General features: G+C 64.2%; 55 protein-coding genes (1 of these 55 cut by a window edge). 25 read left to right on the forward strand and 30 right to left on the reverse strand.

Annotated elements, in window-relative coordinates:
* Positions 1–3 precede the first annotated feature (3 nt).
* From IQ25_RS18775 to sucC, 3 genes are all read right to left on the reverse strand, one after another.
* The gene (locus IQ25_RS18775) at positions 4–936 is read right to left on the reverse strand and encodes an electron transfer flavoprotein subunit alpha/FixB family protein (protein ID WP_144907818.1); all 933 of its coding nucleotides are present in this window, start codon (positions 934–936) and stop codon (positions 4–6) included.
* A 1-nt stretch (position 937) separates the two neighbouring features.
* Positions 938–1,690 (reverse strand): electron transfer flavoprotein subunit beta/FixA family protein, encoded by a 753-nt coding sequence (locus IQ25_RS18780; protein WP_144907870.1) that lies wholly within the window; start codon positions 1,688–1,690, stop codon positions 938–940.
* 196 nt (positions 1,691–1,886) lie between these two features.
* A complete protein-coding gene (sucC, locus tag IQ25_RS18785; RefSeq protein ID WP_144907819.1) occupies positions 1,887–3,086 on the reverse strand; it encodes an ADP-forming succinate--CoA ligase subunit beta in 1,200 nt (399 codons plus the stop codon).
* 223 nt (positions 3,087–3,309) lie between these two features.
* Here sucC and IQ25_RS18790 point away from each other — a divergent pair, with 223 nt between their 5' ends.
* Positions 3,310–4,086 (forward strand): 3'(2'),5'-bisphosphate nucleotidase CysQ, encoded by a 777-nt coding sequence (locus IQ25_RS18790; protein WP_144907820.1) that lies wholly within the window; start codon positions 3,310–3,312, stop codon positions 4,084–4,086.
* Here the strand turns inward: IQ25_RS18790 and IQ25_RS18795 are convergent.
* Positions 4,083–5,078, reverse strand: a complete 996-nt coding sequence (locus IQ25_RS18795; protein ID WP_144907821.1) for an aldo/keto reductase — start codon at positions 5,076–5,078, stop codon at positions 4,083–4,085. The two genes, IQ25_RS18790 and IQ25_RS18795, sit on opposite strands and share 4 nt — an antisense overlap.
* Positions 5,079–5,210: 132 nt before the next feature.
* Entirely contained in the window at positions 5,211–5,903 is a 693-nt protein-coding gene (locus IQ25_RS18800) for an OmpA family protein (RefSeq protein ID WP_144907822.1), read from the reverse strand.
* A gap of 179 nt (positions 5,904–6,082) precedes the next feature.
* Between IQ25_RS18800 and IQ25_RS18805 the strand changes: the two genes are divergently transcribed.
* The gene (locus tag IQ25_RS18805; protein WP_144907823.1) at positions 6,083–7,411 is read left to right on the forward strand and encodes a hemolysin family protein; all 1,329 of its coding nucleotides are present in this window, start codon (positions 6,083–6,085) and stop codon (positions 7,409–7,411) included.
* Between the two features lie 200 nt (positions 7,412–7,611).
* Here IQ25_RS18805 and IQ25_RS18810 read toward each other — a convergent pair whose 3' ends face one another.
* The 4 genes from IQ25_RS18810 to IQ25_RS18825 form a co-directional block, all read right to left on the reverse strand.
* Entirely contained in the window at positions 7,612–9,045 is a 1,434-nt protein-coding gene (locus IQ25_RS18810) for a glutamate synthase subunit beta (protein ID WP_144907824.1), read from the reverse strand.
* A 13-nt stretch (positions 9,046–9,058) separates the two neighbouring features.
* Positions 9,059–13,711, reverse strand: a complete 4,653-nt coding sequence (gene gltB, locus IQ25_RS18815) for a glutamate synthase large subunit (protein WP_144907825.1) — start codon at positions 13,709–13,711, stop codon at positions 9,059–9,061.
* Between the two features lie 227 nt (positions 13,712–13,938).
* A complete protein-coding gene (locus IQ25_RS18820) occupies positions 13,939–15,483 on the reverse strand; it encodes a hypothetical protein (protein WP_144907826.1) in 1,545 nt (514 codons plus the stop codon).
* A gap of 54 nt (positions 15,484–15,537) precedes the next feature.
* Entirely contained in the window at positions 15,538–16,764 is a 1,227-nt protein-coding gene (locus IQ25_RS18825) for a TIGR04063 family PEP-CTERM/XrtA system glycosyltransferase (protein WP_144907827.1), read from the reverse strand.
* A 66-nt stretch (positions 16,765–16,830) separates the two neighbouring features.
* Between IQ25_RS18825 and IQ25_RS21205 the strand changes: the two genes are divergently transcribed.
* From IQ25_RS21205 to IQ25_RS18835, 3 genes are all read left to right on the forward strand, one after another.
* Complete coding sequence (locus IQ25_RS21205) at positions 16,831–16,992, forward strand: hypothetical protein (protein WP_181447284.1); 162 nt, start codon at positions 16,831–16,833, stop codon at positions 16,990–16,992.
* A complete protein-coding gene (locus IQ25_RS18830; RefSeq protein WP_144907828.1) occupies positions 16,985–18,355 on the forward strand; it encodes a putative O-glycosylation ligase, exosortase A system-associated in 1,371 nt (456 codons plus the stop codon). The genes IQ25_RS21205 and IQ25_RS18830 overlap by 8 nt, the downstream gene beginning before the upstream one ends.
* Positions 18,356–18,436: 81 nt before the next feature.
* Positions 18,437–18,898, forward strand: a complete 462-nt coding sequence (locus IQ25_RS18835) for a MaoC family dehydratase (protein WP_144907829.1) — start codon at positions 18,437–18,439, stop codon at positions 18,896–18,898.
* Between the two features lie 53 nt (positions 18,899–18,951).
* Here IQ25_RS18835 and IQ25_RS18840 read toward each other — a convergent pair whose 3' ends face one another.
* The gene (locus tag IQ25_RS18840; RefSeq protein ID WP_144907830.1) at positions 18,952–20,208 is read right to left on the reverse strand and encodes a polyhydroxyalkanoate depolymerase; all 1,257 of its coding nucleotides are present in this window, start codon (positions 20,206–20,208) and stop codon (positions 18,952–18,954) included.
* A gap of 161 nt (positions 20,209–20,369) precedes the next feature.
* Between IQ25_RS18840 and IQ25_RS18845 the strand changes: the two genes are divergently transcribed.
* The 4 genes from IQ25_RS18845 to IQ25_RS18860 all read left to right on the forward strand — a co-directional run bounded on the left by IQ25_RS18845 (position 20,370) and on the right by IQ25_RS18860 (position 23,773).
* Positions 20,370–22,172, forward strand: a complete 1,803-nt coding sequence (locus tag IQ25_RS18845; protein WP_144907831.1) for an ABC transporter transmembrane domain-containing protein — start codon at positions 20,370–20,372, stop codon at positions 22,170–22,172.
* Positions 22,173–22,215: 43 nt separating this feature from the next.
* Positions 22,216–23,028, forward strand: coding sequence for an undecaprenyl-diphosphate phosphatase (locus IQ25_RS18850; protein ID WP_144907832.1), 813 nt, complete (start codon positions 22,216–22,218; stop codon positions 23,026–23,028).
* 120 nt (positions 23,029–23,148) lie between these two features.
* On the forward strand, positions 23,149–23,415 hold the full coding sequence (locus tag IQ25_RS18855; RefSeq protein ID WP_144907833.1) for a GlsB/YeaQ/YmgE family stress response membrane protein: 267 nt from the start codon (positions 23,149–23,151) through the stop codon (positions 23,413–23,415).
* 73 nt (positions 23,416–23,488) lie between these two features.
* Positions 23,489–23,773 carry a hypothetical protein gene (locus tag IQ25_RS18860; protein ID WP_144907834.1) on the forward strand — a complete coding sequence of 95 codons (285 nt, stop codon included), beginning with the start codon at positions 23,489–23,491 and terminating at the stop codon, positions 23,771–23,773.
* A gap of 75 nt (positions 23,774–23,848) precedes the next feature.
* On the opposite strand, the gene phhA is transcribed toward IQ25_RS18860, so the two are convergent.
* Positions 23,849–24,787 carry a phenylalanine 4-monooxygenase gene (gene phhA / locus IQ25_RS18865; protein ID WP_144907835.1) on the reverse strand — a complete coding sequence of 313 codons (939 nt, stop codon included), beginning with the start codon at positions 24,785–24,787 and terminating at the stop codon, positions 23,849–23,851.
* 187 nt (positions 24,788–24,974) lie between these two features.
* Between phhA and rpmG the strand changes: the two genes are divergently transcribed.
* Complete coding sequence (gene rpmG, locus IQ25_RS18870; RefSeq protein WP_011446825.1) at positions 24,975–25,142, forward strand: 50S ribosomal protein L33; 168 nt, start codon at positions 24,975–24,977, stop codon at positions 25,140–25,142.
* 96 nt (positions 25,143–25,238) lie between these two features.
* Entirely contained in the window at positions 25,239–25,898 is a 660-nt protein-coding gene (locus tag IQ25_RS18875; protein WP_181447285.1) for a LolA family protein, read from the forward strand.
* A 416-nt stretch (positions 25,899–26,314) separates the two neighbouring features.
* On the opposite strand, the gene IQ25_RS18880 is transcribed toward IQ25_RS18875, so the two are convergent.
* On the reverse strand, positions 26,315–26,764 hold the full coding sequence (locus IQ25_RS18880; protein WP_144907836.1) for a hypothetical protein: 450 nt from the start codon (positions 26,762–26,764) through the stop codon (positions 26,315–26,317).
* A 627-nt stretch (positions 26,765–27,391) separates the two neighbouring features.
* Between IQ25_RS18880 and IQ25_RS18885 the strand changes: the two genes are divergently transcribed.
* Genes IQ25_RS18885 through IQ25_RS18895 form a run of 3 tightly spaced genes read left to right on the forward strand, consistent with a single transcriptional unit; the run spans position 27,392 to position 30,175 of the window.
* Complete coding sequence (locus IQ25_RS18885) at positions 27,392–28,183, forward strand: exodeoxyribonuclease III (RefSeq protein ID WP_144907837.1); 792 nt, start codon at positions 27,392–27,394, stop codon at positions 28,181–28,183.
* Positions 28,180–29,244: a GTP cyclohydrolase II gene (ribA, locus tag IQ25_RS18890; RefSeq protein WP_144907838.1), complete on the forward strand. Its 1,065-nt coding sequence runs from the start codon at positions 28,180–28,182 to the stop codon at positions 29,242–29,244. Before IQ25_RS18885 ends, ribA begins: the two co-directional genes overlap by 4 nt.
* 52 nt (positions 29,245–29,296) lie before the next feature.
* Positions 29,297–30,175 (forward strand): AraC family transcriptional regulator, encoded by an 879-nt coding sequence (locus tag IQ25_RS18895; protein WP_144907839.1) that lies wholly within the window; start codon positions 29,297–29,299, stop codon positions 30,173–30,175.
* Between the two features lie 4 nt (positions 30,176–30,179).
* On the opposite strand, the gene IQ25_RS18900 is transcribed toward IQ25_RS18895, so the two are convergent.
* The 6 genes from IQ25_RS18900 to IQ25_RS18925 all read right to left on the reverse strand — a co-directional run bounded on the left by IQ25_RS18900 (position 30,180) and on the right by IQ25_RS18925 (position 33,465).
* Positions 30,180–30,482: a hypothetical protein gene (locus IQ25_RS18900; protein ID WP_144907840.1), complete on the reverse strand. Its 303-nt coding sequence runs from the start codon at positions 30,480–30,482 to the stop codon at positions 30,180–30,182.
* A 52-nt stretch (positions 30,483–30,534) separates the two neighbouring features.
* The gene (locus tag IQ25_RS18905) at positions 30,535–30,879 is read right to left on the reverse strand and encodes a hypothetical protein (protein ID WP_144907841.1); all 345 of its coding nucleotides are present in this window, start codon (positions 30,877–30,879) and stop codon (positions 30,535–30,537) included.
* A 60-nt stretch (positions 30,880–30,939) separates the two neighbouring features.
* A complete protein-coding gene (locus IQ25_RS18910; RefSeq protein ID WP_144907842.1) occupies positions 30,940–31,935 on the reverse strand; it encodes a right-handed parallel beta-helix repeat-containing protein in 996 nt (331 codons plus the stop codon).
* Between the two features lie 98 nt (positions 31,936–32,033).
* The gene (locus IQ25_RS18915; RefSeq protein ID WP_144907843.1) at positions 32,034–32,336 is read right to left on the reverse strand and encodes a hypothetical protein; all 303 of its coding nucleotides are present in this window, start codon (positions 32,334–32,336) and stop codon (positions 32,034–32,036) included.
* A complete protein-coding gene (locus IQ25_RS18920; protein WP_144907844.1) occupies positions 32,329–32,547 on the reverse strand; it encodes a toxin-antitoxin system HicB family antitoxin in 219 nt (72 codons plus the stop codon). The genes IQ25_RS18915 and IQ25_RS18920 overlap by 8 nt, the downstream gene beginning before the upstream one ends.
* Positions 32,548–32,556: 9 nt before the next feature.
* Positions 32,557–33,465, reverse strand: a complete 909-nt coding sequence (locus tag IQ25_RS18925; protein ID WP_144907845.1) for an SPFH domain-containing protein — start codon at positions 33,463–33,465, stop codon at positions 32,557–32,559.
* 288 nt (positions 33,466–33,753) lie between these two features.
* Here IQ25_RS18925 and IQ25_RS18930 point away from each other — a divergent pair, with 288 nt between their 5' ends.
* Positions 33,754–33,927, forward strand: a complete 174-nt coding sequence (locus IQ25_RS18930; protein ID WP_144907846.1) for a DUF465 domain-containing protein — start codon at positions 33,754–33,756, stop codon at positions 33,925–33,927.
* Between the two features lie 75 nt (positions 33,928–34,002).
* On the forward strand, positions 34,003–35,016 hold the full coding sequence (locus IQ25_RS18935) for a TerC family protein (protein ID WP_144907847.1): 1,014 nt from the start codon (positions 34,003–34,005) through the stop codon (positions 35,014–35,016).
* Between the two features lie 41 nt (positions 35,017–35,057).
* On the opposite strand, the gene recQ is transcribed toward IQ25_RS18935, so the two are convergent.
* On the reverse strand, positions 35,058–36,857 hold the full coding sequence (recQ, locus tag IQ25_RS18940) for a DNA helicase RecQ (protein WP_181447286.1): 1,800 nt from the start codon (positions 36,855–36,857) through the stop codon (positions 35,058–35,060).
* A 101-nt stretch (positions 36,858–36,958) separates the two neighbouring features.
* Between recQ and IQ25_RS18945 the strand changes: the two genes are divergently transcribed.
* Positions 36,959–38,038, forward strand: coding sequence for a lysozyme inhibitor LprI family protein (locus IQ25_RS18945; protein ID WP_144907848.1), 1,080 nt, complete (start codon positions 36,959–36,961; stop codon positions 38,036–38,038).
* Position 38,039: 1 nt separating this feature from the next.
* Here IQ25_RS18945 and IQ25_RS18950 read toward each other — a convergent pair whose 3' ends face one another.
* The 3 genes from IQ25_RS18950 to IQ25_RS18960 are packed head-to-tail and all read right to left on the reverse strand — an operon-like array spanning position 38,040 to position 40,309.
* Complete coding sequence (locus tag IQ25_RS18950; RefSeq protein ID WP_144907849.1) at positions 38,040–38,495, reverse strand: nuclear transport factor 2 family protein; 456 nt, start codon at positions 38,493–38,495, stop codon at positions 38,040–38,042.
* Positions 38,496–38,554: 59 nt separating this feature from the next.
* A complete protein-coding gene (locus tag IQ25_RS18955) occupies positions 38,555–39,070 on the reverse strand; it encodes a hypothetical protein (RefSeq protein ID WP_144907850.1) in 516 nt (171 codons plus the stop codon).
* A 24-nt stretch (positions 39,071–39,094) separates the two neighbouring features.
* Complete coding sequence (locus IQ25_RS18960) at positions 39,095–40,309, reverse strand: cation:proton antiporter (RefSeq protein ID WP_407070608.1); 1,215 nt, start codon at positions 40,307–40,309, stop codon at positions 39,095–39,097.
* A 292-nt stretch (positions 40,310–40,601) separates the two neighbouring features.
* Here IQ25_RS18960 and IQ25_RS18965 point away from each other — a divergent pair, with 292 nt between their 5' ends.
* On the forward strand, positions 40,602–40,874 hold the full coding sequence (locus IQ25_RS18965) for a hypothetical protein (protein WP_144907851.1): 273 nt from the start codon (positions 40,602–40,604) through the stop codon (positions 40,872–40,874).
* A 109-nt stretch (positions 40,875–40,983) separates the two neighbouring features.
* Here the strand turns inward: IQ25_RS18965 and metH are convergent, their stop codons facing one another.
* Genes metH through IQ25_RS18985 form a run of 4 tightly spaced genes read right to left on the reverse strand, consistent with a single transcriptional unit; the run spans position 40,984 to position 46,629 of the window.
* Positions 40,984–43,620: a methionine synthase gene (metH, locus tag IQ25_RS18970; RefSeq protein WP_144907852.1), complete on the reverse strand. Its 2,637-nt coding sequence runs from the start codon at positions 43,618–43,620 to the stop codon at positions 40,984–40,986.
* A 5-nt stretch (positions 43,621–43,625) separates the two neighbouring features.
* Positions 43,626–44,687, reverse strand: a complete 1,062-nt coding sequence (locus tag IQ25_RS18975; RefSeq protein ID WP_144907853.1) for a homocysteine S-methyltransferase family protein — start codon at positions 44,685–44,687, stop codon at positions 43,626–43,628.
* Positions 44,684–45,625: a methylenetetrahydrofolate reductase [NAD(P)H] gene (gene metF / locus IQ25_RS18980; protein ID WP_144907854.1), complete on the reverse strand. Its 942-nt coding sequence runs from the start codon at positions 45,623–45,625 to the stop codon at positions 44,684–44,686. The genes IQ25_RS18975 and metF overlap by 4 nt, the downstream gene beginning before the upstream one ends.
* Positions 45,622–46,629 carry an ArsR/SmtB family transcription factor gene (locus IQ25_RS18985; protein WP_246415841.1) on the reverse strand — a complete coding sequence of 336 codons (1,008 nt, stop codon included), beginning with the start codon at positions 46,627–46,629 and terminating at the stop codon, positions 45,622–45,624. Before IQ25_RS18985 ends, metF begins: the two co-directional genes overlap by 4 nt.
* A gap of 215 nt (positions 46,630–46,844) precedes the next feature.
* On the opposite strand from IQ25_RS18985, the gene IQ25_RS18990 reads away from it, so the two are divergent.
* On the forward strand, positions 46,845–47,153 hold the full coding sequence (locus tag IQ25_RS18990; RefSeq protein ID WP_144907856.1) for a hypothetical protein: 309 nt from the start codon (positions 46,845–46,847) through the stop codon (positions 47,151–47,153).
* A 72-nt stretch (positions 47,154–47,225) separates the two neighbouring features.
* Complete coding sequence (locus IQ25_RS18995) at positions 47,226–47,444, forward strand: hypothetical protein (RefSeq protein WP_246415843.1); 219 nt, start codon at positions 47,226–47,228, stop codon at positions 47,442–47,444.
* On the opposite strand, the gene IQ25_RS19000 is transcribed toward IQ25_RS18995, so the two are convergent.
* Positions 47,414–47,674 (reverse strand): ribbon-helix-helix domain-containing protein, encoded by a 261-nt coding sequence (locus IQ25_RS19000; protein WP_144907857.1) that lies wholly within the window; start codon positions 47,672–47,674, stop codon positions 47,414–47,416. The two genes, IQ25_RS18995 and IQ25_RS19000, sit on opposite strands and share 31 nt — an antisense overlap.
* 25 nt (positions 47,675–47,699) lie before the next feature.
* Here IQ25_RS19000 and IQ25_RS19005 point away from each other — a divergent pair, with 25 nt between their 5' ends.
* Positions 47,700–48,503, forward strand: coding sequence for a helix-turn-helix domain-containing protein (locus tag IQ25_RS19005; RefSeq protein WP_144907858.1), 804 nt, complete (start codon positions 47,700–47,702; stop codon positions 48,501–48,503).
* Positions 48,504–48,553: 50 nt separating this feature from the next.
* Here the strand turns inward: IQ25_RS19005 and phbB are convergent, their stop codons facing one another.
* Complete coding sequence (gene phbB, locus IQ25_RS19010) at positions 48,554–49,276, reverse strand: acetoacetyl-CoA reductase (protein WP_144907859.1); 723 nt, start codon at positions 49,274–49,276, stop codon at positions 48,554–48,556.
* Positions 49,277–49,420: 144 nt separating this feature from the next.
* Complete coding sequence (locus tag IQ25_RS19015) at positions 49,421–50,173, reverse strand: hypothetical protein (RefSeq protein WP_144907860.1); 753 nt, start codon at positions 50,171–50,173, stop codon at positions 49,421–49,423.
* Positions 50,174–50,722: 549 nt separating this feature from the next.
* Here IQ25_RS19015 and IQ25_RS19020 point away from each other — a divergent pair.
* The 4 genes from IQ25_RS19020 (at position 50,723) to holA (ending at position 55,268) form a co-directional block, all read left to right on the forward strand.
* Positions 50,723–51,130, forward strand: a complete 408-nt coding sequence (locus IQ25_RS19020; RefSeq protein WP_221236808.1) for a DUF3576 domain-containing protein — start codon at positions 50,723–50,725, stop codon at positions 51,128–51,130.
* Between the two features lie 54 nt (positions 51,131–51,184).
* Positions 51,185–53,719 (forward strand): leucine--tRNA ligase, encoded by a 2,535-nt coding sequence (gene leuS / locus IQ25_RS19025; RefSeq protein WP_144907862.1) that lies wholly within the window; start codon positions 51,185–51,187, stop codon positions 53,717–53,719.
* A 73-nt stretch (positions 53,720–53,792) separates the two neighbouring features.
* Positions 53,793–54,224, forward strand: a complete 432-nt coding sequence (gene lptE / locus IQ25_RS19030) for an LPS assembly lipoprotein LptE (RefSeq protein WP_181447287.1) — start codon at positions 53,793–53,795, stop codon at positions 54,222–54,224.
* Positions 54,225–54,245: 21 nt separating this feature from the next.
* Positions 54,246–55,268 (forward strand): DNA polymerase III subunit delta, encoded by a 1,023-nt coding sequence (gene holA, locus IQ25_RS19035; protein ID WP_144907864.1) that lies wholly within the window; start codon positions 54,246–54,248, stop codon positions 55,266–55,268.
* Between the two features lie 4 nt (positions 55,269–55,272).
* Here holA and IQ25_RS19040 read toward each other — a convergent pair whose 3' ends face one another.
* On the reverse strand, positions 55,273–55,714 hold the 3' portion of the coding sequence (locus IQ25_RS19040; protein WP_158637799.1) for a nucleotidyltransferase domain-containing protein. It continues 800 nt past the right edge of the window; the window shows 442 of its 1,242 coding nt (coding positions 801–1,242); its start codon lies beyond the right edge, outside the window; it ends in the stop codon at positions 55,273–55,275.

Raw genomic sequence — 55,714 nt, forward strand, 5'->3', positions numbered from 1 at the left:
GGTTCAGAGCTTGCCGGTGAGTTCCGGGACGAGCGTGAACAGGTCGCCGACGAGGCCGATGTCTGCCACCTGGAAGATCGGGGCGTCCTCGTCCTTGTTGATGGCGATGATGGTCTTGGAGTCCTTCATGCCGGCAAGGTGCTGGATCGCGCCCGAGATGCCGACCGCGATGTAGACTTCCGGAGCGACGATCTTGCCGGTCTGGCCGACCTGGTAGTCGTTGGGCACGTAGCCTGCGTCGACTGCTGCGCGCGATGCGCCGATGCCTGCGTTCAGCTTGTCGGCCAGCGGGGTGATCACTGCCTCGAAGGTGGCAGCGTCCTTCAGCGCGCGGCCGCCCGAGACGATGATCTTGGCCGAGGTGAGTTCCGGGCGCTCGGACTTGGCGATCTCGGCGCTGACGAAAGTGCTGAGGCCGCTGTCTGCGGTAGCGGAGACAGCTTCGACGCTGGCTGATCCGCCGGTGGCAGCGGCCTTGGCAAAGGCAGTGCCGCGCACGGTGATCACCAGTTTGGCATCCGAGCTTTCGACCGTGGCGATGGCGTTGCCAGCGTAGATCGGACGGGTGAAGGTCTTGGGCCCTTCGACCGAGAGGATGTCCGAGACCTGCATCACGTCGAGCAGCGCGGCAACGCGCGGGGCGACGTTCTTGCCGGTGGTGGTAGCGGGCGCGACGAAGGCGTCGTAATCGGCCATCAGGCCTGCGACGAGCGGCGCGACGTTTTCAGCGAGCGCGTTGGCGAGCGCTGCGTCATCGGCCTTGAGCACCTTGGCGACGCCTGCGATCTGCGCGGCGGCACTTGCAGCGGCATCGCAGTTGGCGCCTGCGACCAGCGCGGTCACTTCGCCCAGTTGCGATGCGGCAGTGACGGCAGCGAGGGTGGCGTCCTTGACCGACGCGTTGTCGTGTTCGACGAGAACGAGAACATTGGCCATGTCAGGCTACTCCCATTTCCTTGAGCTTGGCGACCAGCGTGTCGACATCGGGCACCTTGATGCCGGCCGAGCGCACCGGCGGTTCGCTGACCTTGAGCGTCTTGAGGCGCGGTGCGATGTCCACGCCGTAGTCGGCGGGCGTCTTGTTGGCCAGCGGCTTGGACTTGGCCTTCATGATGTTGGGCAGCGAGGCATAGCGCGGCTCGTTGAGGCGCAGGTCGGTGGTGACCACCGCAGGCAGCGCCAGCTTCACGGTCTGCAGGCCGCCGTCGATCTCGCGCTTGACGACGACCGCGTCGCCCTCGACCGAGACTTCGTTGGCGAAGGTGCCCTGCGGGCGGCCGAGCAGCGCGGCGACCATCTGGCCGACCTGGTTGCTGTCATCGTCGATCGCCTGCTTGCCGGTGATGATCAGAGCGGGCTGCTCCTCGTCGGCAATCCCCTTGATGATCTTGGCCACAGCCAGCGGCTCGACCTCGGTGCCATCGTCAACCTGCACCAGCACCGCCCGGTCAGCACCCATCGCCAGCGCCGTGCGCAGAGTTTCCTGCGATTTCGCAACGCCCACCGACACCGCCACGATCTCGGTCACCACGCCCTTTTCCTTCAGGCGAATGGCTTCCTCGACCGCGATCTCGTCAAACGGGTTCATGCTCATCTTCACGTTCGCAAGATCAACACCACTCCCGTCCGCCTTCACCCGAGGCTTCACGTTGTAGTCAATCACCCGCTTCACGCAGACCAGGGCTTTCATTGCCAAGCGTCCTTTCATCCTAACGCAATGAGCGCGGCATAATTCGCGCTTACGTAAACGTCAACCGAGATTGCAATGTCCGAAGTCCGGACGAACTGTTCAGGCGACTCATCATCCCGCCTGCGCAGAATGCAGAAAGGGGCGCCGGTTGCCCAGCGCCCCTTGGTCTGCATCGCTTATGCGCTTTAGACGCCGATCAAGCGACGGCGCGGACCTCGGCAACGATCTTCTTGGCGGCATCGCCAAGGTCGTTGGCAGGCACGATCGGCAGGCCCGAATTGGCGAGGATGTCCTTGCCGAGCTGCACGTTGGTGCCTTCGAGGCGGACGACCAGCGGAACCGATAGGTTCACTTCCTTCGCAGCGGCAACGATGCCCTCGGCGATGATGTCGCACTTCATGATGCCGCCGAAGATGTTGACGAGAATGCCCTTCACCGCCGGATCGCGCAGGATGATCTTGAACGCGGCAGTGACCTTCTCGGTGGTGGCACCGCCGCCCACGTCGAGGAAGTTGGCCGGAAATTCGCCGTTCAGCTTGATGATGTCCATCGTCGCCATGGCAAGCCCGGCGCCGTTGACCATGCAGCCGATGTTGCCATCGAGCTTGATGTAGGCAAGGTCGTACTTCGAGGCTTCGATTTCCGCCGGATCTTCCTCGGTCTCGTCGCGCAGGGCGACGACATCGGGGTGACGGTAGAGCGAGTTCGAATCGAAGCTCATCTTGGTGTCGAGCACCAGAAGATTGCCGTCCTTGGTCTCGACCAGCGGGTTGATCTCGAGCATGTCGCAATCGAGCGCGACGAACGCGTTGTAGAGCTGCTCGGCGATCTTGCCGGCCTGCTTGTTGAGGTCACCGGTCAGTTGCAGCGCATAGCCCACGGCGCGGCCGTGGTGCGGCATGAAGCCTTCGGCCGGGTCGATGGTGATCGTGGCGATCTTTTCCGGCGTCGAGTGGGCGACTTCCTCGATGTCCATGCCGCCTTCGGTCGACACGATCATCGCGACGCGGCTGGTGGCGCGATCGACGACCATCGACAGGTAGTATTCCTTGGCGATATCGACGCCGTCGGTCACATAAAGACGGTTGACCTGCTTGCCGGCTTCACCGGTCTGCACGGTGACGAGGGTGTTGCCGAGCATTTCCTTGGCGAAAGCTTCGACTTCCTCGATGCTCTTGGCGAGGCGCACGCCGCCCTTGGCATCGGCGGGGAGTTCCTTGAACTTGCCCTTGCCACGGCCACCGGCGTGAATCTGCGCCTTCACGACATAGAGCGGTCCGGGCAGCTGCTTGGCAGCGGCGACGGCCTCTTCCACGGTAAGCGCGGCAATGCCGGCAGGAATGCCGACGCCAAACTTCGCGAGCAGTTCCTTGGCCTGATATTCATGGACGTTCATGCGTGATCCCCGACTTGAATGGCACCCGGCTTGCACCGGAAAACCGACAGGCGCGCCACTATTGGCGCAAAGGTATGCGCCGCGGTTGGCGCTTTGAGTCGGAATGCCTTAAGCACAGCCGAGGGAGCTTGAAAAGGGGCGTAAATGCGAGGTTCCAACCTATCTGTGATAACAACTCGCAATTGCAAGGTATCGCCGGAGTTCCCATGTTCAAGGGCGCAGAATGATCGACTATGACCGCCTCCACCAGATCGTCCGCGCAGCCGGAGAGATGGCGCTCGGACTCTGGCCGGGGCACGGCCATGCCCCACAAGTGTGGGAGAAGACTCCAGGCAGTCCAGTCTGCGATGCCGACCTCGCTGTCGATGCCTTCCTCAAGCGCGAACTGGGCGCTCTCCTCCCCTCCGCAGGATGGCTTTCCGAAGAGACAGTCGATCATCCCGAGCGGTTGGAGCGAGGACTGTGCTGGCTGGTCGATCCGGTTGATGGCACGCGCGATTTCGTGCGCGGGCGGCCCGGCTGGTCTGTGTCGGTAGCGCTGGTGAGCGAAGGACGTCCGCTGATCGGGATGCTCAGTGCGCCTGCGCGCGGGGAGTACTGGTCGGCGGTGGCGGGACAGGGAGCCACGCGCAACGGGCTGTCGCTGAGCGCCAGCACGCGAACGGTGCTGGCCGGGTCCCGCGTTCCGGCTGACAGCCTGCCCAAGGCAGATGCCGATCTGGTCACGGTGGACAAGCCCAATTCCATTGCGCTGCGCATCGCCATGGTCGGCGCGAACGAGGCCGACCTGCTGGCGACGCTGCGCTGGGGCTTCGAATGGGACATTGCCGCCGCCACCTTGATCGCTCGCGAGGCAGGCGCGGTGGTGTCCGACGCTTTCGGCAAGCCGCTCGATTATAACAAGCGCGACCCGCGGGCTTTCGGACTGCTGGTAACCGCGCCTGCGATCCACGCTGCTGCGGTAGAGCGGCTGGCGGATCGCGCGGCGAAACTGGTTTAGGCGAAATCCTCGGTGTCGATCGTCGGCAGGATGGCACCGGCGTAACGGTGGCCTGAGACGGTCTGCTGGTTGATCAGGGCATCGACTTCGTCTGCAACCGCAGCCGGGATTTGCCAGTCCCAGCGGGCGATGTTTTCTTCAAGATGTGCGATCTTGCCGGTGCCGGGGATGGCGACGACATGCTCGCCGCGCGACAGCACCCAGGCGAGCGAGAGTTGCGCTGGCGTCACGCCCTCGCGTGTGGCGATGGCGTTGAAGGCATCGACCAACGCGAGGTTCTTCTGCCAGTTCTCTCCGGTGAAGCGCGGCATGGCCTTGCGGATGTCGCCATCGGGCAGGCCTTGCGGATCGCGCAGACCATTGGCGAGCACGCCGCGCGCAACTGGCGAGAAAGCGACGAAAGTCGTGCCCAATTCGCGACAGGCCTCGAGCACGGCGATTTCCGCCTGGCGCGTCCACGGCGAATATTCGGTCTGCATCGCGGCAATGGGATGGACCGCAGCGGCGCGGCGCAAGGTGTCAGCCGACATCTCGGACAAGCCGATACCGCCGATCTTGCCCTCCTTCACGAGATCCGCCATCGCGCCGACCGAGTCTTCGATCGGAACGTTCTTGTCACGCCGATGCATGTAGTAGAGATCGATGTGATCGGTCTGCAGCAGCTTCAGCGACACTTCGAGTTCGCTTCGGATCGTGTCGGGATGGCAATCGACCCCGCGCTTTTCCCCGCTGGCGAAGATGCCCATCTTCGAGGCGAGGAACACCTTGTCTCGGCGGCCCTTCAGCGCAGTACCGACCTGCGTCTCGTTATGACCAAGACCATAGAGGCGGGCAGTATCGAAGTGGTCATAGCCGATGTCGACTGCGTGCTGGAGCAGGCGAATGCCATCCTCCTCGCTCGGCCGGCCCGCGTAGGCCCAGCTCAGCGACATGCAGCCAAGCCCGATCGGGTTGGTTTCGCGTCCGTTGATCTTGCGGCGCTGAATCGACATGCGAACTTGACTCCTTCGGCCGCGCCGATGCCAGCCTCGCCTGATGGCGGTCAACATCCAAACGCATGAGCCAAAACAAAAGCGGCGCCACCCCGAAGGGTAGCGCCGCTGATGCTTGCTGTTGTTTGAGCCTTACTGGCCCGAACGTGCGCGGTTCACGTCGTCCTGGCTGATCGGGACGATCTTGATCTCGACGCGACGGTTGGCCTGACGGCCCTGTTCGGTGTCGTTCGAAGCGATCGGCTGCGATTCACCAAAGCCCTGGCTGCGGATACGGGCATAGCCGACGCCACGCGACGTCAGATAATCCGCCACCGCGCGAGCGCGACGCTCGGACAGAGCCTGGTTGTACGAATCGGAGCCGGTCGAGTCGGTGTGGCCGTACACGTCGATCAGCGAGTTCGGGTACTGAACGAGCGACTGCGCGACGCGATCGAGGGTAGCACCAAAGGCAGGCTTCACCGTCGAACTGTCGACATCGAAGGTCACGCCGTTGGGCAGGTTGACCAGAATGGCGTTGCCGCCATCGGTTTCGGTAACGTCAACGCCGGTACCCGCTGTCTGCTCGCGCAGTTCGCGGATCTGCTTGTCCTTCTGATAGCCGATCACGCCACCGGCAACGCCGCCAAGGCCAGCGCCGACGATACGGCCGGTCTTGCCGCCAATCAGGCCGCCGAGAAGCGCGCCGCCGAGAGCGCCACCGATACCGCCGATAGCTGTGCGCGAAACCTTCTTCTCACCCGTGTTGGGATCGGTGACGCACGCAGACAGGCTGACCAGCGAAACCGCACACAGGCCCGACATCATGACACGACGAATCTTCATTATAAGTCCCCTTGCATCGGCATCCCGCAAAACACTCTATGCAACAGATTGCCGCTTTGACAGTTTAGATAAGCCCGTTTCGACTGAACGGTTCCCGAACGGGAACCCGGCGGTTGGTGTGCAACGGGCGCAATACGGCGGACTTCGCCTTTGCGCAGAAATCTGTTAGGGCCCCGCGAGTGACATCTTTTCCCTGGTCTGACGTCTTTGTAATCCTGGGCCTCGTAGTGCTCAACGGCTTGTTTTCCATGTCGGAACTGGCAATCGTCTCGGCACGCCCGGCGCGATTGAAGGTTGCTGCGGAGGAAGGCAGCAAGGGCGCCAAGGTCGCCCTGGCGCTGGCTGCCGACCCCGGCAAGTTTCTTTCGACGGTGCAGATCGGCATCACGCTGGTGGGCATCATCGCCGGTGCCTATTCGGGATCGAGCCTTGGCGGGCCGATGGCCGACCGACTCGCCGCTTGGGGCTTCCCGGCGCAGTATGCCGACGACGTCGGTTTCATCCTCGTCATCGCGATCACCACATACCTGAGCCTCGTGGTCGGCGAACTGGTGCCCAAGCAGCTGGCGCTGCGGGCGGCGGAACCGATCGCCAAGATTGCCGCGCCGTTCATGGCGCTGATGTCGAAGATCACCGCACCGTTCGTGTGGCTGCTCGACAATTCCTCGAGCGCGATCATCCGCCTGCTCGGCCTGAAACAGGGCAACGATCAGGAGGTGACCGCCGAGGAACTGCACATGATCTTCGCCGAGGCCACGCGATCAGGCGTGATCGAAGAGGAAGAGCGTGCGCTGATGACCGGCATCATGCGCCTTGCCGAACGTCCGGTGCGCGAGGTGATGACGCCGCGTACCGAACTCCACTGGATCGAGCGCAAGGCGAGCGAGGCGGAATTGCGCACGGCGATCGAGGATTCGCCGCATTCGCTGCTGCTGCTGGCCGACGGGTCGGTCGACAAGATCGTCGGCGTGGTGAAGGTGCGCGACGTGCTTTCCACTCTGCTGCGCGGGCGCAAGGTGCAGCTTGGACGGTTGATGAAGAAGCCTGCCATCGTGCCCGACCAGCTCGACACGATGGATGCACTGGCGATGATCCAGCAGGCCGAAGTCGCCATCGCGCTGGTGCATGACGAATATGGCCATCTCGAAGGGATCGTCACGCCTGCCGATCTATTGGCGGCCATCGCGGGCAATTTCGTAGGCCATTCCGACGCCGGCGATGAGCCAATGGTGGTCGAGCGCGAGGACGGCTCGCTGCTGATCTCGGGCGCGCTGCCTGCCGATGCCCTTGCCGACCGGCTGGGCCTCGATCTGCCCGACGACCGCGAGTTTGCCACGACGGCGGGGTTCTGCCTTTCGGTGCTAAAGCGCCTGCCCGGAGAAGGCGAACACTTCCACGATCAGGGCTGGCGCTTCGAAGTGGTCGACATGGACGGCCGCAAGATCGACAAGCTGCTCGTCAGCCGAACCAAGGCCATGCCTGCGGTGGCGCCTGAGGGGGATGGGTAGAGCGCGACGCTTTCCCACCACTTCCCGTCACCCCGGCGAAGGCCGGGGCCATGGCCTTTCGTTTGTAACTGACCGTGGCGTTTGCCCGCTGCGTAATGGGGCCCGGCCTTCACCGGGATGACGTGATCGTTCGGCGTGGGCCTACCAGAAAGGGGCGCCCTTGCGGACGCCCCTTCCCTGTTTTCAGCGATGGCCGACGATCAGCGCGGCAGTTCGCTCACGCCCATCAGCGCCTGATCGACGGCGCGGGCGCACTGGCGACCTTCGCGGATCGCCCAGACGACAAGGCTCTGGCCGCGACGCATGTCGCCGCAGGCAAAGACGTTGTCGACGCTGGTCTTGTAGTCGACCACGTTGCCCTTCACGTTGCCGCGCGGATCGAGCTCGACGCCGGCCTGTTCGAGCAGGCCCTGCTTGCGCGGACCGACGAAGCCCATGGCGAGAAGGATCAGGTCAGCCTTGAGCACGAATTCGCTGCCCTCGACTTCCTGCATCTGGCCGTTCACCCACTCGACGCGGACGCATTCAAGGCCCGCGACGTCGTTCTCGCCGACAACGCGCTTGGTCAGCACCGCGAACTCGCGCTCGCAGCCTTCCTCGTGGCTCGACGAAGTGCGCAGCTTGAGCGGCCAGTTTGGCCAGCTGAGCGCCTTGTCTTCCTTCTCGGGCGGCTTGGGCATGATTTCGAGCTGGGTAACCGAAGCGGCACCCTGACGGTTCGAGGTACCGACGCAGTCCGAGCCAGTGTCACCACCACCGATCACGACGACGTGCTTGCCGGTGGCCGTGAGCGAGCCGCGCGGGGCGGCACGCAGTTCATCGTCGCCCGCGTTGCGCTTGTTCTGCTGGGTCAGGAATTCCATCGCCATGCGCACGCTGGGAAGCTCTGCACCCGGGATGTTGAGGCCGCGCGGATCTTCCGCACCGCCTGCCAGCACCACGGCGTCGAAGTTCTCCTGGAGCGACGCGAACGAGACGGTCACGCCCACTTCCACGCTGGTGCGGAACTGGACGCCTTCGGCCTCCATCTGCATCGCGCGGCGGTTGATGTGGGTCTTTTCCATCTTGAAGTCAGGAATGCCGTAACGCAGCAGTCCGCCGATGCGATCGTTCTTCTCGAACACCGTCACCGAGTGACCGGCGCGGGCCAGCTGCTGGGCAGCGGCCATGCCTGCGGGACCCGAGCCGACGACGGCAACCGACTTGCCGGTCTTCTTCACGGGAACCTGCGGCTCGATCCAGCCTTCCTTCCACCCGCGATCGACGATGGCGCATTCGATCGACTTGATGGTGACCGGCTGGTCCACGATGTTCAGCGTGCAGGCCGCCTCGCACGGGGCGGGGCAGATCCGGCCGGTGAACTCGGGGAAGTTGTTGGTCGAGTGGAGATTGGTCAGCGCATCGCGCCAGTCGTTCTCATAGACCAGGTGGTTCCAGTCGGGGATCTGGTTGTTCACCGGACAGCCGTTGTGGCAGTACGGAATGCCGCAGTTCATGCACCGCGCCGCCTGCCCCTTGAGGCCGGCGTCATCGTGCGGGATCACGAACTCGCGATAGTGCTTCAGACGCTCCGCAGGCGCATCGTACGTGCGATCCTTGCGGTCGATTTCGAGAAAGCCGGTTGCCTTGCCCATTGTAATCTAACCCTTACTCAGCCGCGACCGAGGCGGCTTCGAGGCGCTCGGCCTCCATCTGACGGAGCGCCCGCGCATAGTCGCGCGGCATGACCTTGACGAACTTCGCGAGGGCCTCGGCCCAGTTGTCGAGGATCTCGCGGGCGCGCTTGCTGCCGGTGTAGAGGTGGTGACGTTCCACCAGCACGCGCAGGCGTTCAGCGTCGTGACGCAGCATGTCGCCCATGCCGTAGTCGTTGACATCGACGCCACGCTGCTGCGGACGGCCAGTGCCCCCAAGGTCATTGGCATCTTCGTCACGCTCTGCCGAAATCGGCAGGACATCGACCATCGCGCCGTTGACGAGCTGGGCGAAGTTGCCGTCGACGTCATAGACGTAGGCAACGCCGCCCGACATGCCCGCCGCGAAGTTGCGTCCGGTGCGGCCGAGCACGACGACGACACCGCCGGTCATGTATTCGCAGCCGTGGTCACCGGTGCCTTCGACAACCGCAATAGCGCCCGAGTTGCGCACCGCGAAGCGTTCACCGCCGACGCCATTGAAGTAGGCCTCGCCCGCGATTGCACCGTAGAGCACGGTGTTGCCGACAATGATGTTCTCGGTCGGGTCACGATCGACATGGCCAGGCTGGCGAACGATCACGCGGCCGCCCGACAGGCCCTTGCCGACATAGTCGTTGGCATCGCCGACGAGATCGAGCGTCACGCCGTGCGCAAGGAAAGCACCGAACGATTGGCCGGCCACGCCCTTGAAGGAGACGTGGATGGTGTTGTCGGGCAGACCCTTGTGCCCGTACTTCCTGGCTACTTCGCCCGAGAGCATCGCGCCGACCGTGCGGTTGACGTTGATGACCTTGCGTTCGAGGCGGACCGGCTCGCCGTTCTCCAGTGCCGGAGCGCTGGCGGCGATAAGGTCGTTGTCGAGGGCAGCTTCGAGGCCGTGATCTTGGCGTTCGCTCCAGTTCAGGGTCGTGCCTGGAACCGGATCGACCTGGTGCAGCAGCTTCGACAGGTCGACGCCCTGCGCCTTCCAGTGGGTGATCGCCTTCTTGGTATCGAGACGGTCCACGCGGCCGACCATCTCGGAAACCGTGCGGAAGCCCATCTCGGCCATGATCGCGCGGAGTTCTTCTGCGACGAAGAAGAAGTAGTTGATCACGTGTTCCGGCTGGCCGGTGAAGCGCGCGCGCAGGACCGGGTCCTGCGTGGCAACGCCGACCGGGCAGGTGTTCAGGTGGCACTTGCGCATCATGATGCAGCCAGCCGCGATCAGCGGCGCGGTGGCAAAGCCGAATTCGTCAGCGCCGAGCAGGGCCGCGATGGCAACGTCACGGCCCGTGCGCAGGCCACCGTCGGCCTGCACGCAGATGCGGCTGCGCAGGTTGTTGAGCAGCAGGGTCTGCTGGGTTTCGGCTAGGCCGATTTCCCACGGAGAACCGGCGTGCGTCAACGAGGTCAGCGGCGATGCACCGGTGCCGCCTTCGTAGCCCGAGATCGTCACGTGATCGGCGCGCGCCTTCGACACGCCCGCAGCCACGGTGCCGACGCCCACTTCGGACACCAGCTTGACCGAGATGCGCGCGCCGGTGTTCACGTTCTTTAGATCGTGAATGAGCTGCGCGAGGTCTTCGATCGAGTAGATGTCGTGGTGCGGCGGCGGCGAGATCAGGCCGACGCCTGGCGTCGAGTGGCGGGTCTTGCCGATGGTCTTGTCGACCTTGTCACCGGGCAGCTGACCGCCTTCGCCGGGCTTTGCGCCCTGCGCCATCTTGATCTGCACGTCGTCAGCATTGACGAGGTATTCCGCGGTCACGCCAAAGCGACCCGAGGCAACCTGCTTGATCGCCGAACGCATGGAATCGCCATTGGCCAGCGGCTTGAAGCGCGCCGGGTCCTCACCGCCTTCGCCGGTGTTGGACTTGCCGCCGATACGGTTCATCGCCAGCGCCAGCGTGGTGTGCGCTTCCCACGAGATCGAGCCATAGCTCATCGCGCCAGTGGCGAAACGCTTGACGATATCAGCAGCCGGTTCGACCTCGGAGATGTCAATCGGCTGGTCGGCCAGCTTCAGGTCCATCTGCCCGCGGATGGTGAGCATCCGTTCGGACTGGTCGTTGATCGACTGGGCGAATTCCTTGTACTTCTCCGGCATGTTGCCGCGAACGGCGTGCTGCAGGTTGGCAATGTTGGAAGCCGTCCAGGCGTGTTCCTCGCCGCGCAGGCGCAGCTGGTACATGCCGCCCACGTCGAGCATCTTCTTGTAGATCGGGTTGTCGCCATAGGCCGTAGCGTGACGGCGCACGGTTTCCTCGGCGATTTCCTTGAGGCCGACGCCTTCGATCGTGGTCGCGGTGCCGGTGAAATAGGCATTCACGAACTCGGTCGACAGGCCGACAGCGTCAAAGATCTGGGCGCCGCAATAGGACTGGTAGGTCGAAATGCCCATCTTGGACATGACTTTCAGGATGCCCTTGCCGATGGCCTTGATGTAGTTCTTCTTTACGTCCTTGGCTTCGAGCGGCAGCTCCTTCGCAACGCGGATCTGCTCCAGCGTCTCGAATGCAAGGTACGGGTTGATCGCTTCCGCGCCATAGCCCGCCAGCACGCAGAAGTGATGCACTTCGCGCGCTTCGCCGGTTTCGACGACAAGCCCGGTCTGCATGCGCAGGCCCTGGCGGACGAGGTGGTGGTGCACGGCTGCCGTTGCCAGCAGGGCCGGCATCGGAATGCGGTTCTCGTTCTGCGCGCGGTCAGACAGGATCAGGATGTTCTTGTCGGCCAGCACCGCTTCGGTGGCCGCCCAGCACATTTCCTTGATCGCCATTTCAAGGCCATCGGCCCCGGCAGCAGCGTCCCAGGTGGTGTCGATCGTGGCGGTACGGAATGCACCGTCGAGCGCGGCCTCGACCGAGCGGATCTTGGCGATGTCCTCGTTCGTAAGGATCGGCTGATCGACTTCGAGGCGCTTGTGGCTGCCGGCATCACGGCCAAGCAGGTTCGGGCGCGGGCCGATCATCGACACCAGCGACATGACCAGTTCCTCGCGGATCGGGTCGATCGGCGGGTTGGTGACCTGAGCGAAGTTCTGCTTGAAGTAATCGTAGAGCAGGCGCGAGCGCTGCGACAGCACCGCAATCGGCGTGTCGGTGCCCATCGAACCGATCGGATCATCACCTGCCACGGCCATCGGCTCGAGGAACTTGGTGACGTCTTCCTGCGTGTAGCCGAAGGCCTGCTGGCGATCGAGCAGCGAGGTGGTCTCCACCGGCAGCGCGGCAAGTTCGGGCTCGATCACGTCGAGCTCCTTGAGCTTGTACTGCGCCTGCTCGAGCCACTCTTCGTAAGGCTCGGCATTGGCCAGTTCGGCCTTGATTTCCTCGTCCTCGATGATCTTGCCCTGATCCATGTCGATCAGGAGCATCTTGCCCGGCTGGAGGCGCCACTTGCGGACGATGTCCTCCTCGCGGAAGGGCAGCACGCCGCTTTCCGAGGCCATGCAGATCAGGTCGTCACGCGTGATCGAGAAGCGTGCAGGGCGAAGGCCATTGCGGTCCAGCGTGGCGCCGATCTGGCGACCATCGGTGAAGGCAACGGCAGCCGGGCCGTCCCACGGCTCCATCAGCGCAGCGTGGTATTCATAGAACGCACGGCGCGCAGGGCTCATCAGCGGGTTGCCGGCCCAGGCTTCGGGCACGAGCATCATCACCGCGTGGGCAAGGCTGTAGCCACCGGCCAGCAGCAGTTCGAGCGCGTTGTCGAGGCTGGCGGTGTCGGACTGGCCGTGCGGGATCAGCGGCCACATCTTGTCGAGATCCGGGCCGAGCAGCTCGGACTCCATGGTGCGGCGGCGCGCGTTCATCCAGTTCACGTTGCCGCGAACGGTGTTGATTTCACCGTTGTGGGCGATGAAGCGGAACGGATGCGCCAGCTTCCAGCTGGGGAAGGTGTTGGTGCTGAAACGCTGGTGCACGAGACCCAGCGCCGAAACGCAGTCCGGATCGCGCAGATCATCGTAGAACGAGCCGACCTGCGTCGCCAGCAGGAGGCCCTTGTAGACGATCGTGCGGGTCGAGAAGCTCGGCATGTAAAGCTGCGTAACGCCCGGCAGGTTGTGCTTCTCGGCCATGGCGGCGAGCGGGTTCTGCGTCTGCTTGCGAATGGCGAGCAGCTTGCGCTCGAACGCATCCTGATCGGGCGTGTTCGCACCGCGCTTGATGAAGCACTGGCGGATCACCGGCATCGATTCGACGACGGCCTTGCCGAGACCTTCCTGCGTGGTTGGCACATCGCGCCAGCCGATCAGTTCCTGGCCTTCCTTGGCGATGAACTTCTCGAAGAACTCGGTCACGAACAGGCGCGAAGCTTCGTCCTGCGGCAGGAAGCACATGGCCACGGCATAGTCGCCCGGCTGCGGCAGGTCCTTGCCTTCGGAAGCGGCCCACTTGCGGAAAAGCTGGTCAGGCAGCTGGATCAGGATGCCCGCGCCGTCACCCAGCAGCGGATCGGCACCGACGGCACCGCGATGGTCGAGATTGTGCAGAATCTCCAGCGCCTGATCCACAATCGCATGGCTTTTCTGGCCTTTGATGTGGGCAATAAAGCCCACGCCACAGGCATCATGCTCATTACGCGGATCGTACAGGCCCTGAAGCGGCGGAAATCCCATCTCGATGATCGTCCTACATCCAAAAAAGGCAACGGCGCGCGAATCACCCTCGCGGAAAAGCGACGAAAATTGCGCGAAGTGCCCCCATGACTGCAGGAAAGTTATTTTGCAACTGCGCAGGGACATCAACTGGGCGGTTAATGCCGGAAATACGGTTGCGATACGGCAGAAAGGACGGTTTTCCGGGCGCTTGCAGGGCAAAAAAGCCGTCAGAGCCCCCCAAATGCTCAGCCTTGAGCGGTCATCCGCTGGAGCGTTGCCAAGGCCGCGCGCAAGGCGCGGTCCGCTTCCTCCGGATCGGCTGTTACCGGCGGCGCTGTGACTGCATCAGCTCCGGCCAGTTGCTCTGTTGGCGAGGATGGCGCAGCGCGTCCCGGCGCGGCGAGCGGCGATCCGGGCACGGCAAGGATCGAGGGTCGCTCGAACGGTCGGGTTGCGCCGAGCAGCGGCGAATCCTGCCCCGGGAACACCACCACCGGTTCGATCTCGCCTTCGCTTTCCGGCAGTTCGGCAAGGCCAAGACCGTCGTCTATGCGCAGGGTTTCGTGTCGGTGCGTCGCTGGCCCCATGTCGAGCAATGAGGGATAGCGGTCCTCGGCGACTTCCGGTTCGGCGGGTGAAGTATCTTCAACGGCAGTCGCGCTCGCCTGGTTCACGCGAAGGAAGCGATCAAGGCCGGGGACGTCGGAATCCTCGTCCTCCAGATCGGCCTGGGCCGGGTCCATCGGGGAAACTTGCGACAAGCCCGCAGGGCGGAGACGGACGACGCGCTCGGTCTGCGGCTCTTCCGGCGTCTGCACGGCAATCGCTGGTTCGAGTGGTTCGACCGAAGCGGGCGACACGGCAGGAGCGCTTTCGCGGACGGGCTGGGCAAAGCTCGACTCTTCGAGCACGGAGACATCCATGCGCGGTGCCGTGCGGCGCGAAATGGCAAGCGCGAGCCGCTCGACCATCTGAACCAGGCCGAGGCTTTCCAGCGGAGCACGTTCGAGCGGGGTGATATCGGCAACAGGGGCCTGGAGCAGCGGCGCGGCTGCAGCAGGCGCCGTCCTCGTCACGAACGGGGCAGAGTGCTGCACGGGCTCGGGTTGCGGTGCGGCGAATTCGGGCTCTGTCGTGGTGAAAGCAGGCGCAACCTCGGGGGCGGGTTCCACGGCCTCGACTTGCGCTTGCGCATTCTGGAACAGAAGTTCGAGCGCGAGCGGGTCGTCGGTCATGCCGTGCGGCGCAGTCTCTTCGTCGACAGAGAACTCCTCGCGCTCCCACGGCAGGTGGCCGGGTAACGGTGCCAGTTCGCTCGGCACGTGCAACTGGCCTTCGTCGGCAAGCGACAGGCTGCGGCGGCGCAGCGGTGCGGGTTCGGCAAACGGCGCATCGAGCGAGGGATCGTCGAGGTCTTCGGCAGGGTTGAGCATGCGGCGCGGCGCTTCGGCCTCCACGCTGGAATCGCGCCGAGAGAAGCCTGTGGCGGCACGCTTGCGCGGAGCGGCAGTGGCCTGCTTCGGCCCTAACTTGCGTCCGATGAGGAAACCGATTCCCCCTCCTGCCAGAAGCATGGCCACAGCCATCATGACCCTCGCGGTAAAGCCGAGCGGCGGCGTGGCTGCAGGGATCAGGGCCGGGATGCCCAGGGCCACGACCGGGCCTTCGAGCACGGCCGGCGCAATGGCAAAGCTGCCAAGCCCGAAGAAGGTCGCAAACCAGAGCGCGGTCACGACTGGAAAAAGCGGATGCGCGGTGATGGGCTTTGGCTTGCGCTTGGTCGCGGTCACTTGGCGGTCGTCCCTGTTCTCGTCCCAGATCGTGTCTTGCCGGCAGGGCGACCGTCAGGCCGCAACCGATGGCAAGTCGAGACTCGGTAACAGGGCTTGGTAAACAGCAAGATAACGCCTCACGTTGAGAGCCCAGTCGTGATGCTCGCGCACGAAGCTGCGGGCGACCTCGCGCCGGGCAGGCCATTCGGCGCGCGAGCCCAGCAGTCCGGCCATGGCGGCGGCAAGGCCTGCCGGGTCGTCGGCAGGGAACAGCGTGCCGGTCTGGCCATGGGCAATCAGTTCGCGGTGGCCGCCGACATCCGATGCGCCGACCAGCTTGCCCTGCGCCATCGCTTCCAACGGTTTGAGCGGCGTGACCAGTTCGGTCAGGCGCATGCCCTTGCGCGGATAGCAGACCACGTCGACGAGCGAGTAATAGCGGTCCACCTCATGGTGCGGCACGCGGCCGACGAAGCGGATGGCATCGGCAACGGGCGATGATTCGGCCTGCGTCCGCAGTGCCGCTTCGGCAGGTCCACCGCCGACGAGCAGCAGCCGCGCATCGGGCACTGCCGCGACAATGGCGGGCATGGCCGCAATCATGTCATCAAGGCCTTCGTAGGGGTAGAAGCTGCCGAGGAAGCCGATCACCGGCCCCTCGCCCAGTCCCAGTTCCGCAGCCAGCGCATGATCGCGCGGCAGCGGATCGCCGAACATCTCAAAGTCCACGCCATTGGGCATGATCGATATCTTTTCGGGCGCAAAGCCGCGCGCGATCAGGTCTGCGCGCAGGCCCTCGCAGATCGTGACGACACGGTCGGCTCCACTGACGACGTCATTTTCGAGCACCCGGGTCAGCCAATACTTGGCCGAGCCCTCGCGCCCGGTACCGTTGCCGACCGCCGCGTCCTCCCAGAACGCGCGAATCTCGTAGACCACCGGAATGCCGAGCCTGCGCCCGGCTTTCACCGCAGCAAGACCGCAGAGCGCAGGCGAGTGGGCGTGGAGCACGTCGGGCCGCCATTCGCTGGCCAAAGCCACGATCCGGTCGGCCAGAGCCGAAACTTCTGACCATTCGCGCACCAGCGGCAGTCCGCCTGCCTCGCCGGGTGTGCGATAGAAGGTCAGGCCATCAACCACTTCGGGATCGCTCGGCGATTGCGCTGCATGGCGCTGCCCGGTCACCCCGCGCACGTCCAGCCCCATCGCCTCCTGCGCCTTAAGGATCGCGCGGGTGCGGAAGGTGTAGCCGCTGTGGAGCGGCAGCGAGTGGTCTAGGACATGGAGCACGCGGGTCATGACGCCCACACCTGCCACGGAAGGCTTAACGCCGCGTCAACCTCGATCGGGTAGCGGTGGCCGGGCATGATCGACAAGTTCACGATATTCCTGCCGCATATGCTGATGGCCATTGCCATCTGGCGACTGCTGCATCGTGACGATCTTGACGACGATCCCTCGCTGCCCAGCCGCAAGGTGTCGTTCCGCAAGCCGAACAAGCCTGCGCCGGGAAGCACCGATGCTTGACCTTTTCCTGCTGTCCTGCGTGCTCGCGTTCATCGGTGCGGGCTTCCGCAAGCCGTTCATCTTCGTGCTGGCCTACAGCTACATCGATATTGTCGCGCCGCAGAAGGTAAGCTGGGGCATTCTCAGCCATATCCCGGTATCGCTGATCGCGTTCCTCTGTGCGTTCATTTCCTGGTTCGTGGCCGAGGACAAGAACGGCAGCCGCGTCTCGCTGCGCCAGTTCCTGTTGTTGGCCCTGCTCGTCTATTGCGGCCTCACCACCCAGACCGCCGACTTCCCGGTCGAGGCAGCGGAAAAGTGGGCGTGGGTATGGAAGGCGCTGCTCTGGGCGCTGTTCCTGCCGCTGACCCTGCGCACGCGCCTGCGCATCGAGGCGATTACCCTGATCCTCGTCCTGTCGATCGGCGTGATCGTGATCGGCGGCGGGATCAAGACGGCAGCGGGCGGCGGCGGGTATGGCGAGCTGCGCCTGCTGGTGGACGACAACACCGGGCTCTACGAAGGCTCGATCATCTCGGCCGTGGCCATTGCGGTGATCCCGCTGGCGCTGTGGCTGACGCGCTTCGGCACGATCTTTCCGCCCGACTGGCGCGTGAAGATCTTCGCATGGGCGCTGTGCTTTGCCTGCGCGCTCATGCCGATCGGAACGGGCGCCCGCACCGGCCTTGTCTGCGTGGTGGTGCTCGCCGCGATGATCCTGCGCACGGCCAAGCGGCGCATGCTGATCATCTCGGTCATGGCCGCTGGTGCGCTGATCGCGGTCCCGCTCCTGCCCAAGGAGTTCACCGACCGGATGGGCACGATCCGCAATCACCAGTCCGACCAGTCCGCTGGCACCCGCATCGCGGTGTGGAAGTGGACCATCGACTTTGCCAAGCGCCACCCCTTCGGCGGCGGCTTCGAGGCCTATCGCCAGAACAAGCTGACCTACGATACGGTCAAGGCCGATTACGCCGGCGACAACAACGCCGCGCTCGAATACCAACCGATCGTCGAGGAAGGTCGCGCCTATCATTCGAGCTATTTCGAGATGCTCGGCGAACAGGGCTACCCCGGCCTTGCCCTGTGGCTGGCGCTCCATTTGCTCGGCGTGTGGCAGATGGAAGTGCTCAGGCGACGCTACCGCAAGGAGACCTCACCCGAGTTCCGCTGGGTCTCGCCCCTGGCCGAGGCGCTGCAGCAGGCGCAGATCATCTACCTTGTCGGCTCGACCTTCGTCGGCATCGCGTTCCAGCCGTTCTGCTACATGCTGGTCGGCCTGCAATGCGGGCTCTGGGCCTATATCAAACGCGTGCGCACCGCGACGCATGAGCCTTTCCGCAAGCCGAAGAACACCTCAAAGCCCCTTCCCTCTGCCGCTTAACCAATCGCTTAAAACCCCTTGCTCCCTACCCCGCTTGCCGCCATTGTGCTGCGATAAGAGAATTGCAGGAGAGCACTGGCGATGACGAGGTTTGTCCCCGCGCACGAGGTTCAGGCCATGGTCGGCCAGGTCGTCGGCACGTCGAAGTGGGTCGAGATCACGCAGGAGCGGGTGAACAAGTTCGCCGAGGCAACCGGCGATTTCCAGTTCATCCATGTCGATCCCGAAAAGGCGAAGCTCACCCCGTTCGGCGGCCCGATCGCGCACGGATTCCTGACCCTGTCACTGATCCCGCTGCTGACGATGGAAAGCGATTGCCCGCGGCCCGAGCACATCAAGATGGGCGTCAACTACGGCGGCAACCGCACCCGCTTCCTCGCCCCGGTGCGCGTGGGCAAGCGCGTGCGCGGCGTGTTCAAGCTGCTCGAGATGGAAGAGAAGCGCCCGGGCCAGTGGCAGCAGACAATGGAGATCACCGTCGAGATCGAAGGCGAACCCAAGCCTGCGCTGCAGTGTGAGTGGATCACCCAGTTCTTCGTGTAAGCCCAACTTCCAAGGGGCCTCCACCCGCCTGAGCGGGGGAGGCTTCGCGGCGATCAGGCCACGACGCTGAGCTTGCGTCCCTTGGCCTTCTTTTCGAACTTGGCGATCCACTGCTCCACCGCCGGGGCGATGGACGAGCGCCAGCGCGAGCCGTTGAAGATGCCGTAGTGGCCAACTTCGGGGGCGAGCAGGTACTGCTTCATATCGTCGGGCAGGTTCGGCGTGACCTTGAGCGCAGCCTTGGTCTGGCCGATGCCCGAGATGTCGTCACGCTCGCCCTCGATGCACAGGATCGCGGTGTCGGTGATCGCGCCGAGATCGACGGCCTGGCCGCGATGGACCAGTTCGCCCTTGGGCAGGGCATGGCGCTGGAACACGACATCGACGGTCTGCAGGTAGAACTCGGCGGGCAGATCGCAGACCGCGCGGTATTCGTCGTAGAACGCCTTGGTCGCATCGGCGCTTTCATCTGCACCCGCGTTCATATGCTGGAACAGCTTGTAGTGGCTCATCATGTGACTGCCGAGGTTCATCGACATGAAGCTGGCGAGTTGCACGAAGCCCGGATAGACGCGCCGCCCTTCGCCCGGATAGTTGGCGGGCACGGTGGTGATCACGTTGTGCTTGAACCATACGTAAGGCTTGGTGATCGCATGGTCGTTGACCGCAGTCGGGCTTTCGCGCGTGTCGATCGGGCCGCCCATCATCGTCAGCGTCACCGGGCGGCAAGGATGATTTTTTGCGCCCATGATCGCGGTGGCGGCGAACGCCGGGACGGACGGCTGGCACACCGCCATCATGTGGGCGCCCTCGCCAATGTATTCGAGGAAGCCGGTCAGGTAGTCGATGTAGTCATCGAGATCGAACACGCCCTCGGCCAGCGGCACGTACTTCGCATCGGCCCAGTCGGTGATGTAGACGACGCAGCGTTCGAGCATGCGTTCGACCGTGCCGCGCAGCAGCGTGGCGTAGTGCCCGCTCATCGGCGCGACGATCAGCAGGCGCGGCGCGTTCTTGGGCAGGCCCTCGTGCGTGAACATCTTGAGGTCGCCGAACGGCCGGGTAATGACCGTGGTCTCCTTGACCGCGTGCGCCGTGCCGTCGACATGGATGACCTTGATGCCGAAAGCGGGCTTGCCGCGCGGCGCCGCCGCATGTGCGAACACGTCGAGCGCGTTCGCGATGGTCTGGGAAGGGCCGACTCCGGCCCAGGGATTGCGGGCATCGGTGAGCGCGTCGGCTACCATCGATGCCCACGCACTGCTCGCATTCATCAGCGAGCGCTGGATTTCATACGCTTTGTACAACACTGCGAACACCTTTTTGGTTTGTTGCCCGGAAAGGACCGGGAGTCGTTATGCGCAGATTGCCGCGATTCGACTGTTTGTGCAACGCAACAAATAGCCAGTCATATTGCAGGTTCCCTAACCGCCCCCTTTCGGGAAGACCCGCCATCGGCTAGGCACCCGCCATGGACGAGGAAACCCGGAACCCGCCGACCGCTGCCGAAGCCGCTCCCAAGGCCAAGACCCTTGGGCCGCTGCGCATGATCTGGCGCGAGGCGATGAAGTATCCGGGGCGGGTAGCGGCAGCCTCGGCAGCCCTGCTGGTGACATCTGCGGCTACACTGGCGATCCCTTCTGGCTTCCGTCTGATCATCGACAAGGGCTTCTCTGCCGGGGCCGACGTGGAGGCGCTGGGCCGCTGGTTCCAGTATCTCCTGCTGATCGTGCTGGTGCTGGCCATCGGCACTGCCTGCCGCTTCTACTTCGTTTCGTGGCTGGGCGAGCGCGTGGTTGCCGACATCCGCCTGCGCGTGCAGGCGAACCTGCTGCGCCTGCCTCCGTCATTCTTCGAGACCAACAGCCCCAAGGAAATCTCCTCGCGGATGACCTCGGATACCGCGATCATCGAGCAGGTCGTGGGCACGACGGTGTCGGTGGCCCTGCGCAACACGATCACGGCCATCGGCGGTTTGGGCTACCTGTTTTTCCTGGCGCCCAAGCTTACCGCGATCCTGATGATCGGGATTCCGCTGGTCGTCGGGCCCATCGTGTTCTTCGGTCGCCGGGTGCGCAATGTCTCGCGCTCCAGCCAGGACCGGGTTGCCGGGATCGGCGTGATCGTTTCCGAAGTGCTGGGCGCGATGAAGATCGTGCAAGCTTTCGGACAGGAAAAGCGTGAGCTCGACCGCTTCGGCGAGAAGGTCGAAGCCACGTTCCAGACCGCACTGCGCCGCATCTCCCTGCGCGCAGTGATGACCGCCATCGTCATCCTGCTGATCTTCGGCGGCATTACCATGCTGGTGTGGGAAGGCGCGATCGGCGTGGCAGAGGGGACGATCAGCGGCGGCACGATTTTCGCGATCGTCATCACCGCAGGCCTCGTCGCCGGTGCGGCGGGCGCCCTGTCTGAAGTCTATGGCGATCTTCTGCGCGGCGCCGGTGCAGCCGGGCGCCTTGCCGAGCTGCTGCGCGAGGAGCCCGAGATCGCAGCTCCTGCCCGGCCCACGGCCCTGCCCGTCCCGCCGCGCGGCCAGATCGCGTTCCAGAACGTGACCTTCCGCTACCCCTCGCGGCCCGAAGTTCTCGCGCTCGATGATTTCTCGTTGACGGTGGAGCCGGGCGAGACCGTCGCCATCGTCGGGCCTTCAGGCGCGGGCAAGTCGACGCTGTTCCTGCTTGCCCAGCGCTTTTACGATCCGCACGGCGGGGCCATCCGCATCGATGGCGTGCCGCTGACCAGCGCAGACCCGGCAGACATCCGCGCCCGCACCGCGCTCGTGCCGCAGGACGCCACGCTGTTTGCCGCCTCGGCGCGGGACAACCTGCGCTATGGCCACTGGGAGGCGAGCGACGAGCAGATCTGGGAAGCTGCACGCACCGCCAATGCCGAACAGTTCCTGCGCGATCTGCCACAGGGCCTCGACACCTTCCTGGGCGAGGACGGCGCGCGCCTTTCGGGCGGCCAGCGCCAGCGCATCGCCATTGCCCGTGCCGTGCTGCGCAATTCGCCGATCCTCCTGCTCGACGAGGCGACCTCCGCGCTCGATGCCGAGAGCGAGCGGCTGGTGCAGGAAGCGCTCGACCGGCTTATGAAGGACCGCACCACGCTGGTCATCGCCCACCGCCTCGCCACGATCCGGGCGGCGGACCGGATCATCGTGATGGATGCCGGGCGCATCGTAGAACAGGGCACCCACACCACGCTCAGCGCGGCGGACGGCCTCTATGCCCGCCTTGCCCGCCTGCAGTTCGAGGGCCTTGCCGCCTAACACCTTGACTTGATGCTGCGCTGCGGCAAGTGCTTGGGACATCATGGACACGATCGTCACCGCCATCCTGCTCGGCATCGTCGAGGGCCTCACCGAGTTCCTGCCGGTCTCCTCGACCGGTCACCTCATCCTCGCCACCGAGTTGCTCGGCTTCGATGCGCACCAGTGGGCGATGTTCAATGTGGTGATCCAGCTCGGCGCGATCCTTGCGGTCGTGGTGCAGTACTGGCGGACGTTCTGGGCGGTTGGCATGGGCCTGCTGAGGCTCAACCCGATGTCCTTGCGCTTTCTGCGCAATCTGCTGGCGGCCTTCATTCCCTCGGCCGTGCTCGGCCTCGCGCTGAAGGATTACATCGACGTGCTGCTCGGCAGCCCCTCGGTGGTGTGCTGGGCCCTGATTGCAGGCGGCATCGCCATCCTCGTGATCGAGAAGCGCGCGAAGACGGGTGAACTTACCGGCATCGGCGAATTGCCATTGCGCCAGGCACTCGGCGTTGGTTTCGCGCAGTGCCTTGCCATGGTCCCCGGAGTCAGCCGTTCGGGCGCGACGATCATGGGCGCGCTGGCCATGGGCATCGAGCGTCGTACCGCGGCAGAATTCAGCTTCTTCCTCGCCATCCCGACCATGCTTGGCGCCACCACGCTCGAACTGCTCGACAATCGCGAGGCGGTGATGAGCGGCACGATGGGCGTTGGCTGGACCGAAATCGCGATCGGCTTTGCCGTCTCGTTCGTCGTCGCGCTCGCCGTGATCCGCATGTTCGTGGCCTTTGTCAGCCGGTCGGGCTTCAAGCCCTTTGCGTGGTATCGCATCGTCGCCGGTGCAGTCGCGCTTGTATGGCTCGGCCTGCGCTAGGTCTCCGCCCGGGAATTACGCCCGAATAAAAATTCCCTGAAATTCGCCCCACCGCTTTTGCGGAACCAAGTTCGTCGTCGGGATTTTAACCGACAACTGAACTTTAAAGGGGTGACTACAATGGGCCTTATCATTCTTCTCGTCGTCGGCGGCATTCTCGGCTGGCTGGCCAGCATCGTCATGCGCACCGATGGTCAGCAGGGCATCTTCCTGAACATCGTCGTCGGCATCGTCGGCGCACTGCTTGGCGGCTTCCTGCTTGCACCGCTGATCGGCGGCGGCAGCATCACCCAGGGCATCTCGGCCGGTTCGCTGATCGTGTCGTTCCTCGGCGCGCTGATCCTGCTTGCCATCGTTAACCTGGTTCGTCGCGGCTCGGTGCGCTGAGCCTGAACAACATACTTTCCAAAACGAAGGCGGTTCGCAAGGGCCGCCTTCACCACACCTGAAGGGGAATAACATGAAGGCAATTTTCAAGGGCGCGATGATGGCATCGGTTCTGGCCATGGGCCTCGGCCTTTCCGCGTGCGACAGCGCGAAGGAAAACGCCGCCGAAGATCAGGCTGACGCAGTCCGCCAGTCGTCGGAAGCTGCTGCCGACTCGATGGAAAACAAGGCTGATGCCATGGGCGGCGCTTCGGAAGACGCCATGGAAGCCAAGGCCGAGGCCGTCCGCAAGACCGGCGAAGCCAAGGCTGACGCCATGGAAGATCAGGCTGACAAGATGGACAAGACCCCGGGCTGATCCCGCTCTTCTCCGCCTTAACGGCCGAAGGAAGCCCGGCGCACCCTGGAAGGCGCCGGGCTTTTTTTGTGCGTTCTAAACCGGCGCAGCGCCTGACCCGCGCCCACCGCGCAGGTGGTATTCCAGCGTCCCCCGCTGCAGCACGTCATCGACGTCGATCACGGCTGTGTTGGCATAAGTGAACCCCGGCCCCAACCCGCGATAGAGCCGGTCGAAATCGCGCTCCACCGTCTGGTGGTAGAGGTCCTCGAAGCTTTCGATCACGAAGTAGGTCGGCTGCAGGTCGTCGATCACGTAATCGGTGCGCATCACCCGGTCGACGTTGAGCATGATCCGATTGGGCGATTGGCCCTCGAGCGCGAAGACAGCCTCGCGCGGGCCTGACAGGATACCCGCACCATAGACTCTGGGCGCGCCATCCTCGATCACCAGCCCGAATTCCACCGTGTACCAGTAGAGCGCGCCAAGGGACTTGAGGCGGTTGTGGCGCATCGCCTTCCACCCGGCGCGGCCATATTCCTGCATGTAGTCGGCATATGTCGGGTCGGTCAGCATCGGCACGTGGCCGAACACGTCGTGGAAGACGTCGGGCTCCTGGATGTAATCAAACGTCTCACGCGTGCGGATGAAGTTGCCAGCTGGGAAGCGCCGGTTGGCAAGATGCCAGAAGAACACGTGGTCCGGAATGAGCATCGGCACCGGCACCACGCTCCAGCCCGTCAGTGCGCCCAGGCCGTCCGAGAGCCGCGCAAAGTCGGGCACGCCCCCTCGCCCGAGGTCAAGCCGCTCCAGCCCCTTCAGGAAGGCGCTGCAGGCACGCCCCGGCAGCACGTCCATTTGCCGGGCGTAGAGTTTGTCCCAGATGGCGTGCTCTTCGGCGGTGTAGGTCCGCTGCACGGGTTCCAGCCAGTCTTCCCCGACCCTTGCAGGCCGCTGCAAGGGCGCGGTGAATATCCCGTCCGGCAGATCCGGCAGGCGGGTGAAGTTGAACGGCAGAGTTTCGGAAGCGGTCATCGGGCCCTTCTTGAAGGTTTCTTATGCAACCAATACCATGCCAGCCCCCTTCCGGCAAATGAGGCAACGTCTCTCTCCTCGCTTGACTTTGCCCCGATTCTCCCCCAACGGCCCGACCCTGTAACGGCGGCGTGGAAACGCGCCGCTGCATTTGTTTCAGATTCGCGCGAAAGTTCAGGATAGAGCCATGGCAAAGCCCACCACCGTCAAGATCCGTCTGGTCTCGACCGCTGACACAGGCTTCTTCTACGTGACCAAGAAGAATCCCCGCAACACCACCGAGAAGATGACCTTCCGCAAGTATGACCCGGTCGTGCGCAAGCACGTCGAGTTCAAGGAAGCGAAGATCAAGTAAGAGCGCGCCAGCGCTTTTCCCGTGAAGCCCGTCCCGCCATTCATGGAACCGGGACGGTTCACGGTGAGTTCAACGCCAACACCTCAAGGAACGGCGATGAACCAGATCAAATCTACACTTCGCACGATGGGCCGTCCTTTGGCGGCCTTTTCGCTTGCCCTCGCCGCGGCCACGCCCGCGATGCTGGTCGCGCCAACGGTTGCGCAGGCACAGGCCTCCGACGTTGACCGCGCCGTCGCCGCCCTGCGCGGCGTGACGACCCTGCGTGCCAACTTCGTCCAGACCGACCGTTCGGGCCAGACCGTCTCGGGCGTGCTGACGATGAAGCGCCCTGGCAAGATCCGCTTCCAGTATCAGAAGGGCGTGCCGCTGCTGATCGTCGGCGATGGCAGGGCGCTGACCATGATCGACTACGAAGTGCGCCAGGTGCAGCGCTGGCCGATCAAGAACAGCCCGCTCGGCGCGCTGCTCGATCCCAACAAGGACGTCGCACGCTTTGCCAAGCAGCTGCCCACCGGCGATGCGGGCGTGATCAGCCTGCAGGTGCGCGATCCCAAGCATCCCGAATATGGCACGATCACCATGATCTTCGTGCGCAATGCAGGCGCGCCGGGCGGGCTGCAGTTGGATTCGTGGGTCGCCCTCGATTCGCAGAACAAGCGCACCACCGTGCGCCTCTCGGGCCACCAGTACGGTATTGCCGTGAACGACAGCACCTTCCGCTGGACCGATCCGCGCCGCCCCGTAACGCGCTAGGCGCTGAAAACACCTCTGAACCTGCCAACAAGTACCTGCTCCCCCGCGAAGGCGGGGGCCTCAGGCGGCAGGGCGCATGGCACTCGCACGACCGTTCCATAAAACGCACGAGGTCCTCGCCTTTGCGGGGACACACGGCGAACTTTGACAGGTGGATCACCACCCATCGCCCCAGACGCTCGCCTCACCCATCAACCGTTCGCCCCTTGCGACAAGCCGCGACAAACCTGCACGCACCGTTCATCGGGGGGCAAGCGAAGCGGGCCTAGAACGGTTTTCGACGAGGCGGTCGAGGCGGGTTTCCCCCCTGTTGCCCGGTCTCCTGGAGACCTCCTCGCCAAGCGTGACGAACGCGAATGGAACCCTCGGACCAATGCCCCCGGTCCGAGGGTTTTTTTGGGTCGGATTTGCGACTGTCACGACCCTTTTCGTTGTTTCTTCTTTACTGGCGCGATCAATCCTTGCTTCACCATTGAAGCAAGGATTTCGTCCGAAACCCATTTGAGTTCTGGTTCGCCAGTCCACGCAAAGACCCCTTTCGCACCCTTTGGCAGCGGCGGAGGACCACCGATCATCCCGGCACACATGGGAGGATCAAATCCCCAACTTGGCTGAATCTTGATGCGACTGCCCACGCGCAAATGCCCCTTGTAAGTCCGGAGTATGCGAAACCTTCCCGGCTGGCCATAATAGGCTTCACTCAGAAGCTCGCCGTAGACGATTGTGTCTGACATACGGAAGATGAGCGCCGCTGTCTGGTCCACCGTCAGCGGTGGAGGCGCGACATATCCCGGAGGAGGCGGAAGACAGGCGACGGCCGGAGCCGACGCGAAAGCGAGTAAACACACGGCGACGATACGGTACATCGATTTTGCCTCCCGCAAAGCAGAGTGTACGAACCGATTGATCTGGAAAAGTGCAATCAGACCTGGGACTGCGATAGCTTAGAGGACGTCACCCTGAACTTGTTTCAGGGTCCATCTCTCCCCAGCCACGTCCGCTTGAGGCTGAGAAATGGATGCTGAGCCGCAGGCCAGCGCAGCTAAACAAGTTCAGCATGACGGGCAGAAATAAGTTTGGACGGATGTGACGCTCAAGGAAGGCTCAGGAAGCCCTTCAGAGCGAGCCTTTGCCGACGCAATTCGCCGCGATCAATCGCCTTCTTGAAAAGTTCGTTGCGCCTTCTTTGCAGAAACTGCGATCGGTTTTTCATCAGTTTTGGCGTGCAGCCCCAAGACGGGCGCTTTCCTGCAAGCAGCTGACGCCTCATCATGCGCACGGTACTGACGTGTCTTCGCGCATGAAATGCCGAATATGGACCAGCGCGTTTGCGCCTCAAGGAAAACCGGGTCTGATAACGAAGTTGGTACTCGTAGTACCGAAGGTCATACTCGGGTCGCATTCGCTAAGGTATAGGACTAATCCAATTACCGCGCGATGAAGACCCCACATCCCATCTAGCAATCGCCCCCCCGCAACCCTAAAGCAGCGCCATGATCTCGGTTGCCACATGGAACATCAATTCGGTCCGCTTGCGCGCCGATCAGGTTGAACGCTTTTTGGCTCAGGAGGCGCCCGATGTGTTGTGCCTGCAGGAGATCAAGACGCCGGAAAACCTGTTCCCGCACGAGGTGTTCGAGAAGCTCGGCTATACCCATCGCGCGGTCCATGGGCAGAAGGGCTATCATGGCGTCGCCACAGTCAGCCGCATTCCGTTCCGCGATTTCAGCAAGCATGACTGGCAGGACAACGGCGAGGCGCGGCACATCGGCGTCGAGCTGCTCGGCCCCGGCAACGGCTTGATCATCGAGAACGTCTATATCCCGGCAGGCGGCGACGTGGCCGACCGCGAGGTGAACCCCAAGTTCGGCCAGAAGCTCGACTTCCTCGAGCGCATGACCCGCTGGGCCGAGAAGATCGAGCGGCCGACGCTGATTACCGGCGACTTCAACATCGCGCCGCTGGAGTGCGACGTCTACAATCACAAGGCGCTGCTCAAGGTCGTCAGCCACACCCCCATCGAGGTCGAGACGCTGCAGCGCTTTGCAGATGCGCATGGCTGGGTCGACCTTGGCCGAAAGCATATCCCCGCGCCGGAGCGCAACTATTCGTGGTGGTCCTACCGCTCCTACTGGCGCGCCAAGGATCAGGGCCGCCGGCTTGACCATATGTGGGCCTCGCCCGAAGCCGCCGCGCAGACCCGGTCGCACCGCTTCGTCGAAGAAACGCGCAAGTGGGAGCAGCCTTCGGACCACATCCCGCTGATCACCGAGCTGGATTTGTGAGCGAATCCCGTAATGTTGCAAAAGCGCTCGACGCGCTGCGCCACGGTTGGGCAATTCGCGTGACCGGCGCGGACGGCGCTCTCGATCTGCTGCCCGCCGAAACCGCGTTTGCCCAGCCCGGCATCTATGCCGCGCGCCTGCTCATTTCCGCCGCCCGCGCTGCCACGCTGAAGCTTGCCAACCAGCGCGATGCCGCCGTGCCCGAAGCGCCGGTAATGATCCACGGCGCAGAGCCGTTCAGCCTCAATTCCGCGCGCAATCTGGCCGATCCGGCGCAGGACCTCGGCAGCCCCTTGCGCGGACCATTCAAGGCCGATCCGATCGAGGCGCAAGATGCTGCCGTTGCAGCTATGGACATGGCGCGGCTGGCGGGCATCCTTCCGGCGTTCCTGATATCGACCGGCGTGGAAATCGCTGCCGAGGTTTCGACCGAGGACCTTGCGGCGTTCAAGGACCCGCTCAACCTCACGATACAGGCCCGCGCCCGCCTGCCCGTGCACGCCTGCGAACATGCCGAAATCGTGGCATTCCGCTCGCGCGATGACCTGCGCGAGCACGTCGCGCTTATCATCGGCACGCAGACCAGTGAGCGCGAGCCGGTGGTGCGGCTGCACAGCGAATGCCTGACCGGCGACATCCTCGGCAGCCTCAAGTGCGATTGCGGCCCGCAGCTCGACGCAGCGCTTGCCCGCATGGCAGAGGAAGCCAATGCGGGCGGATGGGGCGTGCTGCTCTATCTGCGGCAGGAAGGGCGCGGCATCGGTCTGATCAACAAGCTGCGCGCCTATGAACTGCAGGATCAGGGCTTCGACACCGTAGACGCCAACGAGCGCCTCGGCCTGCCAAGCGAGGCGCGCGACTTCCCCGTAGCCGCGCGTATGCTCGACCTGCTCGGCGTGCGCTCGCTTCGCCTGCTGACCAACAATCCGCAGAAAGTGGCCACATTGCAGGCGCTGGGCGTGGAGGTGACGGAGCGCGTGGCACACCAGCTCCCCGCCAACCCCCACAACCAGCGCTATCTCGACACCAAGCGCGACCGGACCGGCCACCTGCTGCGATAAGCGCATTTCCGGTCAGGCGAGGCCACGAACCATGGGGCAATGACCAGGCACCATGAGCAACCAGCACCTCACCCGTTACCTCGCCCGCATGCGCCGCGTGCTCGATCATATCGACGCCGCGGGGCACGAGGTCCTTGATGTGGAGGCGCTTGCTGCCGTTGCCGCGTTTTCGCCGTTCCATTTCCAGCGCCAATTCTCGACGCTGCTGGGCATGAGCGTTGGCGAATACCAGCGACAGGCGCGCTTGCGGCGAGCCGCGATGCGGCTTGCACATCGTCCGCAAGACAGCGTGACCGCGATCGCGCTCGATGCGGGCTACGGCAGCAACGAGGCATTTGCCCGTGCTTTTCGCAGCCTTCTTGGCCGGTCGCCAAGCGCATTCAGGGCCAGCCCGGACTGGCGGGCGCTGGACATGCTCGTGGACCGTCTCAACAGTCTCAGGAGCCAACACATGCCAGAGCACTTCCAGCCGTCCGACGTCGATATCGTGGATTTTCCGCAAACGCGATTGCTGACGCTAGAACATCGCGGCGCACCGGCGTTGATCGGCGCGACGATCCAGAGATTCATCGCATTCCGGCGCGCGCATCGCCTGCCGCCGGATGCCTGTGCCACGTTCAATCTGTTTCCCGTCGATCCGATCGCCACGCCAGCCGAAGATTTCCGGATGATGCTGGGGGTGGCCACGCCGCGACAGATCGAAGCTGAAGGGTTCGAGGCCTGGACGATCCCGGCGATGCGCGTGGCGAGGATCGTCCAGACCGGAAACCCGGACAATCTCGGACCCGGCTTCGATTTTCTGTATGGGCAATGGCTTCCGGCGAGCGGCGAGGAAATGCGCGATCATCCGCCGTTCGTGCGGCGCGTCAGCATCTACCCTGACGTGCCGCTGCACGAAGCGGTGACGGAACTCTACCTGCCGCTCGCCTGATTGCTCAGGCCGCGCGCCAGACGATCAGCAGCACCGCTGCGGCGACAATCACCGCAAAAGCAAGGGCATAGCCCATGTCCTTGACCGTGAACTTGTCGACATGTTCCGAGCGGAAGCGGCGATAGCCGCGCTCGGCGGCGGGGTTGCTGGCGACGAGCGCGACATCGAGGGCACTGGCTTCCGAACGGAACCAGTTGACGAGAAGTTGCCGCTCCTCGGGCGTGACATCGGGGTAGGCGGCGAGGAGCGCCTCGACGTGGGCACGGCGGGCGTCGATTGCCGAGGCAATCGTGGACGTGTTTGACATTTCTGTATTCCTGACATGCGTTTGAACGGCGCCGGGTGGCGCGGACTTCGGGTCAGGAATTCGGGGGTGCTCTTGGTGCGGGTAGCAGCGCGAGCGGCTGCGGCGCGGGTGGCGCGGTTTGCGGGGGCCAGATGTGGTCCGCCCCGGTGAGTTCGAGCGGTGCGGGTTCGGCGAGCGCGATGACCGGTGGCGGCGGGGCCATCGGCACGACAGCGCGTTGAATTTGCACGCGATTTGCGGGAGCGACCGCCATCTCCGCCGTCGCCGCGCTGAACGCAGAGCCGTGCCGCACGGTCACCGGTGACTCGAACGGGGCAACTGCGTGGGTCAGGACAGTCAGGGCGAGGAGGATCGCCCAAAGCCGTCCACCCAGCTTCAGGAGCGGTGCACGCAACATTCCAACTCTAGATAGACTCTCGGAGGCAGAGGGGCAACTCTACCCCAACTCGGCACAACTCTAGCGGGACTCGAAGCGGCTGAGGCCAGACCCGAGAGCGTTCGCGCCGAGCGCCAGCTTGTCACCCGACCAATCCGCGACGAAGGCCGACGAGCGGCTAACCCCCGGCGCAAACCGCGCATCGTTTCCAACAATGGCAAGGCCAGTCGAGGGGTGTGTCTTGCCCTCGGCCGCGATGGCGATGAAGGCACTGTAGTTTTCTTTGTCCAACCCTTGGACAAACACGTTGTCGGCGATCCTGCCGGTGGCGCCGGCGGGCAGGTCGATCATGTAGTTCGTTGTCTTTCCAGCCGTATCGTCAAAGCTGGACTGTGTGACCTCGACCCTGCCGGCGCGGCTTTTCACATAATGCCCGCCGCGCCCGGCTTCGAAGCGGCTGCGGCGGATGGTGACGCTGCCATAATCGCCGAAGTAGACTGAATGGGCGCAGGACAGGCCGCGATCACATCGCCCGAGACGCGAAAAGGTCGACTTTTCAATAAGCACGGCGCCGGTCGGATCGTCGGCAGAGAGAATGCCCTGCTCGCTGTCGCGGAACCATGACTGGCGCACGGTGAGGTTGCCGTGCTCGAGCCGGATGCCAGAGCCGTTGGCATCCGGCACGCGGATGTTCTGGAAGATCAGGCCTTCGACCGTGGTCGAGCGTCCGCGTGCGACGATAGCGGCCTTGCCCTCGCAGGCCGCGCCGTCGAACGTCGTCTTCCCCGGCACTTGCGCGACGAAGCCGACATCGCCCGCCTGCTGGACTGCGCAGTCGCGATAGACGCCGGGTTCGATGCGGATCGTGCCCGTTCCTTCGCCGATGGCGTTCACCGCCTGCTGCAGCGCCTGGTAGCTGCGCCCGGTCTCGACCACGGTGTAGGGCGAACGCTGGCCCTGGGCGAGAAGCGCCGTGACGGGAATCGTGGCTACCACCGCAATCCCGAGCAGGAAAACGGCAAGGCGCTGGCCACGGTGGCGGCGCTCTCTGGAGGCGAACGGGTTCATCATGCGCATATCGGTTCCCCGGCGTTTTCAGATCCCGGGGTAGCGCGGAATGATTGACAGGCCCTTGCGTTCCCGTCCGAACGGTTGCCCTGTGCGAACTTACAGGGTCAGTCCTTGCTGCCCCAGCGCCACTTCCAGCCGCCCCGCGTGCGCTTTGCCGAGATCGAGAAGACGACCGCGGTGGCCACGATGAACAGCGCGAAGCCCAGCGTGCGCAAGGGTCCGTCGCCGCTGTCGTCGAGCCACTTGATCAGCGGCAGAAGCGCGACGTAGCCGCCGATGAGCGCCCAGCCCTGCCAGCGGATCGGGAGGCCGGAACCGAGACCGAAGCGCTTGGGCGCGAACCATGCACCGTCGTCGACCGGCGTCTCGGGCTTTGGAGGCCGGGTGGTGTAGCGGGCATCAACCATCGCTGTTCTCCGTTTCAGTCTTCGGCGGCCGTCCGCGCTTCACCGGCTCGGCGGCGGCGAGCTTCACGCCACGCCGTGCCAGCGCCTCGCGCAACAGCACTTCGATCTGGGCGTTGGCAGAGCGCAAGTCGGCCGAGGCCGTGCGCTCGATCGCGGCGAAGAGCGCCGGATCGATGCGCAGCGGGAAGGCTTTCTTGGGGCTCGGCGCCATGGCGTGGGCTTACTGGTAGAGCGTACCGGCGTTGACCACCGGCTGGGCATCACGCTCGCCGCACAGGACGACCATCAGGTTCGAAACCATGGCGGCGCGGCGCTCGTCGTCGAGCTCGACGACGTTCTTTTCCGAAAGCTGGTTCAGCGCCATCTCGACCATCGACACCGCGCCCTCTACCAGCTTCTTGCGCGCGGAGATCACCGCCTCTGCCTGCTGGCGACGCAGCATGGCACCGGCAATCTCGGGCGCATAGGCAAGGTGCGTGAGGCCGCATTCATCGACGGTGATGCCGGCGAGGACCAGCCGCGCGTTGAGTTCCGTGCGCAACTCGTCGTTGATCTGATCATGGTGGCCGCGCAGGGTCACCTCGTGATGCTCGATGTCGTCATACGGGTAGCGCGAGCCGATCGAGCGCACGGCGCTTTCGATCTGGACGAAGACGAAGGCCTTGTAGTCATCGACATCGAACAGCGCCTGCGCGGTATCGGCGACGCGCCAGACCACGTTGCAGGCGATCTCGATCGGGTTGCCGCGCAGGTCGTTGACCTTGAGCTTTTCCGACACGACGTTGTTGGCGCGGACCGAAATCTTGGTCTTGGTCATCCACGGCCAGACCCAGCGCAGCCCATGGTTCCGATCCGTGCCCCGATAGGAGCCGAACAGGTTGATTGCGGCTGCCTGGTTGGGCTGGATCATGTAGAAACCCGAGGCGATGAACACGATGGCGACGGGCAGCGCGGCGATTGTGGCGATGAACCCCGGCACTTCGTCCTCGGACGGACTGCCGCTGGCAAAGCCGATCACGCGCATGGCGGTGAGGCCGACCATAACAATCATGAGAATCAGCATGAAATAGCCGCTCGTAGACCATGCGCCGGTTTCGGTGCTGGCGGAGTGCGTTTTCGACTCGGACATCGTCCATTCCCCCTTAAATCTGATATCACTTTAATATCAAATCTGGTTGCAGCTGCAAGTGGATTTCGAGGGGGCTTGCAATCCGGACCGAATCACTCCACATTATCGGAGCGGACCGGGCCCCTCTGGCGCGGCGTTCTGGCCAATAATGGCAGTTCGCTTCGTGATGTCGGACCGCATCGGGTGATGCCGATGCTTTGGGTCCGGGTCTTTTCCCCCTCCTTCCAGGCCCTGGGCCAGAGCACGGCATCCCCGATCGATCGCAACAGCTTTCGAAGGGTTACAACGATGTCCGACCGTTACTTCCGTCTCATGGAGCGCCACCAGAAGCTGGACGAGGCGCTGCGGATCGCGCGCGATCTCCTTGATGTCCTGCGGCTGCGCAGCCTCAAGTGCGCCGTGAAGGCGCGGCTTGCCGCGCTTTTCCTGCGCCGCCCGGAAGCCTTTCTGGCAACAGTCTGAAATAGAGGAACGCCCGTCGTGTCCCGCGCATTGCTGCAAGCAATTACGGGGCGCGGCGGGACTGGAGCTTGATCGATGGAATTCCTCTTCGCAGACTGGCTGGGCACGCCCGCGTGGTTCTGGCTTGCCTTCCTTGGCCTCGTCGTCGTGCTGACCGCATTCGACCTTGGCGTCCTCCACAAGGAGGACAAGGCCATGGGCATCGGTGAATCGCTGAAGCTGACCGCGTTCTACATCACCATCGCGCTGCTGTTCGGCGCGTGGGTCTGGGCCGAGAAAGGCGCGGACCTGGGGATGAAGTACTATACCGGCTTCTTCATCGAAAAGGCGCTGTCGATCGACAACGTCTTCGTCATCAGCCTGATCTTCACCTTCTTCGCCATTCCGGCCAAGTACCAGTACCGCGCCCTGCTGTGGGGCATTGTCGCAGTGATCTTCCTGCGCGGCGGGATGATCGCAGGCGGCGCGGCGCTGGTCGAGCGCGCCTACTGGGTGCTCTATATCTTCGCTGCGTTCCTCGTGTTCACCGGCGTGAAGATGTTTTTCGCCAGCGACCATGATCCCGACATCGGCAACAACCCCGCCGTGCGCTGGATCAGCCGCCACATGCGCGTGACCAAGGAACTGCACGACCAACACTTCTTCGTGAAGGTGCCGGACGAGAAGACCGGCAAGCTGGTCAACGCGGCAACCCCGCTGTTCCTCGCCCTGGTGGTGATCAACCTTGCCGACCTCGTGTTCGCGGTGGATTCGGTGCCCGCGATCTTCGCGATCACGACAGATACTTTCGTGGTCTATACCTCGAACATCATGGCGATCCTGGGCCTGCGCGCGCTCTACTTCGCGCTGGCGGCGATGATCGACCGGTTTGCCTACCTCAAGTACGCGCTGGCCGCGGTGCTGGTGTTCATCGGCTCGAAGATCTTCGTCTCCGACTTCCTGCTGGGCGGCGACAAGTTCCCGCCGGTGCTGAGCCTTGGCGTGACCTTTGCGCTGATTGCGGGAGGCGTAGCGTTCTCGCTGTGGAAGACGCGGGGGCAGCCCTTGCACGATCCTGCAGAAGCCATCGCGCCCGGGACCGTGAACTGAGCACGCCCCCTCCCTTGACGGGAGGGGGTTTTGCTATCCGATTACCACTGCCGCAGAACCTCGAGGAACCGGTCCCCGTAGGCATCGAGCTTGCGGGTGCCGACGCCGCCGATCTGGCCGAGTTCGGTGAGGCTGGCGGGCCGTGATGCTGCCATTTCGCGCAGGACGGAATCGTGGAAGATGACGTAAGGTGGCACGCCTGCCTCGCGCGCAAGATCGCGGCGCAGTGCGCGCAGCGCGTCGAACACCGGATCGCCGACGGGGTTGAGCGCGCCCCCCGCCCCGCCCTTGCGGCGGCCGGAGCGACCTTCCTTTTTCGGCACGAGCACCAGCGGCACGTCCGCCTCGCCCTTCAGGATTGCACGGGCATCGCCGCCAAGGGCAAGGCCGCCATGCTCGGTGGCGACCAGCGCGCCTCTTGCCTGCAAGGCGCGGGCGAGCGGGCGCAGGAGCGGAGCTTCGTCGGCGGTGACGATGCCGAAGACCGAGAGTTGATCGTGCGCGCGCTGGGTCACGCGCTCGTCGGCGACGCCGGTCAGCACTTTCTCGACATAGCCGAAGCCGAATGACTGGCCGGTGCGATAGACCGCCGAAAGCAGCTTGCGCGCGACTTCTGTGGCATCAGTGACGCGCGGGGCTTCAAGGCAGTTGTCGCAGTTGCCGCAGGACGGAGGCGGGTTCTCGCCGAAATGGCGCAGCAACAGGGCGCGGCGGCAGTGCGGGGTTTCGACCAGCGATGCGAGCGCATCGATGCGGGTGCGCTCTCCGGCGCGGCGGTGTTCCTCCACTTCGGCAAGCCGCTGGCGCGCGCGCACGAAGTCTTCGGCACCCCAGAGCATGACCGCGACTGAAGGATCGCCATCGCGCCCGGCGCGACCGGTTTCCTGATAATAGCTCTCGATCGATTTCGGGCAGGCGGCATGGGCGACGAAGCGCACGTCGGGCTTGTCGATGCCCATGCCGAAGGCGACGGTGGCGACCATGACCATGTCTTCGGAAGCGACGAAGGCCGACTGGTTGGCCGCGCGCACCTGCGGATCGAGTCCGGCGTGATAGGGCAGGCAGGGACGGCCGCTGGCCTGCAACTGCTCGGCAAGCTTCTCCACCTGTGCGCGGGTGGGGGCGTAGACGATGCCGGGGCCGGGGTTTTCCGCAATCACCGTCATCAGCTGGCGCAAGGGATTGTCGCGCGGGACGATGGCGTAACGGATGTTGGGCCGGTCAAATCCGGCAACGATCAGGCCCTCTTCCGGGATGCCGAGCTGGGCGAGGATGTCAGCGCGGGTGTGGCGGTCTGCCGTGGCGGTCAGCGCGAGGCGCGGGACATCCGGAAAGGCGTCCATCAGCGGGCGCAGCAGGCGGTAGTCGGGGCGGAAATCGTGGCCCCATTCGGAGACGCAATGCGCCTCGTCGATGGCGAACATGGCGACACGGCCACGCGTCAGCATCTCGAGGAAGTGCGGTTGGCTCGCGCGTTCGGGGGCAACGTAGAGCAGGTCGAGATCGCCCGACAGGAAGCGGTCGATGGTCTGACCCCGGTCCATGTCGACGCTGGTCAGCGTGGCGGCGCGGATGCCGTTGGCCGTGGCGCTGCGCAGCTGGTCGTGCATCAGCGCGATCAGGGGCGAGACGACGATGCATGTGCCCGGCAGCATCACGGCTGGCAACTGATAGGTCAGCGACTTGCCCGCACCGGTCGGCATCACGGCGAGGGTGGAGCGACCTTCGAGAACGCGCTCGACCACGTCCTGCTGCACGCCGCGAAAGGCGTTGAAGCCGAACACGGCGTGGAGACGGTCGAGGATTTCGGATTCCGGAAATGCGGTCTGGGTAAGGCTCACCTCGCCGCTATGGCAGATCGCGCCGTTGCGGAGAACTCTGCTGTGGCTGTGGGCGGGCGATTTCTGCCATATGCGATGCGATTTCGTATGGAAGGCGGGTCATGATGCGCGGACTTGTGGTGCTTTGCGTTGCCGTTTTGCTGGGGCTTCTGCCCGGCAGGGCCTTTGCGCAAAGCTTCGATTGCGCAAAGGCCCAAACGGTCGTCGACAAGGCGATCTGCGCTGATGCCGCGGTGGCGCGGGAAGACGCGGACATGGCGCGGCTCTATGCTGCCGCCGGGACCAGCGCTTGGGGCAAGGGGCGCAGCAACCAGGTGGCGGCCCAGCGCGAATGGATTGCCGACCGGAATACCTGCGGCCATCTCGACGGGAAGGATGCCACACCGCTCGGCGGGTGCCTGCTCTTGGCCTATCAGCAGCGTAACCGCGATCTGGCGGTGGCACTGCTGTTTACCGACCGCGCGCTGGCTCTGCAGGTGCTGCGGCGGGTCGATCCCGAGGGCGCTGGCCTGTACGAGGCGATCGCGCTCTATGTGGACCGGGGGCGAGGCTGGGACCGAGCGGTGACCGGACTGATCACACCATACTGGAAACGGCTGCAGAGCGGCGAGAGCGCCTCCTATGGCCGCGACATCGTGGCCTATACGATGCGCGGGCCGCAGGACGTGATCCGCTCGGACGAAGACTTCGGCGCATTTGCCTATATTGTTTCGGCATACTTCGGCGGTGTTGGCGGCACGGTGGGAGCGCCCTTCCCCTGCGGCGCGCTGGTCCGTCGCCCCGGCCTGCTTTCAGCGGTCATGCCAAGATTCGGCAGTACGCTCGACAGCTTCGCCTTCTATACGGACTGCGGCAGTACGCAGCCGCCACAGCCGAGGTTCGATGCCTTTCTGGATAGTCTGACGCAGGTCGATCCGGATTGCGAGGAAGGCACGATCCGCTTTGCCATGTACAAATCCGCCGCGCTCGATCCGACATCGGCAGGCCTCGGGCTTCCCTTGCCGCAGGGCCAGTTCAAAGGCCGCCCGCAGAGCATCAAGCCAACGCTTGTGTCAGCCGCCATTGCGGAACTGGCGGACCAGTACTGGCGCTATGCCGGGCTGAACAGGGCCGAGGCGGACAAGCGCGCGCGCGGTTGGATCGCGCGCCTTTTGCGGGCGAAGCAGACCTGCGGGGAGTAGGTCAGCCGACGATCACATGCAGTCGGCTGATGCGGCTGGTGACGATTTTCCAGCCGTCGGTCTCCTTGCGGTAGGTTTCGTGGTAGTGGCCCATGCCGTGGAGGAAGGGGTTGCCTTCGGCGTCCCAGATCTGGTCCTCCATCGCGATCACGCCACGTGCCTCGGTTTCGGATAGCAGTTCGATCTCGTGGCAGTGGCCGTGGTGGACGGTGCGCAAGGCATCCACGGCAGCTTCGACGAAAGCCGCGATCTGGTCGCCGCCAGCGTACATCCAGTTCTCCGCATCCTCTGCCGGTTCGATGGAGAGCGAGCAGGTGGCGTCGAACACGGCGTCGTCGGCAAAGACCTTGCGCAGGCCGGCGTAGTCCTTGGTGTCCATACAGCGGAAATAACGCGCTTTGAGCTGCTTGATCTCCTCGATGGCGATCAGGCGGGTCATGGGGTCGATTGCGGACATGCGGGGCCTCTCCAGTTCTTTCGCCGGAAGAGAGAGGACTTCGCCTGGCCGCGCCACTCTTATTTTTGCGAGACTTCAGCCTTGGTCAGCTCAGCCAACCATTGCGGCTGCTGGCCAGTGCGCGCCCAGTCTATGCCCCAGATAAATATGAATGCCAGTGCGGCGAAGGCCAGCATGGCCGTAAAAAGCCAGTAGCCGGGGCCATAGGCGGTGACGCGCTGGGGGTCGGCGCGGTCGTACCAGATGCGGAACACGCCCGTTGGCTTCCATGACCGCTGGACCTGTCGGCCGACCATGGCGTGGATGCGCTGGCCATCGGGCGTTTCGAACACCACCTCGTCCTCGATCCAGCGAGAGCCCTCGCCATCGCGGATATCGAAGCCGCGCAGTGTGCCGATCGACATATCCGGGTGGAAGAAATCGTCCAGGCGTTCGAGATCGCTGTACCCGCCGCGCCAGACATGGGCGACTGCTACCTGCCAGCCGCTCAGCAGCGTGGCGCAGCGATAGAGGCACCAGCACAGGCCAAGCACCAGCCCGGCCACGCCCGCCATGATCAGGTCGACGGCTTCCATGCCGCCGGGTTTACCGTGCTGGCGTTAATGGACCGTTGGCTTGACCAGCGCCTTGAGCTTCGGAGTGACCATCGGCACGGTCAGCATCGTGCTCATCACCGCCATGAGCAGAAGCGCGGTAAAGGTCTCGTTGGTGACGATGCCCTTGTCGAGCAGGACGTTGACGAAGATGATCATGATCAGCGCCTTGGTCTGGAGCAGCCAGCCGACGATCGAAGCCTCTCCCTTTGCCCAGCCGAGCAGGCGTCCGGCGATGCGCACGCCTGCAAGCTTGCCGGCAACCGAAGCGACAAGGAACAGGAACGCCGCACCGAACACGGCAAGGCCGCCGACGTCCCACTTGGTGCGCAGGCCCGTCGAGAGAAAGAACACGGGCATTACGGCAAGCAGGAGGAACTGGCGGAACCCGTCGAGCCGTTCGCGCGTGAACCAGTGGGCATCGAGCACGGCTCCGGCAAGGAATGCGCCGACCATGTAGTGCAGGCCGCACCAGTCCGCCGCGAAGCCGACCATGGCGAGCCAGATCAGCGAGACGTACCAGCGGTCGTTCTCCGAAAGGCGACGGAACAGTGCCCGTACGGCCCACGAGGCCAAGGCGAACCCGATAAGGAAGATGCCCTGCCGCCCGACACGCTCCCAATCGACGAGGATCAGGGCAAGCACGCCCCAGATCGCGATGTCATCGAGACTGGCGTAGCGCAGGATGCGCTGGCCCAATGGTTCGCGGAAAATGCCGAGCTTTTCCATCAGCAGCACGAGGATCGGCAGGGCGGTGACCGCGCAGGCCATTCCGATGCCGAGGACGACCTGCGGGTAGCTGCCCTTGGGGCCGATCCAGCCGGGCGTCTGCAGCAGAAGTGCTGCGGCCGCAGCGCCGAACAGAAGCGGTGTGATTAAGGCCCCTGCCGCGGTAATCGCGGTTTCGCGGCGATTGGCCCATGCATCGGTCAGGTCAAGCTCAAGACCGGCGGCAAAGACGAACATCATCACCGCCCACCACGCGATGCCGTTCAACGAGCCGATGACCTGCGGGTTGAACACGAAGGCGTAGTATTCGGGGAAAGCCGCGCCGAGCACGCCGGGGCCCAGCAATATGCCACCGATGATCTGCACGACGACCAGCGGGGCCCAGTAATCGGTGCGGAGCAGCCGCCAGGCCAGATAGGGCACGGCGAGGATGATCGTCAGCGCGATCAGGAAAATCTCGGTCGTGCCCATGGCGGGCGCTGGCGGCGTCATTGGAAAATCCCCCGAAGTGCCGACGTCTATGCAAGTGCGCGACGGCTTGTCCAATCGATCCGAAAGGCCATAGCCGCAACCATGTCCGGGGCCAATCCGCCCGCCCTGCACAAGGTGCTGATGCGCAGTGAGAAATACGAATCCATGCGCCTTTCCGGGCCAAGGAATGAGTTACCGCTTAACCATCCCGATGCTCCGGCAAGGTGCGCGGCGCGCGGTTAAGCGCGAATTCGGGCGCGGCTGACAGCTTGTTCCTCATGGCGGGAGGGTCCGCCGGGACAGGAGATCTGCGATGGGCTTCGAGATGCGAGACAGCTTCGTCCGCCGCGAGGAATGCAAGGCGGCGTGGGAAAGCGAGGTGGAATTTGCCGAGATGGCGCGGGTGCTGAAAGCTCTGGCGGTGGAGCTTGGTCAGGACACCGACGCCGCGCTTGGCGAGCTGGCCGCGCATGGCCTTGGCGCAGCACTCGGCGTGCTGGCGGGGCAAGCGGAGGTATCGGGCGTGGAGGCCGATTATCTCAGGCGGCGTGCGCTGTCGCGGGTGGAGGCGAGCCGGTTGCAGTAGAATGACTGCTTCACGCTGCGCCCCCGCGAAAGCGGGGGCCTCCATCGGTTTATGGAAGGTTCTGTAACAACACCGAGGTCCCCGCCTGCGCGGGGACGCAGGTCTTGTTTCAATCCAGATTTGGCCGCAGCCAGCGCTCCATTATCGGAAGGTCAAATCCGCGCCGTCCGGCGTAGTCCTCTAGCTGGTCGCGTCCGATGGTGGCGACGCCGAAGTACTGGCTTTCGGGGTGGGCGAAATAGAAGCCCGAGACGGCCGAGGTGGGCAACATTGCCTGCGATTCGGTCAGCGTGATGCCAGCCGTGTTGGTGGCGTCGAGCAGATCGAACAGGATCGGCTTGAGGGTGTGGTCCGGGCAGGCCGGATAGCCCGGCGCTGGCCGGATGCCGCGATATTGTTCGCGGATCAGCGCCTCGTTGGTCAGCTGCTCACCCGGAGCATAAGCCCAGAGCGTGGTGCGGACGTACTGGTGCAGGCGCTCGGCAAAGGCTTCGGCGAAGCGGTCGGCCAAGGCCTTCAGCAGGATGTCCGAGTAGTCATCGTGATCTGCCTTGAAGCGTGCCAGATGCTCGTCGATGCCGTGGATGCCAACCGCGAAGCCGCCGATCCAGTCGCCCGCCGGATCGATGAAATCCGCCAGGCAGAAGTTCGCGCGGCCACGGCTCTTGATGAACTGCTGGCGCAGGAACGGCAGGCGCACCGAAAGCTCGTCGTCGTTCGGGTGCAGGATCACGTCGTCACCGTGCCGTGCGCAGGGCCAGAACTGGGCGACACCCTTGGCCGTCAGCCACTTCTCGGCGATGATCCTGTCGAGCATTGCGCGGGCATCGGCATACAGATTGCGGGCGCTTTCTCCGATGACCGCATCATCCAGAATGCCGGGCCACGTCCCCGCCAGCTCCCATGAACGGAAGAACGGCGTCCAGTCGAAGCATTCGACCAGATCGGCGAGATCCCAGTCCTCGAACACGTGGCGACCGGGCTGCTCTGGCGGCGGGGCCTTTTCCGAGAAGTCGGGCGCGAAGGCATTGAGGCGCGCGTCTTCAAGGCTGAGCAGCTTGGACGCGCCCTTGCCTGCACGGGCATCGCGCACGTGCTGGTAATCGGCAGCAGTCGCCTTGATGAAGCCTTGCGCCTGCGTGTCGGACAAGAGTTGCGAAGCGACGCCGACCGCGCGGCTGGCGTCTAGCACGTGGACGACCGGGCCGTCATAGGCCGGATCGATGCGCAGCGCGGTGTGGACCTTGCTGGTCGTCGCCCCACCGATCAGCAGCGGAATGATCATGCCCGCACGCTGCATTTCCTCGGCCACGGTGACCATCTCGTCGAGCGAGGGGGTGATCAGGCCGGACAGGCCGATCATATCGACCTGTTCCTTCTGCGCCACGTCGAGGATCGTCGCCCATGGCACCATCACGCCAAGGTCGAGCACTTCATAGCCATTGCACTGGAGGACGACGCCTACGATGTTCTTGCCGATGTCGTGAACGTCACCCTTGACGGTGGCCATGATGATCCGGCCCTTCGCCTTGGCGCCTTCTTCCTTCTCCGCTTCGATGAAGGGGATGAGGTGGGCGACGGCCTTCTTCATCACGCGGGCGGATTTCACCACCTGCGGGAGGAACATCTTGCCCGAGCCGAACAGGTCGCCGACCGTGTTCATGCCTTCCATCAGCGGGCCTTCGATCACTTCGATCGGCCTGCCGCCGCGCGCGGCGATGGCGGCACGGGCTTCCTCGGTATCATCGACGACATAGGCGTCGATGCCCTTGACGAGGGCATGTTCAAGGCGGCGCACAACGTCCCAGCCGCGCCATTCCTCGGCGGCCTTCTCGGCGACGGTGTCCTTGCCCTTGTAGCTCTCGGCCAACTCGATCAGGCGCTCGGTCGCGGTCTTGCCGTCATCGGCGGCAGGCTTGCGGTTGAGGACGACGTCCTCGCAGGCCTCGCGCAGCACGGGATCGATCTGGTCATAGATGTCGAGCTGACCGGCGTTGACGATCGCCATGTCCATGCCCGCCGGAATCGCGTGGTAGAGGAACACCGAATGCATCGCGCGACGCACGATCTCGTTGCCACGGAAGCTGAATGACAGGTTGGACAGGCCGCCCGAAATGTGGACGTGCGGGCAGCGCGCCTTGATCTCGCGCGTGGCTTCGATGAAGTCGAGCCCGTAGTTGTCATGCTCCTCGATGCCGGTGGCGACGGCAAAGACGTTGGGATCGAAGATGATGTCTTCGGGCGGGAAGCCGATGCCGGTGAGCAGCTTGTAGGCGCGCTCGCAGATTTCGACCTTTCGCTCCTTGGTGTCGGCCTGGCCCTTTTCGTCAAAGGCCATGACGACGACGGCGGCGCCATAGTCCATGCACAGGCGGGCGTGGTGCAGGAAGGCTTCTTCACCCTCCTTCATCGAGATCGAGTTGACGATGGGCTTGCCCGAAACGCATTTCAGGCCGGCCTCGATCACGTCCCACTTGGAACTGTCGATCATCACCGGCACGCGGGCAATGTCCGGCTCGGCGGCGATCAGCTTGAGGAACGTGGTCATCGCCTCAAGCGCGTCGAGCAGGCCCTCGTCCATGTTGACGTCGATCACCTGCGCGCCGTTCTCGACCTGCTGGCGCGCGACTTCGACCGCCTTGGCGTAATCGCCCGCAAGGATCAGCTTCTTGAACGCGGCAGAGCCGGTGACGTTGGTGCGTTCGCCGACGTTGACGAAACGCGATCCGGTGGGGGTACTGGTCATGAAAATCAGGCAGCCATGATGAAAGGTTCGAGCCCGGCGAGGCGGGTAGCGGTTTCGGGGACGGCCATCCTGCGAGGGGGCAGCGCCTTCACCGCCTGCGCCATCGCCGCGATATGTGCAGGCGTGGAGCCGCAGCAGCCGCCGAGCACGTTTACCTGCCCGTGGTCGGCCCATTCCTTGACGAGGCCCGCGGTGGTCTGTGGCATCTCGTCATATTCGCCCAGTTCGTTGGGCAGGCCTGCGTTGGGATAGACCATGATCAGCGTGTCGGCGATTTCCGACAGCGCCTTAACGTGCGGGCGCAGCTGAGTGGCGCCGAACGAGCAGTTCAGGCCGACAGTCAGCGGCTTGGCATGGCGGATCGCGTACCAGAACGCTTCGACCGTGTGGCCCGAGAGATTGCGTCCCGAAAGGTCGGTCAGCGTCATCGACATCATGATCGGGATTTCGCGGCCGAGTTCCTTTTCGACCTTGCGGACCGACATGACGCCCGCCTTGGCGTTGAGCGTGTCGAACACGGTCTCGATCAGGATGAAGTCCGCACCACCTTCGACAAGGGCGTGGACCTGCTCGGCATAGACATCGACGAGATGGTCCCAGTCGATTTCGCGAAAGCCGGGATCGTTGACGTCCGGGCTGAGTGAGAGGGTCTTGTTGGTTGGGCCGATGGCACCGGCAACGAAGCGGGGGCGGCCATCCTTGGCGGTGAATTCATCCGCCACGCGGCGAGCCAGCTTTGCCGATTCCACGTTGATTTCACGCACGAGGTGTTCGGCGGCGTAGTCGGCCTGGCTGATGCGGTTGGCGCTGAAGGTGTTGGTTTCGGCGATGTCGGCACCGGCCTCGAAATAGGCGCGATGTATCGATTCCGGGACTTCGGGCTTGGTCAGCGCGAGGATGTCGTTGTTGCCCTTCTGGTCCTTGGCAAGGCCCAGCGTTCCGGCATAGTCGGATTCGGACAGCTTGAAGTTCTGGATCTCGGTGCCGAACGCGCCATCGGTGATGAGGATGCGCTGCGCAGCCTGTTCAAGGAAGGCGGTGCGAGCTGTGGATGGGGCGAGTGTCACGCGGCTTTCTCCAGCGCCGGGGCCTTGGGGCGAAGGCCAAGCAGGTGGCAGATCGCGTAGGACAGTTCGGCGCGGTTGAGGGTGTAGAAGTGGAAATCGCGCACGCCACCGGCATAGAGGCGGCGGCAGAACTCGGCGGCGATGGTCGCGGCGACAAGCTGGCGCGACGCGGGATGCGTGTCGAGCCCTTCGAACAGTCCGTCCATCCACGCGGGGATCGCGGCACCGCAGGCGGCGGCGAACTTGCGCGTCTGGGCAACGTTCGAGACGGGCAGGATGCCGGGGAGGACCGGGGCGTCGATGCCAGCAGCCGCCAGCTTGTCGCGGAAACGGAAGAAGGTTTCGGGTTCGAAGAAGAACTGGCTGATGGCGCGGGTGGCGCCGGCATCGAGCTTGCGCTTGAGGTTGTCGACATCGGCTTGGCTGCTCGGCGAATCCGGGTGGGATTCAGGATAGGCCGCGACCGAGATTTCGAACGGGGCGATCTCTTTGAGTCCCGCAACCAGCTCGGCGGCATTGGCATAGCCATCGGGATGCGGGGTGAAGGGCACGCCCGGTGCGCCCATGTCACCACGCAGCGCGACGATGTGGCGCGCGCCCGCTTCCCAGTAGCTTTCGGCCACCTCGCGAATTTCGGCCTTGGTGGCGTCGACGCAGGTGAGGTGTGCGGCAGCGGGAAGCTTCGCCTCCCTGATGATCCGCGCGACAGTGCCGTGGGTGCGATCGCGGGTGGAGCCACCTGCACCATATGTGACTGACACGAACTTCGGCTGCAGTGGCCCCAGCGTTTCGACCACGTCCCACAATTGCGCCATCAGGGCGTCGGTCTTGGGAGGGAAGAATTCGAACGACACGTTGATGTCACCCGGCAGCCCGGCGAAAAGCGGGGTGTCGAGCGCGGTGCGCGCTTCGCGAAGTTGATCGTAGCTGGTATTCATTGGGCTTTCCGGCTTTGCCGTGGTTCAAGTTGCGCCACGCTGTCTTCCCGGCGCACGCCGGTCCACAGCTTGACGACGAGTTCATGGCCCGCAAGCGCACGGGTTTCGTGGGGCACGAAACCGGCATCGCGCAGCATTGCCTCGATCTGGGCATCCGAGAAGCCGAGGCGGGCGTGGGCGTGGGTCTGGCGCAGGTCTTCGCGATCGTGCGCGGCGAAATCGACGATGGCGATGCGACCGCCGGGTGCGGTGACGCGGGCAGCACCTGCCAGCACGGCTTCGGGCGCCTGAGCGTAGTGCAGCACCTGATGGAACAGCACGGTATCGAACGAGCGCGCGGCAAACGGGATCTGCGCGAAATCGCCCTGCACCAGCTCGACGCTGTCGGCGCGCAAGTGCTGGAGCCGGGCGCGGGCAATGCGCAGCATGTCGGGGCTCTTGTCGAAGGCGACGACGCGTGCGGCATGGGGGGCGAGAAGTTCTGCAATGCGGCCGGTGCCGGTGCCGACGTCGAGCATGCGGCCGAGCCCGGCGTCACCCGCAAGGCCAAGCAGCATCTCGGTCAGCGCAGCTTCCACCGGCCCATCCTCGATATGGAGCGAGCGCAATTCGTCCCACTCTTCGGCGTGGCGGGAGAACCAATCTAGCGCGTGCGATTCGCGCGAGGAGCGGATGGCATCCAGATGCTGGCGGTCTTCGGCACAGCGGCGGCCGAAGGCGGTGTCTTCCTGTTCGGCGATGGCCAGCAGGCGGGCGATCGCTGCGGCCAGAGGATTGTCCGATCCTTCCGAAACCGAACTGCGCAGGAACACCCACGCGCCTTCCTTGCGGCGTTCAGCAAGGCCGGAATCGCACAGGATCTTGATATGACGCGATACGCGCGGCTGGCTCTGCCCCAGCACTTGCGCGACTTCGCCCACCGCCAGCTCCATGCTGGCGAGGAGGCGCAGGATGCGCAGGCGCGTCGGATCGTCTAGCGCGCGAATGGCGTCATGTATGGCCATGCGGAAAGGCATATAAAGAAACCTTTATGCGTGTCAACGGATATAAGGAATTCGTTATATCAATTGTTACGGTTCGTCGAAAACCTGCCAAGGATGCATTTGCCTTAGCTTGTGCCCACCGATAGAACATCCCCGCGATGCTCCACGCGCCGCCCCGCCAAGGGCGACATCGGCTGGCACGGCGGAGCGATGACCAGCCCAAGAGAGGGAATTCGATGAAGAAGTACGCAAGCCTCGCGATCGTCGCCGCTGCAGCGCTGGCCCTGTCGGCCTGCGGCAAGTCCGACGATGCTTCGGAAGCGGCCGCAGAAGACACCGTCGAAATGCCGGCGGACGAGCTTCCGGCGATGGAACCTTCGGCTGCAGCCGCACCGATGGCGCCTGAAGCCGACGCCTCTTCGGCAGCCGATGCCGAGGCGAATGCCGTGCGTGACGCAGCCAACAACGCCGCGGCTGTAGCCGCTGCAGCCCAGGCTGCCGATGCCGAAGGCGGTGACCAGCCGTCGGCGCCGCCTGCCCAGTAACGACCTGACAGGTTGACGGCCGGTTGCGGAAATTCGCGCCGGCCGCCGCCTGCCCATCCGGATTTAGCCCCGATGCCCTCGCCCCGCCCCTTCCGCATTATCGCCATGGCAGCGCTGCTTGGCATGATGGCTGCCTGCGGATCGAGCGAGGAGGAAAAGCCGGGCGGCGTCACGCAGGACGAGGCCAAGGCACTCGATGCTGCGGCAGACATGCTCGACAAGCGCGAACTGCCTGCACTCCCCGAAGCTACCGTTCCCGCTCAGGAAGCGCCAGCGCCCTCGGCGTCCTGATCGCGCAGCTGCGCAACCAGCCAAAGCCTGACCGCACCTGCCAGCCCCGGCGGCGTCTGGCTGACGATTCGCTCGGCATCAATCCTTGCCACGAGCGCATTGACTGGCACTCCTTCGGCCAGCGCCGCATCGCGCAGCATATCCCAGAACAGCGGCTCGAGACTGATCGAGGTCTTGTGCCCTGCGATCTCTACCGAACGCTTGACCGGAGGGTGATAGGGCGTGGGCATCTGCCGGGGATACGAATTATTGGGGGTGGCTCGCAAGCTGCATCGCTTCTACTCCCGCCAGATGATTTCCGGCTACGCGGCACTGACCGAGAAGGAAAAGGAGACGTTGCGCCTTCTGCTGGGCGGGCACGACGCCAAGTCCATTGCGCGGCACCTTGGCCTGTCGGTACACACCATCCACGAACGTCTGCGCGACGCGCGGCGCAAGCTGGGCACGGCCAGCAGCCGCGAGGCAGCGCGACTTATCCAGCAAATCGAAGCGCAAGACCCCGAATTGTTGGGGGACAAGCCTTTCGGGGATGCCGCTACGCTTCATGCGGTCCATCAGGTCGGGCAGCCAGACCGGATCGGTACAACCTCGCGCCGCCGCAGCTGGATCATTGGAGGCCTTGCCATGACCATAAGCCTTGCCATGCTCGCCCTTGCGGCACTTTCTGGCACAAACCAGACACCTGCTGCATCGACGGACCGCACTGCGGCCGTCGTCCCGACCATGGCCAGCGAGCAGGCAGCAGTCGAGGCCGCCCGATCCTTTCTCATCTTGCTCGATCGCGATGACTGGCCCGCCAGCTGGCAAGCCACCCACAAGTCGTTTCAGTTGCTCAACACCGTAGAGTGGTGGGCAACGGCTTCCGAAGGCGTTCGTGAAAGGGTGGGCAAGCCGATCAGGCGCGAACTGGGCAAAGCCGACTTCACCCCGGCGCCACCGAACGGATATTGGACCGTCACGTTCAAGGCCCGCTACAGCAAGGCGGGAGACGTGACCGAAACTGTCCAGCTTGCGTCGCAGGACGGCGGCTGGAAAGTGGCAAGCATTGCGGTGGAATGATCCGATGCCGTGGCTCCGTTCCAGTTGCGGAACGGAGCCACGGCACAAATTCAATACATGTGCTGGCCGCCGTTGAGCGACATGGTCGAGCCGGTGACGAAGCCGCCTTCATCAGCGGTGAGGAAAGCCACCCCGCGAGCGATCTCTTCGGCGTGACCAAGGCGGCCGACGGGGATCTTGGCGACGATCTTTTCCAAAACCGCAGGCGGAACTGCAGCAACCATGTCGGTGTCGATATAGCCGGGCGCAATGGCGTTGACGGTGACGCCGTACTTGGCGCCTTCCTGCGCCAGCGCCTTGGTGAAGCCGTGAATGCCCGATTTGGCGGCGGCATAGTTGACCTGACCGTACTGACCGGCCTGACCGTTGATCGAGCCGATGTTGACGATGCGACCCCAGCCGCGCTCGCGCATGCCGGGGAAGGTGGCCTTGGCCATGTTGAAGCAACCGCCGAGGTTGATTCGCATCACTTCGTTCCAGTCGTCGAAGCTCATCTTGTGCAACACGCCGTCGCGGGTGATGCCCGCGTTGTTCACGACGATGTCGATCTCGCCCACCTCGGCGGCGATGCGCGCGCAGCCATCGATCGTGGCCTGATGATCGCCAACGTCGAAGCGGTAGGCGGGAATGCCGGTTTCGGCGGTGAAGGCGCGGGCCTTTTCTTCATTGCCGGCATAATTGGCGACGACCGTGCGGCCCTGCGCCTTGAGTGCCATGCAGATTGCCTGGCCGATACCGCGCGTACCGCCGGTAACCACTGCAACTCGCGACATGCTTAAACCTCCCTGTGTTCCCTCTCGGGACTACGGTAGGTTCATGACGGAGATGCGACAAGCTGCCGAATACGTAAATCCGGCGAAAGTATGATACTGCATGCTGCAGAAATGCTGCAGCAATGAAGCCAACTTTTTGCGAAATCAGAAGCGGAACTGGGTTCCGACGTAGACGGCCTGGTTGTCCTGCTTGCCATCGGTCAGCGGACGGAGGCGGTCACGCTCGGGCGAGTAACGTACGCCGGCAGTGACATTGAGGTTGCGGGTCAGGCGATAGCTGCCGCCGAGATCAAGCTGGTAATCGCCCTGACCTTCGAGGGTGCGCGGCGCACGACCTGCATTATCACGGCCCTCAGCTTCGATGCGCGGCGCGAAGCGGCTGGGCGTGGAAGCCGGAGTGGTTGCCTTGAACTTGGCAAGATCGGGCATGTCGATCCGCTGGAGATCGCGCAGGCCTGCCGAACCTGCGGAGGGGACAGCAGCTGCAAAGCTGGAGTAACCGCGGGCAAGGCCGAGGTTGAACGCCATCGGCGCGATGCGGACCGGCGAAGCACCCGACTGACCGGCATCGCCCATGGCGCTGCGAACAGCGAAGGCTTGCGTATTGAGTGCATCGACGCGAACCGCCACGGTGACCGAGCGCGTCGGCCGGGTTTCGGTTCCGGCGGGCGTGAAGCGGAACAGCTTGCCGTTCTTGAGCGCGCGCACCGTGATCTGTGCGGCCAGGCGCTCATCAACCGAAGCGGGCGTGAACGAGCCGATACCACCGCGTGCGGCAAGGCTTACCGGGCCCATGCCGAACCCGCTGGAAAATGCAGACGTTACTGTTGGCGAAAGGGCGAGGCCGAGCACGACCGCGACGCCGACTGTCAACGGCGCACGCAGGCGACGACGCAATGCGCCTTTTCCTGCAGATGTCTTGCCGTTGCCAATCATGGTACTTCCGCTTCTACCCCAACCCGGGCCGTTTGACGCCCTATCTTATAAGCTGATCGATTGTGGCTGAATGAACGAAAAGTAAGCAAAGCTTACGATGCGACTCCGGCCAGTCCCCCGATCAGTGCTTTCAATACGGCTGACGGGCAGAAGTTTCCAGCCCTGCACCACATCCTTGTCGGTGGAAGTTACGTATCCCGCGCGAGTGTGACAGAATCTCCACAGGTAATCGTTCTGGCGCAAAAAACAGGTAGCGCAGTGATAACTGACATTCAGCCCGCGTTCACCGGCTTCGCGTCCATTTGCGGCCAGCGTTCATCACGCTTGCCGCATGGCGCGCGGCGGTGATAGAGGCCTTTTTGACAACGTGCGCTTACGGGCGTGCAAACCTGCGGCAAAGGACGGACCGGCAACGCCCGGACAGTGCCATCCGCAAGCAAGGACTGTTTCGTAGTGATCAAGACCGCCAAGACCGCACGCAATACCCGCCAGCTCATCGTGCGCGGCATCATGATCGGGACCTTGGCCGTCCTTGCCACCGGCTGCGGCAAGAAGGAGCGTCCCAAGGCAGACCTCGCCGCCAGCCAGGTTACCACGATCGGCGTCAATGCCTATTTGTGGCGCGCCACGCTCGACGCGCTGTCGTTCATGCCGCTGCTGCAGACCGACAGCAATGGCGGCGTGATCGTGACCGACTGGTACGCCAACCCCAAGAATCCGGGCGAGCGCGTGAAGGTCACCGTCTCGATCGTTGACCAGGACCTGCGCGCCGACGCCCTGCGCGTTGCCGCTAGCCGCCAGGTCTCGCAGAACGGCCAATGGGTCGATGCTCCGGTTCAGGCCGCCACGGTACAGAAGCTGGAAGACATCATCCTGACCAAGGCCCGCGACCTGCGCAGGGCTGCAATCGCAGGCTAAGTCCCGCAAAGGCGAATCTTGCACGAGTCGGCTGCGCTCCCTAGAGGAGCGCGCATGACCGAGAACACTGCTCCCGAACGCTTCGACCCTTCCATCGCCGACACCCGCTGGCAGCAGGTGTGGGACGAGCAGCAGTCGTTCCGGGCGGACGATTCGAGCGCCAAGCCGCGCAGCTACGTCCTTGAGATGTTCCCCTATCCCTCAGGGCGCATCCACATCGGCCACGTGCGCAACTACACCATGGGCGACGTCCTGGCGCGCTACAAGCGCATGCGCGGGTTCGAAGTGCTTCACCCGATGGGCTGGGACGCCTTCGGCATGCCGGCGGAAAACGCCGCAATGGAAAAGGGCGTCCACCCCGGCGGCTGGACCCGCGACAACATCGCCAACATGAAGGCGCAGCTCAAGCGCCTCGGGTTCGCGCTCGACTGGAGCCGCGAGATTGCGACCTGCGAGCCGGAGTACTACGGCCAGGAGCAGTCGCTGTTCCTCGACCTCTATGCTGCAGGCCTCGTCTATCGCAAGGAATCGACGGTCAACTGGGACCCGGTGGACCACACCGTGCTGGCCAACGAACAGGTGATCGACGGGCGTGGCTGGCGTTCCGGTGCGCTGGTCGAGAAGCGCAAGCTGAACCAGTGGTTCCTCAAGATCACCGACTTTGCCGAAGAGTTGCTCGAAGGCCTCTCCACGCTCGACAAGTGGCCCGAGAAGGTCCGCGTGATGCAGGAGAACTGGATCGGCAAGAGCCAGGGCCTGCAATTTGCCTTCACGCTGTCCACCGGCGAAAAGCTGGAAGTCTACACCACCCGGCCCGACACGATCTTCGGCGCGAGCTTCGTGGCCGTCGCAGCCGATCACCCGGTGGCGCAGGGCGTCGCGGCGACTTCGGTTGAGGCGCAGGACTTCATCGCCCTTTGCAAGAAGGGCGGCACCACAGCGGCCGAGCTGGAAACAGCGGAGAAGCTGGGTTTCGACACCGGCATCACGGCAAAGCACCCGTTCACCGGGGCCGACCTGCCCGTCTACATCGCCAACTTCGTGCTGATGGAATATGGCACGGGCGCGATCATGGCCGTGCCGGGGCATGACCAGCGCGACTTCGACTTCGCCACCAAGTATGGCCTGCCGATCCTGCGCGTGGTCGCCGCCGATCCGGTCGATGCGGACAAGCCCTTTGCGGGCGAGGCCGAGGCCGGAGACGGCGTGCTGGTGAACAGCGATTTCCTCAACGGCATGGCTGTGGCCGATGCCAAGGCGGCAGTCATCGGCCGCGCGCAAGGTGAAGGCTGGGGCGAAGGCAAGACCGTCTGGCGCCTGCGCGACTGGGGCGTTTCGCGCCAGCGCTATTGGGGCACGCCGATCCCGTTCGTGCACTGCGAAGTCTGCGGCGTGGTGCCTGTGCCGAAGAAGCAGCTGCCGGTGAAGCTGCCCGAGGACGTGACCTTCGATGTCCCCGGCAACCCGCTCGACCGGCACCCGACGTGGAAGCATGTCGATTGCCCGCAGTGTGGCCACCCCGCGCGGCGCGAGACCGACACGCTCGACACCTTCGTCGACAGCTCGTGGTACTTCCTGCGCTTTGCCAGCCAGCCCGATGACCGCCCGTTCGATCCCGAAGCGATCAAGCGCTGGCTGCCGGTGGAGCAGTACATCGGCGGAATCGAGCACGCGATCCTGCACCTGCTCTACGCACGCTTCTGGACCCGTGCGCTCGCCCGCATCGGCAAGGTCGAGGTCAAGGAACCGTTCGGCAGCCTGTTCACGCAAGGCATGGTCACGCACGAGACCTACGAGCGGAAGAATCCGGAGAACGGCCAGCCGATCTTCTTCAGCCCTTCAGACGTCGAGCGCACAGGCGAGGGCGCCACGCTCAAGGCCGATGGCGCGCCGGTCGAGATCGGCCGTGTGATCAAGATGTCCAAGTCCAAGAAGAACGTGGTGGACCCGGACGAGATCGTCGCGAAGTACGGCGCCGATGCGATCCGCTGGTTCATGCTGTCGGACTCTCCGCCCGAGCGCGACCTGCCGTGGTCAGAAGCCGGGATCGAAGGCTGCGCTCGCTTCGTGCAGCGGCTGTGGCGCCTGTTTGGACAGTACGATGCTGCTGCTACCGGCGAGGACAAGGCGCTGGATCGCAAGGCGCACCAGACTGTCGATCTCGTAGCCTCGGACATCGAAGCGCTGGGCTTCAACAAGGCCGTGGCACGGATCTACGAACTGACCGGCGCGATCGAGAAGGCCGCGCCCTCGGCCAGCCGCTCTGCAGCGATCCAGAAGGTTCTGCTGCTAGTCGGCCCGATGATGCCGCACCTCGCCGAAGAAGCCTACGCACGCTTCGGCAGCGGGCTGGTTGCCGATGCCGCATGGCCGGAAATCGATCCGGCGCTTCTGGTCGATGACGAAGTGACCGTCGCGGTGCAGGTCAAGGGCAAGCTGCGCGATACGCTGACCGTGGCCAAGGGAACGCCCAAGGAAGAGCTTGAACGCCTTGCCCTCGCTTCCGAGAAAGTGCAGCGTGCACTTGAAGGGGCGGAAGTGAAGAAGGTGATCGTCGTGCCCGACCGTCTGGTGAATCTTGTCGCATAAGCGCCTGCTGCTCCTCGCTGCACCTCTTGCGTTGCTGGCTCCACTTGGGTTGGCAGGTTGTGGGCTGCAGCCGATGTATGCCGGCGGTGGGAGCGGCGAACTGGCGCGCTCGCTCTCGCAGGTCAGCATTTCGCCGATCGAGGGGCAGTCGGGTTGGCTGGTGCGCAATGCGCTGACCGACAGGCTGGGCGCAGGGAAAACCGGCGATGCTGCGCGCTACAGGCTCGATGTCCGGCTGGATGACCGGGTCGAAGGCCTCGGCCAGCTTTCCAACGATGCGATCACGCGCGAACGCCGCACGCTGCGCGCCCGTTACCAGCTGGTCGATACGCAGAACGGGTCGGTGCTGCTCGATGCGACCGCAGGGTCCGACGCCGGGTTCGACGTGGTCAACAGCGAGTATGCGGTGATCGCGGCCGAGCAGACCGCGCTCGAGAACCTGTCGCAGGAAGTGGCCGACCAGATCGTCACGCGCGTGTCGGTACGCTTGCGCCAGAAGCCATGAGCATATCGCGGTGACGGCTGCATGAAGGTCACCCAGAAGAACTTCGCTGCCAGCACCGCCCGCGCGGTAAAGGACTGCCGCGTCTTCTACTTCTGCGGCCCTGACGAATCAGGCGCGAGCGATGCAGCGACCAAGATCGCCGCGATGTTTGGCGATGCCGAGAAGATCGACCTGAGCGGCGCTGAACTGCGGCGCGATCCGGTGCGTCTTGCCGACGAGGCGCGCTCGGTCTCGCTCTTTGGCGACAAGCGGGTGATCCACGTCCGCGCCACTGGTGACGATGCCCACGATGCGGTCGAGACATTGCTGCAGAGCCCGGTCGATGGCTGGCCAGTGATCATCGTCGCGACGTCTGCCACCGACAAGTCGCGCATTGCAAAGCTGCTCGAAAACCGCGCCGATGCACTGGTCGGGATGTTTCATCCGCCCGACCTCAAGGCCGTGGCAGGCGCGGTGCGGATGATGGCCGACGGCATGGGTCTGCGCATGACCGACGAGCTGGCCGAGCGGATCGCACGCTCGACGGCGCTCGACACGCGGATGGCGCGAAGCGAGATCGAGAAGCTGGTGCTCTACCTCGACGCCAGCCCGCAGGCACCGCGCCCGGTATCTGCCGCCGACCTCGATGAAATCTGCGCAGTCAGCGAGGACGACGGGATGATGCCGCTGGTCAATGCGGTCCTCAGCGGCGATTCGCGACGCATTCCTTCCGAGCTATCCCGCATGCGCGAACAGGGCATCAACCCGGTCGGCCTCGTGCTCGCACTGGAGCGGCGGGCGGGCCAGCTGGTGCAACTGGCCGGGCGGCTGGGCGAGCGTGGCGACGTCAACGCCTTCATGCAGCAGGAAAGCGATGCCCGCCGAGTGTTCTTCCGCGACCGTGCTGATCTGACGCAGCAGTTGAAGCGCTGGCGCGGTGCGAGACTCGTGCGACTGTGCGAGCGCCTGGTCCTGCTGCACCGGACACTGATTGCCGACAACCGGAACGGCGAACTGGCGCTTGCCCAAGGCCTCGCGGAGATCGCACGCGCCGCGGCAAGATGAGGCGTCATCTCGAGACGGGCTGGCCGAGCCACCGCACCATGTCGGCTTCGCGCCGCGCCGCATTCAGCGTCACCTCGTTGGTAGACACGGCGAGGAAACGACGGCCTTTCTGCACCAGCCAGACCGGATAGCACAGCCAGCGGCGCAACTGGTCCGGACGGCAGCCGCCAATCTTGGCAAGCTGGTGGGGATCGGGCTTCAACGCACGGATCAGGGCTGCGCGCCAGCCGGTCTCTCCGGTGTTCTGCACATCGAGGCGGCGCATCAGCTTGTTCTGTTCTGACTGCTCGCGATCCTGCAGCATGGCAGATCTGGCCGCCGCGAGGTTGGCCGCACCAACGTAAGCCAAGTCAACGAACCGTTCCGGCATCCATCGCCCGCCAAGCTGCCAGGCGACCGTCGCCACAAGCCTGAGCGCGCGCGCGAGCCCCATGCGTTCTGCCTCG

The sequence above is a fragment of the Novosphingobium taihuense genome (genome assembly GCF_007830315.1).
Taxonomy (GTDB): domain Bacteria; phylum Pseudomonadota; class Alphaproteobacteria; order Sphingomonadales; family Sphingomonadaceae; genus Novosphingobium; species Novosphingobium taihuense.

Bases quoted from the DNA above. Each gene is read 5' to 3' on its own strand.
- IQ25_RS18845 (WP_144907831.1), top strand. From the start codon at position 20,370: ATGGACGAGGAAACCCGGAACCCGCCGACCGCTGCCGAAGCCGCTCCC.
- IQ25_RS18895 (WP_144907839.1), top strand. From the start codon at position 29,297: ATGAGCAACCAGCACCTCACCCGTTACCTCGCCCGCATGCGCCGCGTG.
- IQ25_RS18925 (WP_144907845.1), bottom strand. From the start codon at position 33,465: ATGTCCGAGTCGAAAACGCACTCCGCCAGCACCGAAACCGGCGCATGG.
- IQ25_RS18775 (WP_144907818.1), bottom strand. From the start codon at position 936: ATGGCCAATGTTCTCGTTCTCGTCGAACACGACAACGCGTCGGTCAAG.
- IQ25_RS18835 (WP_144907829.1), top strand. From the start codon at position 18,437: ATGACGAGGTTTGTCCCCGCGCACGAGGTTCAGGCCATGGTCGGCCAG.
- IQ25_RS18920 (WP_144907844.1), bottom strand. From the start codon at position 32,547: ATGGCGCCGAGCCCCAAGAAAGCCTTCCCGCTGCGCATCGATCCGGCG.
- IQ25_RS18995 (WP_246415843.1), top strand. From the start codon at position 47,226: ATGCCCTCGCCCCGCCCCTTCCGCATTATCGCCATGGCAGCGCTGCTT.
- IQ25_RS18900 (WP_144907840.1), bottom strand. From the start codon at position 30,482: ATGTCAAACACGTCCACGATTGCCTCGGCAATCGACGCCCGCCGTGCC.
- IQ25_RS19020 (WP_221236808.1), top strand. From the start codon at position 50,723: ATGATCGGGACCTTGGCCGTCCTTGCCACCGGCTGCGGCAAGAAGGAG.
- phhA (WP_144907835.1), bottom strand. From the start codon at position 24,787: ATGACCGCTTCCGAAACTCTGCCGTTCAACTTCACCCGCCTGCCGGAT.
- IQ25_RS18880 (WP_144907836.1), bottom strand. From the start codon at position 26,764: ATGTACCGTATCGTCGCCGTGTGTTTACTCGCTTTCGCGTCGGCTCCG.
- IQ25_RS18860 (WP_144907834.1), top strand. From the start codon at position 23,489: ATGAAGGCAATTTTCAAGGGCGCGATGATGGCATCGGTTCTGGCCATG.
- IQ25_RS18780 (WP_144907870.1), bottom strand. From the start codon at position 1,690: ATGAAAGCCCTGGTCTGCGTGAAGCGGGTGATTGACTACAACGTGAAG.
- leuS (WP_144907862.1), top strand. From the start codon at position 51,185: ATGACCGAGAACACTGCTCCCGAACGCTTCGACCCTTCCATCGCCGAC.
- IQ25_RS18885 (WP_144907837.1), top strand. From the start codon at position 27,392: ATGATCTCGGTTGCCACATGGAACATCAATTCGGTCCGCTTGCGCGCC.
- IQ25_RS18875 (WP_181447285.1), top strand. From the start codon at position 25,239: ATGAACCAGATCAAATCTACACTTCGCACGATGGGCCGTCCTTTGGCG.
- IQ25_RS18965 (WP_144907851.1), top strand. From the start codon at position 40,602: ATGGGCTTCGAGATGCGAGACAGCTTCGTCCGCCGCGAGGAATGCAAG.
- IQ25_RS18825 (WP_144907827.1), bottom strand. From the start codon at position 16,764: ATGACCCGCGTGCTCCATGTCCTAGACCACTCGCTGCCGCTCCACAGC.
- IQ25_RS18905 (WP_144907841.1), bottom strand. From the start codon at position 30,879: ATGTTGCGTGCACCGCTCCTGAAGCTGGGTGGACGGCTTTGGGCGATC.
- IQ25_RS18910 (WP_144907842.1), bottom strand. From the start codon at position 31,935: ATGCGCATGATGAACCCGTTCGCCTCCAGAGAGCGCCGCCACCGTGGC.
- IQ25_RS18935 (WP_144907847.1), top strand. From the start codon at position 34,003: ATGGAATTCCTCTTCGCAGACTGGCTGGGCACGCCCGCGTGGTTCTGG.
- IQ25_RS18990 (WP_144907856.1), top strand. From the start codon at position 46,845: ATGAAGAAGTACGCAAGCCTCGCGATCGTCGCCGCTGCAGCGCTGGCC.
- IQ25_RS21205 (WP_181447284.1), top strand. From the start codon at position 16,831: ATGATCGACAAGTTCACGATATTCCTGCCGCATATGCTGATGGCCATT.
- IQ25_RS18855 (WP_144907833.1), top strand. From the start codon at position 23,149: ATGGGCCTTATCATTCTTCTCGTCGTCGGCGGCATTCTCGGCTGGCTG.
- rpmG (WP_011446825.1), top strand. From the start codon at position 24,975: ATGGCAAAGCCCACCACCGTCAAGATCCGTCTGGTCTCGACCGCTGAC.
- IQ25_RS18830 (WP_144907828.1), top strand. From the start codon at position 16,985: ATGCTTGACCTTTTCCTGCTGTCCTGCGTGCTCGCGTTCATCGGTGCG.
- IQ25_RS18985 (WP_246415841.1), bottom strand. From the start codon at position 46,629: ATGGCCATACATGACGCCATTCGCGCGCTAGACGATCCGACGCGCCTG.
- IQ25_RS18955 (WP_144907850.1), bottom strand. From the start codon at position 39,070: ATGGAAGCCGTCGACCTGATCATGGCGGGCGTGGCCGGGCTGGTGCTT.
- metF (WP_144907854.1), bottom strand. From the start codon at position 45,625: ATGAATACCAGCTACGATCAACTTCGCGAAGCGCGCACCGCGCTCGAC.
- IQ25_RS19000 (WP_144907857.1), bottom strand. From the start codon at position 47,674: ATGCCCACGCCCTATCACCCTCCGGTCAAGCGTTCGGTAGAGATCGCA.
- IQ25_RS18850 (WP_144907832.1), top strand. From the start codon at position 22,216: ATGGACACGATCGTCACCGCCATCCTGCTCGGCATCGTCGAGGGCCTC.
- holA (WP_144907864.1), top strand. From the start codon at position 54,246: ATGAAGGTCACCCAGAAGAACTTCGCTGCCAGCACCGCCCGCGCGGTA.
- IQ25_RS18950 (WP_144907849.1), bottom strand. From the start codon at position 38,495: ATGTCCGCAATCGACCCCATGACCCGCCTGATCGCCATCGAGGAGATC.
- IQ25_RS18945 (WP_144907848.1), top strand. From the start codon at position 36,959: ATGATGCGCGGACTTGTGGTGCTTTGCGTTGCCGTTTTGCTGGGGCTT.
- gltB (WP_144907825.1), bottom strand. From the start codon at position 13,711: ATGGGATTTCCGCCGCTTCAGGGCCTGTACGATCCGCGTAATGAGCAT.
- IQ25_RS18930 (WP_144907846.1), top strand. From the start codon at position 33,754: ATGTCCGACCGTTACTTCCGTCTCATGGAGCGCCACCAGAAGCTGGAC.
- sucC (WP_144907819.1), bottom strand. From the start codon at position 3,086: ATGAACGTCCATGAATATCAGGCCAAGGAACTGCTCGCGAAGTTTGGC.
- metH (WP_144907852.1), bottom strand. From the start codon at position 43,620: ATGACCAGTACCCCCACCGGATCGCGTTTCGTCAACGTCGGCGAACGC.
- IQ25_RS18915 (WP_144907843.1), bottom strand. From the start codon at position 32,336: ATGGTTGATGCCCGCTACACCACCCGGCCTCCAAAGCCCGAGACGCCG.
- IQ25_RS18960 (WP_407070608.1), bottom strand. From the start codon at position 40,309: ATGACGCCGCCAGCGCCCGCCATGGGCACGACCGAGATTTTCCTGATC.
- IQ25_RS18795 (WP_144907821.1), bottom strand. From the start codon at position 5,078: ATGTCGATTCAGCGCCGCAAGATCAACGGACGCGAAACCAACCCGATC.
- IQ25_RS18800 (WP_144907822.1), bottom strand. From the start codon at position 5,903: ATGAAGATTCGTCGTGTCATGATGTCGGGCCTGTGTGCGGTTTCGCTG.
- IQ25_RS18810 (WP_144907824.1), bottom strand. From the start codon at position 9,045: ATGGGCAAGGCAACCGGCTTTCTCGAAATCGACCGCAAGGATCGCACG.
- IQ25_RS18790 (WP_144907820.1), top strand. From the start codon at position 3,310: ATGATCGACTATGACCGCCTCCACCAGATCGTCCGCGCAGCCGGAGAG.
- phbB (WP_144907859.1), bottom strand. From the start codon at position 49,276: ATGTCGCGAGTTGCAGTGGTTACCGGCGGTACGCGCGGTATCGGCCAG.
- lptE (WP_181447287.1), top strand. From the start codon at position 53,793: ATGTATGCCGGCGGTGGGAGCGGCGAACTGGCGCGCTCGCTCTCGCAG.